Raw genomic sequence first — 57,671 nt, 5'->3', positions numbered from 1 at the left:
ATGGGCGTGCCTTCAGTGACGATCAGGCCGGCTGTCGCCCGCTGCTCGTAATAGGTGGCGTTGAGATTGTTGGGAATGGCGCCCGGGGAGCGATTGCGGGTGAGAGGGGCCATGACGATGCGGTTGGCGAGCTCGATATCGCCGGCCTGTGCCGGTTCGAAAAGACTGGTCATGCGACTTCACTTTCTGGTCGGTTGGCGAAATTGCGCGGCAGGCGCGCTATCCTGATATGGGTGCCGGTGCGAAACCGTGTCGCGGTTCCCGTCCGGCACCCCGGGGCTCAAAGCTTGGGAGGCTCAGAGATTGGTTTGCAGATAATTGCGGAAAGCATCGATGGTTTCCTCGTTGCGCTCAAAAAACACCCATTGCCCCACCTTCTTCGACCTTATCAGGCCCGCCGCCTGCAGTACCGCAAGATGCGAGGAGACGGTGGATTGCGACAGGCCGCTGATCTGAAACTGGTTGGCGCAAACACCCATGCTGAGCGGATGCTCCTGACAGAAGTGACTTTCCGGAGACTTCAGCCATTCCAGAAATTTCAGCCGTGCGGGGTGCGAAAGGGCCTTGAGGACTTCCTCCGGGTTCATTGGGGTTTCTTCAATATCTGACATACCCGATATTTATATCGATCATTATCGATATACAAGTCACGTCTCTGTGAGGACTGCACGGGCGCGGTGGCATCGGCAAAAAAAAGGCCGCTGGATATTTCCGCGGCCTGATAAGTTTGAAGGTCAAAACCTCCAGAGGGGAACAGCTGTCGCGTGCCTGAGCGAGCGTGACAGCCATCCAAGATATGGTGGGAGCGACAATGCAAAACAAGGTTGCATCATCCGATATTTCGCCAATTTGGAGAAAATTCTTGCGGGTAAAAAAAGAGGGCCGCCGGATGTATCCAGGGCCCTTTAAGTGTGAAGGTCAAAAACCTCCAGAGGGGAACAGCTGATGCGGTGGAACTGGGAGGAAAAGCCACCGTGTGCATCAGCTGAGAGCGATATGGTGCTTTTTTGTGCACGAAACAATTCTTTTTTGTGCAGGTCAGGCATGCGTCGGGTGCAGGCCTCAATATTTCAGGTATATTTTATGTGCAAAGCTGGCGAAGGGCGACTGGTCGCCCTTCCATTAGTTCCCCTGTAGCTCCTTGAAAAATAACGTCTATTTCAGCTGTTCGGCTATTTAAACGTCAGAAATTCCAGTTGCGCGCCTTGGCGACGATAAAATCGCGGAAGGCCTTCAGCTTTGCAGCATTTTTCATCTCGTCCGGATAGCAGAAATAGGTGTCGAATGACGGAATGTCGGCCGCGAGCGATAACTGGATGAGGCCGGGGTCCCGGCCGACAATGTAATCCGGCAAGCAGGCGATACCTATTCCCAGCAGGCAGGCACGCTTGATCGAGGTCTGGCTGTTGATCTGCAGATGCGGGGTGCGGGTATTGTCGGAAGACCGCCCGGCATTTTCGAGCCAGTTGACATCTAGCAGGTAGTTCGGCGCGGGTTCGCCAAACGAGATGATGCGATGGTTGTCCAGATCCTCAACCGACTGGGGCTCGCCATGGCGATTGATGTAAGACGGCGCGGCATAGACGTGCATGTGCACCGTGAACAGCTTGCGCTGGATGAGGTCCGACTGCTGGGGCTGGCGCAGGCGAATGGCGCAATCCGCGTGGCGCATGTTCACATCCAGCTCCTCATTGTCGAGGATGAGCTGGATCGACATTTCCGGATAGAGCTGCAGGAATTCCTGCACCTTGTCCGTCAGCCAGCCCTGACCGAGGCCCACCGTCGTCGTGACGCGCAGCTTGCCGCTCGGCTTTTCCGTCGTTTCGGTGAGCTGCATCTTCACCGTTTCGAGCTTCAGCAGCACATCGTGAGCAGTGCGATAGAGCAGTTCGCCCTGTTCGGTAAGAATCAGGCCGCGGGCGTGGCGATGAAACAGCTTGACGCCGACATCCTGCTCCAGCGCGCTGACCTGGCGGCTGATGGCCGACTGGGACAAATGCAGCTTGTCGGCAGCATGGGTGAAAGACCCTGCTTCGGCTGCGGCATGAAATATGCGCAGTTTATCCCAGTCCAATGGCATTGCCATGCCTATCCTGCCTTTCAGTTATTCCGCTGCGACAGCAAGCGGTTGATGCGCGGTGAGATAACGTTCCGCTTCCAGCGCGGCCATGCAGCCCATGCCGGCGGCGGTGATTGCCTGACGGTAGATGTCGTCGGTGACGTCGCCGGCCGCGAAAATGCCTTCCACGTCGGTGGCGGTGGAATCGGGAGCGGTCCACATATAACCGTTGTCCTTCAGCTTCACCTTGCCCTTGAAGAGCTCCACGGCAGGCGCGTGACCGATGGCGACGAAGACGCCGTCAATGGGCCTTTCGCTGATCGCGCCGGTTTTGGTGTCGCGCAGCTTGACGCCGGAAACGGAGGGCGGCATCGGCGGTTTTGCGGGCGCGCCGGTAATTTCGGCAACTTCCGTGTTCCAGAGGATATTGACGTTGTCCTTGGCAAAGAGCCGTTCCTGAAGGATTTTTTCCGAACGGAAGCTGTCGCGTCTGTGCACGACCGTTACCGTCTTGGCGATATGGGCGAGATAAAGCGCCTCTTCCACGGCGGAATTGCCGCCGCCCACCACGATCACATCCTTGTTGCGGTAGAAGAAACCATCGCAGGTGGCGCAGGCGGAAACGCCGAAGCCCTGGAAATGTTGCTCGCTCTCGATGCCGAGCCACTTGGCCTTGGCGCCGGTGGCGATGATCAGCGTGTCGGCGGTCCATACCTGGCCAGAATCGGTCTTCACGACGAACGGGCGAACGCTGGTTTCAACTTCGGTCACCAGGTCACTGACGATTTCCGCGCCGACATGCGTCGCCTGCTTCAGCATCTGGTCCATCAGCCACGGGCCCTGGATAGGGTCTGCAAAGCCCGGGTAATTCTCGACATCGGTAGTGATCATCAGCTGACCGCCCTGTTCCATGCCGGCGATCAGCACCGGCTTCAGCATTGCGCGCGCCGCGTAGATCGCCGCCGTGTAGCCTGCGGGACCGGAGCCGATGATCAATACCTTGGTATGGCGGGCAGACATGGGAAATTTCCTTCTCAATAGCAGGGTCTTCAGTTGAGGGCCTTCCAGCCGCGGCAGGGCGGACGGGCCATAACCCCTTCGTTGGCGGGTATTTAAGGTTGTCTAGTGCCTTTATTCAAGGGCAGCCTTGCGTTACCAACAAGGCAGTTGTGGATGCACGCGCAATTTTGTGACCGGTTGGCGGCATATTGTTGCGAATCCCGCGCCGAATAGTACAAGGAAGTTCTCCAGCTTAACGAGGTACTCCTCCGTGACCAGCGTCGAACTCGATGCCATCGATCTGAAAATCCTGCGCGAATTGCAGCGCGACGGGCGCATGACCAATGTGGAACTGGCCGAAAGGGTCGGTATCTCGGCTCCTCCGTGCCTGAGGCGTGTCCGCAAGCTCGAGGAGGCGGGGGTGATCGAGGGTTATCACGCCATGTTGAACGCGCCGAAGCTCGGTTTTGATCTCGTCGCCTTCTGCATGATCGGTCTCAAGCGCCAGTCGGACAGCAATCTGAAGGCCTTTGCCGCGGCGACGGCCGGGTGGCCTCTCGTGCGCCAGGCCTGGATGGTATCCGGCGAAAGCGACTTCCTGTTACATTGCGTCGCAAGAAACCTGACGGAATTTCAGGACTTCGTCATCGAGGTTCTGACTGCGGATGAGAATGTCGATACGGTGCGCACCATGCTGACCATCCGTCAGGTCAAGCGCGTCGGTCTCGTGGAAATCTGATTTTCCGGTTTGCGACGCATTACCCCCGCCGCAACGCCTCATAGACTTCGCCAAGACTGGCCGCTTCTTTTTCCAGCGGAAAAGTGCTGCGCACATGCGCAAGTCCGGTACTCGCATGGACTTTGGCCATGGCGGGATCGGCGAGATAGGTCTTTATCGCATCCCTCAGCGAAGCATAGTCCCCCGCTTCAACAACCGCCCCGGTCTCGCCCTTGACGATCATTTCCTCGTAGGCACCGGCATTGCTGGCGACGACGGCCGTTTCCGAGGCCATTGCTTCAAGCGGAGTCAGCCCGAAGCCCTCGTTGCGCGAAGGCGCGACATAGAGCGTCAGCCGCCTGTACCACGGCTTGATGTCATCAACTTCACCCTGAAACACGATACGATCTGCGAGGCCGGCGGCCCTGACATCTGCTTCAAGGGTTTCGGCAAAAGCCTTGTGTTCCGCCGTCACGCGGCCTGAAACCACAGCTGTCCATTGCGGATAGGCGGGCAGAAGTTCGATCATGGCACGCACGAAAAGATCGGTGCCCTTCTGGTGGCGGACCCGCCCGAAGCAGCCGATCAGATATTGTCCCGGCAAGCCGGTCGCGGCTATCGTGTCCTCAGGACCGGTTGCCGGATGGAAAAGTTCGGTATCCACGCCATGCATGACAACGCGATGGGGCACTTCAAGAAATGAGCCCGAGCGGATGTTGGTGGCCACCACGGCATCCATCCTGGAGATCAGGAAACGGGTATAGGCGGAATGCCGCCTCTGCGCGGCCGAGGTGAAGAGAAGCTTCACCTTCATGCGCAGCACATCACGCATGAAAATTCCCGGCAACATTTCGAGGTTGCGGCGGGCATGCCAGATGCGCGGGCCGCCAAACGGGCCGCCGTGCCAGAGCCGCCACAGGTCGCGGAAACGCACATGCGGCAGATGCGGCGGCAGGCCGGGGCCGATGGTGGCGACCTTCTGTCCCAGCCGGTTCTGCACCGGTATCAGCTGAACGATTGTGGAGGTGACGCCGGAGAGCCTGCGTTTGAAATTCGGCGCAAGCACCTGCACATCTTTCAGGCTGACGTGGGACAAGATGGGCTTCCGTCTTTGCGGCTGGTTCAGGGGAGCAACAGGTCAAAAGCAATGCGCCCGCTGGGGGGCGCATTGCATGGGGCAATCAGCCCCACTGAACCGCGAGGATCTCGTAACCCTTGGCGCCGCCAGGCGCGTTGACTTCGATGCTGTCGCCAACTTCCTTGCCGATCAGGGCGCGGGCAATCGGCGAAGAGATGGAAATACGGCCGGCCTTTACGTCGGCTTCCTGGTCGCCGACGATCTGATAGGTCTTTTCCTCATCGCTGTCTTCGTCAACCAGCTTCACGGTGGCGCCGAACTTGATCTTCGAACCCGACATCTTGGAAAGGTCGATGACTTCAGCGCGCGCCGTCAGATCTTCGAGTTCCGTGATGCGGCCCTCGTTATGGCTCTGCGCTTCCTTGGCAGCATGGTACTCGGCGTTTTCCGAAAGGTCGCCATGGGCGCGCGCTTCCGCAATCGCCTCGATGATGCGGGGGCGTTCCTCCTGCTGGCGCCAGCGAAGCTCGTCCTGAAGCTTGACGAATCCACCCTGGGTCATCGGTACTTTTTCTACCATTTTTTTATCCTTCGCATTCCGGTCGCTTTACCTGCAGACACAAAAAGAAACAGGTTCCGGAGGGGAACTCCGGAACCATGCCAAAATCATAACTGAGCGGACTATATCAGAAGACGACAGCGAAATGCCAGCAAATTTGAGGCATCAATATTTCTTTGTCTTTCCAATGACTTGAATATCCTGATTGACAATCCTCAAGAGAACATATAGTGAACATTATTATGAAGAAGTCAATCAGGCAACGGCTGGCCATTCTCTCTGACGCCGCGAAATACGACGCCTCCTGTGCATCGAGCGGGACGGCGAAACGGAACTCCGCAGCCTCTGGCGGATTGGGCTCGACAGAAGGGTCTGGCATCTGTCATGCCTATGCGCCGGATGGGCGCTGCATATCGCTCCTGAAAATCCTGCTCACCAATTTCTGCATCTATGATTGCGCCTATTGCATCAACCGTTCTTCCAGCAATGTGGAACGGGCGCGGTTTACCGCAGAAGAGGTGGTGTGGCTGACGCTCGAATTTTACCGGCGCAACTATATCGAAGGGCTGTTCTTGTCCTCGGGTATCATCCGTTCTTCCGATCACACAATGGAGGAGATGGTGCGTGTGGCGCGTGAACTGCGCGTCACCCATGGCTTCCGTGGATACATCCACCTCAAATCCATCCCGGAAGCGTCTCCGAAATTGATCGAGGAGGCGGGGCTTTATGCGGATCGGTTGTCGATCAACATCGAGTTGCCCACCGATAGCGGCATCGGCCGTTTTGCGCCGGAAAAGCAGCCCGCCAATATTCGCCGCTCTATGGCCGATATTCGCCTGAAGATCGAGGAGGCGGGCGAGCCTACCGTCAGAACGCGAAAAACCAAGCGTTTTGCGCCCGCCGGACAGAGCACGCAGATGATCGTGGGCGCCGACGGTGCCGATGACAGCACCATTCTTTCCACCAGCGCGCGGCTCTATGGAAGCTATGGTCTGCGGCGCGTCTATTATTCGGCGTTCAGCCCAATTCCGGATTCGTCGAAGAACCTGCCACTCATCAAGCCGCCGCTGATGCGCGAACACCGCCTCTATCAGGCGGACTGGCTTTATCGTTTTTACGGTTTCGATATCGGCGAGATAACCGCTATCGGCGGAAACGGCATGCTGGATCTTGACATCGACCCGAAGCTTGCCTGGGCATTGAAGCATCGCGATCAGTTTCCGGTAAACGTCAATGCGGCGGATCGCGAAATGTTGCTGCGTGTACCCGGTTTCGGCACCAAGACGGTTGCCTCGATTCTCTCGTCGCGGAAGTTCCGCAGCCTGCGGCTGGAAGATATCGCCCGCTTCGGCGTATCTCTCAAAAAGGTGAAGGCCTTTGTCGTCGCGGAGGGATGGACACCGGGCAAGCTGATCGAACGGCCGGATTTGCGCGCGATGTTTGCGCCGCAGCCTGAACAATTGTCGCTGTTGTGATGTATGGCCCGGTGCTGGAGGGGCGGGGGGATTTCACCGAGTGGCGCGATGCTGCGCGCGCGGCGCTTGCGGCCAATATACCACCGGAGAAGATCGACTGGCGGCTGCAGGATGACGGGTTTGGGCTTCTCGACTTTTCCGGTGCGCCATTGCCAACGGAGGGCGCCGCCCCGGTTTCCGTATCTGCCGCATTTGTCGCACTGGCGCAGGCCGTCATCTGCCACAGCGATCCCGGCCGTTTCGCGCTGCTCTACAGGCTATTGTGGCGGCTGAAACGGGATCGGGCCCTGCTGCAGTTCAAGTCCGATCGGGATGTTTCCGATGTGCGGCTGCTCGAAAAGTCTGTCCGTCGCGATTATCACAAGATGACGGCCTTCGTGCGTTTCAAGGAGCTGCCATTGCCGCAAGGGCAGGGCGGGCGACGGCGGTTCGTGGCGTGGTTCGAACCGGACCATTTCATCATCGAACGTACGGCTCCGTTTTTTCAACGTCGCTTCACCGACATGGACTGGTTGATTGTCTCGCCGAAGGGCAGCGCCCGATGGGACGGAAACCTGCTGCAGACATCACGGGAGGCTGCCGCCAAGCCTGATCTCAAGGATGAAACGGACGATCTCTGGCGGACCTATTACGCCAATATTTTCAACCCGGCCCGCTTGAAGATCAAGGCCATGACAGCGGAGATGCCGAAGAAATACTGGAAGAATCTGCCGGAAGCCGAGCTCATCCCTGACCTGATTCTGGGCGCGGAGGCGCGGGTGCTGGAGATGGCGGCGAAGGAGGCGAGCCAACCGAAGCCGTTTCACCATCGCCTCCAGGCAGCGGCTTCCGCACGGGAAGAGCAGTCAACTTTGCCGGATGGCACGCTTGCTTCGCTGGCGCATGAAGCGCTCCACTGCACACGGTGTGCCCTGCATTGCAAGGCGACGCAGACCGTTTTGGGTGACGGGCCGGAAAACGCGAAGATCATGGTCGTCGGCGAGCAGCCGGGCGATCACGAGGATCTGGCCGGAAAACCTTTTGTCGGCCCCGCTGGCCAGCTGTTCGACAGGACGCTCAGAGAGATCGGTGTGGACCGCGGCGGGCTTTACGTTACCAATGCCGTGAAACACTTCAAATACGAAACGCGCGGCAAACGGCGTATACATCAGCGCCCCAATGCGGGCGAGGTGGAGCAATGCCGCTGGTGGCTCAACCAGGAAATCGCGCTTGTTCAGCCGAAGCTGATCGTTGCGATGGGTGCAACGGCGCTATATGCGCTGACCGGCGGCAAAGAAAAGGTCTCGGAGATTCGCGGCCGTCCCTTGCCAATGCAAGAAGGGCGGACGCTTTTTGTCACCGTGCACCCATCCTACCTGCTTCGCCTCCCTGATGAGCAGGCTAAAGAGATGGAAATCAAGAAATTCAAACAGGACATGCTTTATGTAAGAAATTTTGAATAGTCTTTTCTAAGTATATATTTTATCGATTATCAACTTGGCGTTGTTATGCTTTACGCATCGTTAGTTTTTCGTTTTAATTGAAATTTATTCGAGTCATTTTATATGTCTCATCAAAATAGTTATAGACGGGCGTATTATGCTTGGTGAACTTGACCTTGCAACAGTCATACTAATGCAAAAATGCTCCTACATCGTGGGGCTGCTGGGTTTTATCTATTTGATGCTGACCAATCGCGGCCTGCGCGGTCCTGTCACTCTTGCCACGGGCTTTGCGGCAATGGCCGTCGGCTCAACGCTTGCCGGATATGGCGAGTGGAAGATATTGTCGCCGGCCTTGTGGCGGTTGGGCAGTATCGTATTCGGTATTGCAGGTTATGCGCTTATCTGGCTTGGTCTGAAAACGTTGAGCGACGGCCGTTTTGTATCGCAGAAAACTCTGCTTGGGACTTGTCTTGTCGTGGTTCTCGGGATTGTCATCGCGTATGAGGTGGCGGAGAACAATGCGTTGCGCGCTGCGCTGTTCAATGGCTGTGCGGCGCTTGCCTATCTCGGCGCGGCCGCGGTGCTGTTTAGCGGCTGGCGCAAAGAGCCGCTTCTTTCCCGCATCGCGCTGGGCGCGATCACCACCGTCTCGGGGCTGATTTCACTTCTGGTGGTAAAGGGGGTGCTTTCACCCTCTCTCGCCTCCATCAACATCGTCAATGCGTTCTTCCTCATCATTATGCTCAACTTTGCGATTGCCCTGTTCGTGATGGTGCTGGTGGCTGAACGCTCGGAGCGGAAACTGTTGATCCTTGCCAATACGGATCCGCTGACAGGCGTGAAGAACAGGCGCTTCTTCTTCCAGACGATGCCCACAAGGCCTGATCCCACCGATGCGACAATGCTGCTCGATATCGATCACTTCAAATCGATCAACGACCGCTTCGGCCATTCCGTCGGTGACAGCGTCCTGCAGGAAGTGGCAAAGCGGATCGGCGGCAGTATTCGCAGTGGCGACGTGCTGGCCCGTTATGGCGGCGAGGAATTCATCATCTTCCTGCCCGGCGCAGGAAGCCAAAAGGCGTCAATGATAGGCGAGCGCATTCGCAACGCGGTTGCTTTGAAAGAGGTGGACTGCGGCGGGCTGCGTGTCGGTGTGACAATCAGCATCGGCATTGCGACAAGCGGCGAGATACACTGTGATCTCCAGACGCTGGCCGACATGGCCGACCGCGCGCTGTACCGCGCCAAGAGCGAAGGCCGCAACTGCGTACGGGAAGCACTGGCGGCTTAAAGCCTGCCGTTTCAGATGCTATTCGCTCTCGTTCGATTTTTGGCCCAGGTCATGGCCTACCTCTCGCTCGCGCTGCCTAAGGGCTTCTTTCAGAAGAATTTCGATCTGCGCGTTAATGCTGCGCAGCTCGTCGCTCGCAGTCTGGCGGACAGCGTTCAAAATCACCGGTTCGATGCGCAGTGGGAAAGCTACACGCATCGGGCCGGGCGGTCGTCCAGTCATGCTTTTACTCCAGATGCGGCTTCAGGAACTGGGTGATCGGCGATGGCGGAGAATTCTCGGGACAGGGAAAAATCGTCATCGGCCTGCGGGTGGAAATGATGTTTTTTTGATACCGGCGTTGGATTGCAGGTGTATTACGCAATGAGAAACGCCGCCAACCTGGTGGTTCGCGGCGTTCCGGCGTTCATTCAGTTCGTCAGGCTTTCTTGCTGATCTCTTAGTTGAAGTAGCTCTGCAGCGGCTTCACTTCCAGATTGCCGGCCTTCAGCGCCTTGATGGCGAGGGCGGCTGCTTCGGCACCTGCCATCGTCGTGTAATAGGGCACCTTCTGCATCAACGTTGCGCGGCGCAGCGACTTCGAGTCGGAAATCGCCTTGTTGCTGTCGGTGGTGTTGATGACGAGCTGGACCTGACGGTTGCGGATGGCGTCTTCGATATGCGGACGTCCTTCCTGTACCTTGTTGATCTTTTCGGCGTTGATGCCTTTTTCGGCAAGGAAACGCTGGGTGCCGCCGGTCGCCAGCACTCTGAAGCCGCTTTCCACGAGAATGCGGATGGCGGGCAGAACGCCTTCCTTGTCCTCATCACGGACCGAGACGAAGACCGCGCCGGAGCGCGGCAGGTCGACACCGGCGCCGAGCTGGCTCTTGGCGAAGGCGAGCGCGAAATCCGTGTCGAGGCCGATGACTTCACCGGTCGAGCGCATTTCCGGTCCAAGCAGGATGTCGACGCCGGGGAAGCGCGCGAAGGGGAAGACGGCTTCCTTGACGGCAATGTGCGTGAGGTTACGCGGATCAGGCTTCTCGCCGTAAGCGGCAATCGCCGGATCGAGCTTCTCGCCCGCCATGACGCGGGCGGCGATTTTGGCGATCGGCGCGCCGATTGTTTTCGCGACGAAAGGCACGGTACGCGAAGCGCGCGGGTTGACTTCGAGAACGTAGATCGTGCCGTCCTTGATGGCGTACTGGACGTTCATCAGGCCGCCGACCTTGAGCGCCTTGGCAAGCGCCGTCGTCTGGCGCTCCAGTTCGTCGAGCGTTTCCTTGCTGAGCGAACGCGAAGGCAGCGAGCAGGCCGAGTCGCCCGAGTGGATGCCAGCCTCTTCGATGTGCTCCATGATGCCGGATACGAAGACGTTTTCGCCATCGCACAGCGCGTCGACGTCCACTTCGACGGCGTTGGTCAGGTAGCTGTCGAACAGCAGCGGGTTCTTGCCGAGCAGGGTGTTGATCTGGCCGGTCTTGTCGTTCGGGTAACGCTGCTTGATGTCCTCGGGTACGAGACCCGGAACCGTGTCGAGCAGGTAGGTCTGGAGCTGGCCTTCCGAATGGATGATCTGCATGGCGCGGCCACCCAGAACGTAGGACGGGCGAACCACCAGCGGGAAGCCGATTTCAGAAGCGACGAGGCGGGCCTGCTCGACCGAATAGGCGATGCCATTGTTCGGCTGGGCGAGATCGAGCTTCATCAAGAGCTTCTGGAAGCGGTCGCGGTCTTCTGCAAGGTCGATCATGTCAGGCGCGGTGCCGAGGATCGGGATACCGTTCTTTTCCAGCGCTTCTGCAAGCTTCAGCGGCGTCTGGCCACCGAACTGCACGATGACGCCGACGAGTTCGCCCTTTTCCTGTTCGGCGCGCATGATTTCGATCACGTCTTCGGCCGTCAGCGGCTCGAAATAGAGGCGGTCGGAAGTGTCGTAGTCGGTGGACACCGTTTCCGGGTTGCAGTTGATCATGATCGCTTCAAAGCCGGCATCCTTCAGCGCGAAGGCTGCGTGGCAGCAGCAATAATCGAACTCGATGCCCTGGCCGATACGGTTCGGGCCGCCGCCGAGGATGACGACCTTCTTGCGGTCGGAGACCTGCGCTTCAGAGCGGGCGGCGCCGACGAAGGGAATTTCATAGGTCGAATACATGTAGGCGGTCGGCGAGGCGAATTCAGCGGCGCAGGTGTCGATGCGCTTGAAGACCGGGCGGACGTTCAGGCTGTTACGCAGCTCTGCCACTTCCTTCGGGCGCTTGGAGGTCAGGCTGGCGAGGCGGGCATCGGAAAAGCCCATGGCCTTCAGCATCCGCAGGTTTTCGGCGTCCTGTGGCAGGCCGTGCTCGCGGATGCGGGCTTCCGTATCGACGATGGCCTTGAACTGGGCGATGAACCAGGGGTCGATCTTCGAGTTCTCGTGGACTTCCTCTTCGCTCATGCCCATGCGCAGCGCCTGGGCGACCATGCGCAGGCGATCCGGCGTCGGCGTGCCGATGGCAGCACGGATCGCGTTCTTGGAGCCTTCGCCCTCTTCGTAACCGGGAATTTCGATTTCATCGAGACCGGTAAGGCCGGTTTCGAGACCGCGCAGCGCCTTCTGCAGGGATTCCGCAAAGGTACGGCCGATGGCCATGACTTCACCGACCGACTTCATCGCGGTGGTGAGGATCGGCGACGCGCCCGGGAACTTCTCGAAGGCGAAACGCGGGATCTTGGTGACGACGTAGTCGATGGACGGTTCGAACGATGCCGGGGTGGCGCCGCCGGTGATGTCGTTTTCGAGTTCGTCCAGCGTGTAGCCGATGGCCAGTTTGGCGGCGATCTTGGCGATCGGGAAGCCGGTTGCCTTGGAAGCCAGCGCAGAGGAGCGCGACACGCGCGGGTTCATTTCGATGACGACGAGGCGGCCGTCCTTCGGGTTGACGGCGAACTGCACGTTGGAGCCGCCGGTCTCGACGCCGATCTCACGCAGCACCGCAATCGAGGCGTTGCGCATGATCTGGTATTCCTTGTCGGTCAGCGTCAACGCTGGCGCAACAGTGATGGAGTCACCGGTGTGGACGCCCATCGGATCGATGTTTTCGATGGAGCAGATGATGATGCAGTTGTCCGCGGTGTCGCGGACGACTTCCATCTCATACTCCTTCCAGCCCAGAACCGATTCTTCGACCAGAACTTCCGTCGTCGGCGAGGCGTCGAGGCCGCCGGAGACGATGTCGAAGAATTCCGAGCGGTTATAGGCAATGCCGCCGCCCGTGCCGCCCAGCGTAAACGACGGGCGGATGATGGCGGGCAGGCCGACATGATCGATGGCCTGGGCGGCAATGGCCATGGCGTGGGCCATGTAACGCTGCTTGCGGTCGGTTTCGCCGAGGTTCCACTGGTTTTCGAGGTCGTCCAGCGCCTTGTCGAGTTCGGGGCCGGAGAGCTTGCCCTTGAGTTCCGCCCGCGCAGCTTCATGCTTCTTGCGGTCGGCATCCTTGATTTCCGTGGCGTTGGCGAGCATCGAGCGCGGGGTTTCAAGGCCGATGCGGGCCATGGCTTCGCGGAAGAGGGCCCGGTCTTCGGCCATGTCGATGGCTTCGGGCTTCGCGCCGATCATTTCGACATTGTAGCGGTCGAGAACGCCCATGCGCTTGAGAGAAAGCGCGGTGTTGAGCGCGGTCTGGCCGCCCATGGTCGGCAGCAGCGCGTCCGGGCGCTCCTTGGCGATGATCTTGGCGACGACCTCAGGGGTGATCGGCTCGACGTAGGTGGCGTCCGCGAGACCCGGATCGGTCATGATCGTCGCCGGGTTGGAGTTGACCAGGATGACCCGGTAACCTTCTTCCTTCAGCGCCTTACAGGCCTGCGTGCCGGAGTAATCGAATTCACATGCCTGACCGATAACGATCGGTCCCGCGCCGATGATGAGGATGGACTTGATATCTTGGCGCTTCGGCATGGGCTCTCTCGTTCCGCTTTTCGGTTGCGCAAAACACCGGCCAGGGTGGAAGATCACCGGCCGGGGAGCGCAATTCAAATGTTTTCAGGCTAGAAGCGGCTTATAGGCAAATGTTTTTGAGAACGGAACCCCATAAATTCCGGAATCGACAGAAACTCTTAACGGGCAGGGGCAAGCGCGGCAAAACGGGCCTGTACCGCCGCGGTATAGGAGCGGCTGACGGGAATTTCTGTGCCGTCCCTTGTCATGAGAAGCAGACGGCCTGTCTGTTTACGCAGCGCGACGACATTCGTATCGGCAATCCAGTGGGAGCGGTGCACCTGCAAGCCCTGCGTCTCGCCAATCTCCTTCAGCGCATCGGCAAAACGCAACAGGACGAGTTGACGCCCGCGCGTGGTGACGATTTCGGTATAATGGTCCTGTACTGAGAGCCGCAGCAGTTCGCCACGCTTTTGCGGTGGAAGCCGCTCCAGCAGCGGTGCGAGGCCCTTAGCGTGTTTGATGTCTTCGTCTCTGACCGTAGAGGCATTGGCCGTCGTCTCGAACGACTGGCAGGCGGTGAGATAACTCAGCAGGCAGAAGATGGCGCAGAGAGGCAGGGAGGACAGGCTGCTCTGCAAAAAGGGGCCGAAACCCATTTCCCTGCCTGAAAAGACCCCGTTTGTGATGGTAAGCAAGAGCCCGATCGGCAAGGCGGCCGTCAGCGAGCCGATCATCATGCGCGCCAGCATATTTTCGATGCGGCCGGCAAGGATGCTGTTGGCGATGATGGAAAAGGATATGGCAAATATCCAGGCGCCGGCCTGAATGATTGTCCAGTAAAGCAACCGGTCGGCGAAGCTCATGGTTTCGCTCGTTCCGAAAGGCCCGGTCACGATGAAGATCGCCAGCACCGCAAGGAATGTCAGCCACAGCCTGCGCGATTGCAGAACGGCGTGCATTTCACGAAGCGTGGATTGCAGATACGGGTGATCCACGAAGTTTTCCTGCTGATGGCGCCAATCCGTTTTTCCTGTCCGCATGTTTCGCCGAAATTGCCGGTGATTTCAACCGAGCCGAAACAGCAACCATGTCATTCCAGCCTCTGTTAGACGCACCGCTTGCCGTGCAATTCCATGTCGCCACCGTCATGCCCGCAGCCATTCTCGGGGCCTTCATCTTCCTGCGTCCCAAGGGAACCGCCATCCACCGGCTGCTCGGCAAGATCTGGGTGATGCTGATGGTTTCGACTTCCGTTTCGACCTTCTTCATCCATGAATTGAGGATGTTTTGCGGTTTCAGCCCGATCCATCTCCTCTCCGCTTTCACGATATATGGCTGTCTGCAATCGATCTACTTCGCCCGGCGTGGCGATATCAGACGCCATATGCGGATTATGCAGAGCGTTTATCTGGGCGGCATCGTGATTGCCGGAGGTTTCACCTTCGTTCCCGGACGCCTTATGAATGAGGTTGCTTTTGGTGGCGGCGGAGCGGGATTTGTGGCCGTTTCCGCCGGCGCTCTGGTCTTTGCCTTCCTGTTTCTGACCGTGCTGAAACAAAGACGCAGAGCCGCATGAAAGACTCCGCTGACCGCCTCTGCTTTCTTCCGGAACAAGATGTATTATAGTGCCGTTATAAGGCAGCTTGTTGAGGCGATAGTCGCCGGGAGAATAGCATGGAATGGAGAGGGCGCCGCCAGTCGGACAATATTGAGGATCGGCGCGGCATGTCGGCGGGGCCGAGTGATCCTTTTTCCCGAGGCGGGATGCGCGTGCCAATCGGGCGTCGCGGCGGCGGTATCGGGATTGGCGGGCTTCTGGTCATTCTGTTGATCAGCTGGGTGCTCGGCATCAACCCGCTGACGCTGCTGACCGGCGGCGATCTGTCGATGGATGGCGGCGGTACGACGCAATCAGGGACCCAGCAGTCCGGCACGCGACCACAGGGGCAATCGTCCGACGAGACGACCGCCTTCGTCCGCACCGTTCTTGCCGAGACCGAGGATACGTGGAGCGGCATTTTCCAGTCGGCAGGCGAAACCTATCAGAAGCCGACGCTGGTTCTGTTCTCCGGGCAGGTGTCTTCCGCCTGCGGTTATGCTTCCGCTGCCAGCGGTCCGTTCTATTGCCCGGGCGACCGTAAGGTCTATCTCGACACCAGCTTCTTCAAGGAACTCGACCAGCGTTTCGGCGCGGCTGGCGATTTCGCGCAGGCTTACGTGATTGCGCATGAGGTCGGCCACCACATCCAGAACCTGACCGGCGTTCTGCCTGAGTTCAACCGCCGCCGTCAGTCGATGAGCCAGACGGACGCCAACAAGATGTCGGTGCGTGTGGAGCTTCAGGCGGATTGTTATGCGGGCATCTGGGGCAAGTTCACCGAACAGAAGGGCATTCTTGAGACCGGCGACCTTGAGGAAGCCCTGAACGCCGCCCATCAGATCGGCGACGATACGCTGCAGAAGCAGACTCAAGGCTATGTGGTGCCCGATAGCTTCAACCACGGCACCTCGGCGCAGCGCATGGAATGGTTTAAGCGCGGCTTCCAGAGCGGCCGGGTCGAGGACTGCGATACTTTCTCGGCGAATATCTGAGGAGAGGGGCGCTTTTCAGCCCCCTTTTCGTTTAGCGCATCAAGAGTGCCACGACATACATGCCGAGAGCGAAGATGGTATGGGCCACGAGGTTGAGGACGCGAACCTTCGTGGGGTTCGGTGTCTTCGATGCGGCCCAGCCAATGCCGAGACCCGGCTGCAGCAGGAACCAGCCTGCGCCCACCGTTATGATGCCGACGACCCACGGCGCTATGAAGGACGGGTTTGCAAACCAGGCGGGCGGGACCACCAGGGCAAGAATGACACCATAGAGAATCCCGACGGCGTAATGCGAAATCCAGCCGAGCGCCAGTTCATGCTCGTAGGGTTCAGCCGTGGCGATGCTGTCGTGAAATATCCTGCCTTTCGGCACATGCCAGAACCAGCGGCCGACCGGCGCCCAGTTCGGGGCGGACTGGCCGAAAAACCGGTGCAGTATGATTGCCCATATGTCCATAAACACGGTGCCGCCAATGCCCATGGCAATGCCGCGCCAAATCAGTTCCAGCATGAATCCCTCCGCATGATCATGATCGATCAAGCTCTAGCGGATCGTGTAAATGGCGGGAACCGACTATTAGGTGGGTGGACAAAAAAATGGCCGGATCGCTCCGGCCATCAGAGTGGTGAGAAAGGCCAAGACCTCGCCTCCGTCGTGCTCGGGCTTGTCTCGAGCATCTGCAACCGATCGATTTAACGCGACGTGGTTGGATCCTCGGGACAAGCCCGAGGATGACGTCGAGAGTAGGTAGCGGCTGGCAGCGATCTGGTGACGATAGCGCTCCGGCCACGGTCTTTTCCCCTTCACGCGGCCCGCCCATATTCCGCCTGCCGCCGGCTGGCCGTTGCGAGCTGGAACTGCGCGAGCAACTCGTTGAGCGCCGCCGCTTCCGAGGCGAGGCCATGACTTGCTGCCGTCTGTTCCTCGACCATGGCGGCATTCTGCTGCGTGCCCTGATCGATGGTGTTGATGGCGGTGTTGATTTCCTGGAGGCCGGTCGACTGTTCGCGCGATGCGGTGACGATCGCGTCGATGTGGCGATTGATCTCCTGCACTTCGCGGACGATGGTTTCCAGCGCCTTGCCGGCATTGCCAACGAGTTCGACGCCGGACTGCACCTGTGAGGTGGAGGCGTTGATCAGCGTCTTGATCTCCTTTGCCGCATTGGCGGAACGCTGGGCAAGTTCGCGCACTTCCTGGGCGACCACAGCAAAGCCCTTGCCGGCCTCGCCGGCGCGGGCGGCTTCAACACCGGCATTCAGCGCGAGCAGGTTGGTCTGGAAGGCGATTTCGTCGATCACGCCGATGATGTTGCTGATCTCGGACGATGATTTTTCGATGCCTTCCATGGCGCGCACGGCATCCTCCACGATGACGCCAGACTGTTCGGCATTGCCGCGGGCGCGGTCGACCAGACGGCCGACTTCTTCCGCACGGCGGGCGGAATCCTTGACAGTCGTGGTGATTTCCTCAAGCGCCGCCGCCGTTTCTTCGACGGAGGCTGCCTGCTGTTCGGTGCGTCGCGCCAGATCGTCGGCTGACTGGCGAATTTCGCCTGCACCGGCATCGATCGCAAGCGCGTTCTGTCCGACGGTGCTGAGCGCAGCATTCAGCTTCGCAACGGAATTGTTGAAGTCGTCGCGCAGGCGATCGATGCGGGACACAAACGGCGTATCGATACGATAATTGAGATCGCCGTTGGAGAGATGAGCAAGACCCTTTGCCAGTGAATCGACTGCAAACTGGATATCGGCCGCGTCTTTTGCTGCCAGTCGTTCCCGCTCGTTACGCTCCTGTTCGGAAAGTGTGCGGTTCTGTTCGGCGTCCCCTTCGAGCCGCAGGCGTTCCATGGCGTTCGAGCGGAACACGGCAACGGCCGCAGCCATGGAGCCGATCTGATCGGTGCGTTCCTGGCCAGGAATGGCGACCTCGAGATTGCCGGCAGCCAGGCCTTCCATGGCGGAGGTCATCTGCGTTACCGGGCGAACGATGAAGCGGGAGAGCACTGTCGCCAGCAGGCCGATCATGATCGTGGCGGCGAGAACGGTGGCGATGGTAGCGGCCATGCGGAACTGCCCGATGGCGCCATAGGCAACATCGGAATCAACAACAAAGCCAAGATACCAGTCGACCGAAGGCAGGCCGGCAACGGGAATGAAACTGGTGATTTTGCCCTTGCCGTCGATTTCCGTCTGGGAAATTGCAGAAGAAATCACCGGCGTATCGACTTTGAAGAGATCGGTCAGCGGTTTGTCGACGAATTTTGCATCGGGATGGATGAGAATCTTGCCATCCTTGCTGACGAGGAAGGCGTAACCGTCCTTGCCGGCATCCACTGACGTTATCATCTTGACCAGGGAGTCGAGCGAGAAGTCGCTGCCGGTTACACCGGTAAGCTTGCCGTTGACGGAGACGGGAATGGCGGCCGTGATGATGAGCCCGCCGGTCGAGGCGTCATTATAGGGCTCGGTGAGAACGGTTTTGCCGGCCTTCACAGCATCCAGATACCACGGGCGCTTGCGCGGGTCGTAGCCTTCCGGCAGCGGTGTCTTCGGGAAGGTGGTGAAGGTGCCGGTTTCCGCATTGCCAAAATAGGTGGACATGAATTGCGCGGTCAGCACCTCATTCTCCAAAAACTGCAGCTTCGCACCGTCCTCGGGAAGCTTGGCAAGCGTCTTTGCCACGGTTTCCGTCAGCATGATGCGGCCATTCAGCCAATTCGCGATGCTCTGGGCGGCCTGCTTGCCGGAAGAATCGATATTTTCTGCCACCGCTTCGGTGGTGACCCGATGCTGAAGGCTGTCGATATAATACGAGAAGCCCGCAAAGGCGGCGACGACAAGAGATGACGCGGCAACCAGAATGCGCGTCATAAGATTGGTTTTCTTTGGCAAGCTACAGATCCTTGAAGCCCGATGCACCGATAAGGTCATCTTGAACAATGGTTGGGGAAACATGCCTCGAAGGCGGGAATATTCTGCGTCATGCAGCTTATGATTTTAGAAGAACTATTCGATGTTCTAATGGATAAAGGCGAATGGTAAAATTCGACTAAACTTGTGTTTGGTGAGGGCTCGTATTGCGAATTTGTCGAGCCTTTTCAGAACTGCGTAATTTTTAACCATGCACTGCTGCCGGTTGCATGCAGACAGCGATTATTTTATTCATCCTCGTGCTGCCGTTGCGCAAATCGCGGGCAACGGCCAATGTTCGGGTGAATTACAATGTCTTCGTCGGTTGTTGCAGGAACCGTTCCGTCCGGATCGGGGTCGTGGGTTTCTCATTTCAAGGCTACGCTTGTTCTCGGGATTCCGCTTATCGGCGCGCAGCTCGCGCAGCTTGGCATCCATACCACCGATATGGTGATCGTCGGTCAGCTGGGTGCAGAGAAGCTGGCGGCCATGGTGCTGGCCGGGCAGTTTTTCTTTGTCGTCTTCATTTTCGGCTCGGGCTTCTCCGTTGCCGTCGTACCCATGGTGGCCCAGGCTTACGGGCAGGGCGATGCAACGTCTGCGCGCCGCTCGTTGCGCATGGGCATGTGGGTGGCCATTGCCTATTGGCTGCTGGCGCTGCCAATCTTCATGAATGCAGAGCGCATTCTGGTTGCGCTTGGGCAGAACGCCAACGTAGCGGCACTGACCGGCCATTATCTCGCCATCGCCAAATTCGGCCTTCTGCCGGCGCTGCTGTTTTATGTGCTGCGTGGCCTTGTCAGCGCCATCGGCCGCGCAGGCATCATTCTTTATGCCACCATCATCATGCTGGTGATGAATGGTATACTCGCCTATGCTCTTGTCTTCGGACATTTCGGGCTGCCGGCCATGGGCATGAATGGCGCGGCCGTGGTTGCGGTCATCGTCAACGCCTTCAGCTTCATCTTCATCGTGGCTTATGTGCAGACGCGCGAGGAAACGAAGAAATACGAGCTGTTCGTGCGCTTCTGGCGGCCGGACTGGCATGCGCTTTTTGAAGTGCTGCGTCTTGGCCTGCCGATCAGCATCACCATTCTTGCCGAGGTGACCCTGTTTGCTGCCGCCTCGATCCTGATGGGGCAGATCGGCACGGTACAGCTCGCGGCGCACGGCATTGCCCTGCAGCTCGCTTCCATCGCCTTCATGATCCCGCTCGGCCTTTCGCAGGCAGCGACCGTTCGCGTCGGCGTGGCGCGGGGCCAGGGGGACTTCAAAAACCTCATCCGCGCTTCGATCATGATTTACGCCATCGCCTGTGGCATCGCCCTGTGCGGTGGCATCCTGTTTGCGGCGGTGCCGGAATTTCTGGCGAAGTGGTTCCTCGATCCGAAATTGCCGGAGGCCGCCGAGGTGCTCGCTTATGCCAGCAGCCTGGTGGTGATTGCCGGCATCTTCCAGCTTGTCGATGGCATTCAGGCGGTCACGGCAGGCCTGCTGCGCGGGTTGAAGGATGCGCGTATACCGGCGATGCTGGCGCTGATCTCCTATTGGCCGATTGGGCTGGCGCTTGCCTGGACCATGGCTTTTCCGCTCGGTTTCGGCGGGCGCGGTGTCTGGTTCGGCTTTGTGATCGGTCTTTCGACAGCCGCCGTTCTTCTCACCATCCGCTTCGTGCTGCTTGTGAAGCGTGAAATGAAAACGGCCCGCTGAGAAGCGGGCCGCATGTAACGTCCGGATTGGAAAAGTATCAGCGCTCGGCGAGCGCTGCCTCACCCTTCTTTTCACGCAGCAGGTTGACGAAGCGGCGGAAGAGATAGTGGCTGTCCTGCGGGCCCGGCGATGCTTCCGGGTGGTGCTGGACGGAGAAGACCGGCTTGCCGGTGATGCGCAGGCCGCAATTGGTACCGTCGAACAGCGAGATGTGGGTCTCTTCGACGCCCTCGGGCAGCGACTTGGTATCCACCGCAAAGCCGTGGTTCATCGAAACGATTTCCACCTTGCCGGTCGTGAAGTCCTTGACCGGATGGTTCGCGCCATGGTGGCCCTGATGCATCTTTTCGGTCTTTGCGCCAACCGCAAGGCCGAGCATCTGGTGGCCGAGGCAGATGCCGAAAATCGGCAGATCGGTCTTGATGAGGTTCTGAATGACGGGAACGGCATATTCGCCTGTCGCGGCCGGGTCTCCGGGGCCGTTGGACAGGAACACGCCATCCGGCTTCAGCGCCATGATGTCTTCAGCCGAAGTCTGGGCCGGAACGACCGTGACCTTGCAATCGAGACCGGCAAACAGGCGCAGGATGTTGCGCTTAACGCCAAAATCGACGCAGACGACGTGATACTTGGCATCGGCTTCGCCGAGCGTGCCGTAACCCTTGTTCCAGACCCACGGCGTTTCCGCCCAGGTGGAAGACTGGCCGGAGGTGGCTTCTATGGCGAGGTCGAGGCCGACGAGGCCGCTCCATGCCTTGGCTTCCGCCTTCAGGGCTTCGATATCGAAGACGCCGTTCGGATCATGGGCGATAACCGCGTTCGGGGCACCGTTTTCGCGGATCCATGCCGTCAGGGCGCGGGTGTCTATGCCGCAGAGGCCGATGACGCCGCGGGCCTTCAGCCAGGCATCCAGATGCTTGACCGCGCGGAAGTTCGAGGGGTCGGTGATGTCGGCCTTGAAGATGACGCCGACGGCGCCGCGACGGGCGGCGGGCGTCAGGTCTTCGATATCTTCTTCATTGGTGCCGACATTGCCGATATGTGGGAAGGTGAAGGTAACGATCTGGCCGAGATAGGAGGGGTCGGTCAGGATTTCCTCGTAACCCGTCAGCGCCGTGTTGAAGCAGACCTCGGCCTGAACCTTACCGGTTGCGCCGATGCCCGTTCCTTCAATCACTGTGCCATCGGCAAGAACAAGCATTGCGGTCGGTTTGCGGGTAGTCCAGGGCGCTGTCTCGGTCATCTCGTTCCGTTTCTGCCGCTTCGCACCCCGCCTCTTGAAAGGCAGGGGGGAAGGGGCCATTTTTGTCGCAGGCTTCGTGACATAAAGGGGCGCGCGATAAAGCTCGCGTTCCGACCCTTCGTTAAAATCTCGTGCAGGTGCCGGAAAATAACGAAAGCAGCCCAAGCGGTCAACCGCAGGGCCAAGATTTACGTGGAATTAAACCGCCGTATTTTCAAGGTCTTATGCATTTGATTTGCTTGAGCGTGTCGGCTCGTTTATGTCGTTTCGCAAAATGAGGTGGAAAGTTTCCGTATCGAGAAGCTGCGGAAAGCGCTTTCCCAAGGAGAAGAAAAATGATGCGCGACACGTTCGCAAACGCTTTGAAGGACGCATTGAAGGCCCGTGATGCACGCCGCACCTCGACCGTGCGTCTCATCCAGACGGCCATCAAGGATCGCGATATCGCCAACCGCGGCGTGGGCAAGGACCCCGTCAGCGATGAAGATATCATGCAGATTCTGACCAAGATGGTGAAGCAGCGGGAAGAATCCGCCAGCATCTATGAAGGTGCGGGCCGTCCCGAACTTGCCGCTCAGGAGCGCGAAGAAATCGTCATCATCAAGGAATTCATGCCGGAAGAAATTCCGGCCGAGAAGGTGCGCGAACTTTGCCAGGCCGTCATCGCCGAAACCGGTGCTTCCGGCCTGCGTGACATGGGCAAATGCATGAATGCGCTGAAGGAACGTTATCCCGGTCAGATCGACTTTGCGAAGGCCTCCGGCGTCGTGAAGGATTTGCTGAAGTAGGTTTGCCGCTCCAGAAAAACCAAAAGCAGGGCAGCCATGGCTGCCCTGTTTTTTTTGTCCGCAGAGACCCACTCAGGTGAACCGAAATGTTGTCATGCGCAGGTATCAAGGGCGGCGTAAAAGCCCGCTCGGCTGCGGCATAAAAATCCGGCAGTCCGAACAAAACAAGTGGTATGATCGCATTTGCCCCATTTGTTTTGTCACATCCAAAGGCTTGTTCGCTGGTGGGATATTAACAACGGAGTGGGTCGTGAATTTCAGTCTCGATGCAGCATCGGTAGCCGATATGTCTGCTGTTCAAAATATGATGCAATTATACACGCATGATTTCTCCGAATTTTGGGCTGGGACGCCGCGAGGTGAACTTGGCCAAGATGGCAGATTTCCCGATTATCCGATCGCGCCGTATTTTGAGTGCCCCCGGTGGTCAGCTTTCCTGTTTAAGATAGACGATAAGCCTGTTGGATTTGCACTTATCAATGATAAGGGCCACTCGGCCTTACCGACCGAATATTCCGTCGGAGAGTTTTTCATCGTGCGAAAGTATCGCGGACAGGGGCTTGGTCTGATTGCGGCACAGAGACTTTTTCATCGGTACCCGGGGGCCTGGGAAGTTGCCGTCGCCAGAAAAAACACGACGGCGCTGGTATTCTGGCAGGGAGCAATCCGGAAATGTGCCGCTGAGGGCAGCGTTTCCGAACTGGACTGGAACCGTCCTGAATGGAATGGCGCCATCTTCCGGTTTCGCATTTGCGCATAGGAACGCGCCGGAGCCAGAAGTATAGCGAAAAAGTAAAGGCAGGGCAGATGTGGGCTGCCCTGCCTTTTTCTGTCGACGAAAACGCATTCCGGCGGATCAGAATGCTCTCGAGCGCAGGCTTTTTCGGGGGACGTGCCTGCGGGCGTCGGCAGATTTCTGCGATTTCGTTACTTTGACTGTGACTATGTTTTTACATCGCGCGGACGGACTGCTCAAATTACAAAAACATAATTTTTAGTGATGATGCAGTGCCACAAATTTGCCCAAAGCGGGCGCAAAGAGCTTTGCCAGCTTTTTGCGCCACCCTGTGAATAACGGGTATTGTGGCTGTGAACTGGTTCATAGGCTTGGTGCTGGCGCCATTCTGCGCTTATATGAAAGACTGGCCTCGAACAGGTAACCCATGCGCTTTTCCAACTCTTTCCTTGATGAGATACGCGACCGCGTGAACATCTCCGATGTGATCGGCAGACGCGTGTCCTGGGACAAGAAGAAGACCAATGCGCCGCGCGGGGATTATTGGGCCTGCTGCCCGTTCCATGGCGAAAAAAGCCCGAGCTTTCACTGTGAGGACCGCAAGGGGCGGTATCATTGCTTTGGTTGCGGCGTTTCCGGCGATCATTTCCGCTTTCTGACCGAGCTTGAGGGCTTAAGTTTCCCGGAAGCCGTGCAGCAGATCGCCGATATGGCCGGCATTTCCATGCCGCAGCCCGATCCGCAGGCGGAGAAGCGGGAGCGTGAGCGCACTTCTCTGCAGGATGTCATGGAAATGGCCACGCTGTTCTTTCAGGATCAGCTGCAGACGGCGCTCGGCGCTCGGGCTCGGGCTTATCTGCGCGATCGCGGGTTGACCGGGCGTACCATCGAGACCTTCCGGCTGGGTTATGCGCCTGACAGTCGCAACGCGCTGAAGGAGCATCTGGCAAGCAAGGGTGTGTCGAAGGAGCAGATGGAAGCCTGCGGGCTGGTGGTCCATGAAAACGTGCCGGTCTCCTATGACCGTTTTCGCGACCGCATCATGTTCCCGATCCTGTCCTCGCGGGAAAAGGTGATTGCCTTCGGCGGCCGCGCCATGGCTTCGGATGCGGTGGCGAAATATCTCAATTCCAACGAGACCGAGCTCTTTCACAAGGGCAATGTTCTCTATAATTTCGCCCGTGCGCGCCGCGCTGCACAGGCGGCGGGCGGCACGGTCATTGCAGTCGAAGGGTATATGGATGTCATCGCGCTTTATCAGGCGGGCGTCGAAAATGCCGTCGCACCGCTCGGCACTGCCTTGACCGAAAGCCAGCTCGATCTGCTCTGGAAGATGTCGCCGCAGCCGATCCTCTGCTTCGATGGCGACGGCGCCGGCATTCGCGCCGCCAACCGTGCCGCTGATCTCGCCTTGCCACATATCAAGCCGGATCGCTCCGTCAGCTTCGCGCTTCTGCCCGACGGCAAGGATCCGGATGATCTCGTGCGTCTGGAGGGTAGGGCGCCTTTCGACCGCGTTCTTTCCGAGGCAAAGCCGCTGGCCGCGATGATCTGGAGCCGCGAGACCTCAGGCGTTACTTTCGATACGCCGGAAAAGCGTGCCCAGCTTGAGAGCCGCCTGCGGCAGATCGTGGCCGTTATCGGTGACGAGACGGTGCGGCGCTTCTATCAACAGGACATGCGTGACAGGCTGAATGCCTTCTTCCAGCCGCGCTTTCAGGCAGGCGGGCAGCTGGGTAGCAATTTCCGCCGCAATGGCGCACAGGCGCCGGGGCGTGGCTTTCAGCGCAACGCACCGGGCCGGGGTGGGGCTATGGCGGCACCTGCCAGCAGTATTTCGGAACGGTTGGCGCAATCCGGCCTCGTCAGGGGTTATCAGACCAAGCCGTCGCTTCGGGAGAGCGTTTTGGCCATCACCATCGTCAACCATCCCGAACTGCTTCTCGAGGAATATGACGAGATCGCCGCGATCGACTATGAGAACCGTGACCTGCAACGCCTGTGGTCTACGGTTCTGACCTACGCGGCCGAAAATGCGGCTGCGATATCGCGGGCGGGGCTGATCGAGCGCCTGTCGCAGCAGGGCTTCGACGTGCTGCTGAAAACCATGGATCAGCAGGTGCGCAATGCTCGTCTGTGGACGGCGACCGGCGAGGCGGCGATGGAGGATGCACGGGAAGGTTACGTGCAGGCGCTTTCCCTGCACAAAAGGACAAAGTCGCTCCTCTGGCAGAAAAAGGAGCTGGAGCGCGAAATTGCCGAGGCAACGGATGATGAGCGCGGCACGCTTCTGGTGCGCGCGCTTGCCGAGGTTCAGCTGGAGATCGGCCGAATGGAAAATCAGGAGGCCATTATCGATGGTTTCGGGGTGATGTCCGGCCGGGTGAAGGGACCGGCCGTCGGCCATGGATGATGGTCGCGGCAAGAATTGAAAGGTGTGTGGGGTTGCCTTTTGCGGCAGGCGTCCTAAATAGGGGATAGTCTGGTGATAATTCGCAAAATGCGGCTCTTTTTAAGAATTTCCGTGGCTGTCTCGCCTTCAAAGGCTTGACGGGGCGGGAAATAGCGGGAATCACCAATTCAGGAAAAGTAAGGTGGAATGAGCCTTGGCGGATAGAAATTGCATGAGCAAGCATTTCCGGGTGCACTGTCTTTGCATTCTGCCTGAGGCTGCCGTGGTTAATCGGCAATTAAAGATCACTCCGTTAGGTGTCTGACAGTGATTCGCGGCAATGCGCCGGATGCTCAAGGGGCGGACGGCGATGCGGCGGAACAGGTGTTAGCGTCAGGGAAAGCGACGAGATAGATGGCAACCAAAGTCAAAGAAAACGAAGAAGCAGAAAACGAACGCGACGGTGCGACGGACGGCCCGCTTCTCGACCTTTCGGATGACGCGGTCAAGAAAATGATCAAGGCCGCCAAGAAGCGCGGCTATGTGACGATGGACGAACTGAATTCCGTCCTGCCGTCCGAAGAGGTGACCTCCGAGCAGATCGAAGACACGATGGCGATGCTGTCCGACATGGGCATCAACGTGATCGAGGACGAGGATGCCGAGGAAGCCGCCGGTGGCGATGACGACGGCGATTCCGACGGTGACGATTCCGAGGGTGGCGAACTTGCGCCTTCCAGCGGCACCGCGCTTGCGACCGCCAAGAAGAAAGAACCAACCGACCGCACCGACGACCCCGTGCGCATGTATCTGCGCGAGATGGGTTCTGTCGAGCTTCTGTCGCGCGAAGGCGAAATCGCCATCGCCAAGCGCATCGAGGCTGGCCGCGAGACGATGATTTCGGGCCTGTGCGAAAGCCCGCTGACGTTCCAGGCGCTGATCATCTGGCGCGACGAACTCAACGAAGGCACCACGCTGCTGCGCGAGATCATCGATCTCGAAACGACCTATTCCGGCCCGGAAGCCAAGGCTGCGCCGCAGTTCCAGAGCCCGGAAAAGATCGAGGCCGACCGCAAGGCCGCCGAAGAAAAGGAAAAGACCCGCAAGCTGCGTGCTCCGACCGGTGACGAGGATGTCACCGATGTTGGTGGTGACGGCCTGCCGCCGGAAGAGGAAGAAGAGGACGACGACGAGTCCAATCTTTCCCTTGCCGCGATGGAAGCCGAACTGCGTCCGCAGGTCATGGAAACGCTCGACACCATTGCCGACACCTACAAGAAGCTGCGCAAGCTTCAGGATCAGCAGGTGGAAGCGCGTCTGGCCTGCACCGGTACGCTCTCTTCCGGCCAGGAGCGCCGTTACAAGGAATTGAAGGATCAGCTGATCACGGCCGTGAAGTCGCTTTCGCTGAACCAGAACCGCATCGACAGCCTTGTCGAGCAGCTCTACGACATTTCCAAGCGTCTGATGCAGAACGAAGGCCGGCTGCTGCGCCTTGCGGAATCCTATGGCGTCAAGCGCGACAGCTTCCTCGAGCAGTATCACGGTGCGGAACTCGATCCGAACTGGATGAAGTCGATCGCCAATCTGGCCGCCCGCGGCTGGAAGGAATTCGCGCGCGAAGAAAGCAACACGATCCGGGAAATCCGCCAGGAGATCCAGAACCTCTCCACGGAAACCGGCATTTCCATCGCCGAATTCCGTCGCATCGTTTCGATGGTGCAGAAGGGTGAGCGCGAAGCGCGCATCGCCAAGAAGGAGATGGTCGAGGCCAACCTGCGTCTCGTGATCTCGATTGCGAAGAAGTATACGAACCGTGGTCTGCAGTTCCTCGATCTCATTCAGGAAGGCAATATCGGCCTGATGAAGGCGGTGGACAAGTTTGAATACCGTCGCGGTTACAAGTTCTCGACCTATGCGACATGGTGGATCAGACAGGCGATCACCCGCTCGATTGCTGACCAGGCCCGCACGATCCGTATTCCGGTGCACATGATCGAAACGATCAACAAGATCGTTCGTACCTCGCGCCAGATGCTGCACGAGATTGGCCGCGAGCCGACCCCGGAAGAGCTGGCCGAAAAGCTGGCCATGCCGCTGGAAAAGGTGCGCAAGGTTCTGAAGATCGCCAAGGAGCCGATCTCGCTCGAAACCCCCGTGGGTGACGAAGAGGATTCGCATCTCGGTGACTTCATCGAGGACAAGAACGCGCTGCTGCCGATCGACGCCGCCATTCAGGCGAACCTTCGTGAAACGACCACCCGCGTATTGGCCTCGCTGACACCGCGTGAGGAACGTGTTCTGCGCATGCGCTTCGGCATCGGCATGAACACGGACCATACGCTGGAAGAGGTCGGCCAGCAGTTCTCGGTCACGCGCGAACGTATTCGCCAGATCGAGGCGAAGGCGCTGCGCAAGCTCAAGCACCCAAGCCGCTCAAGAAAGCTCCGCAGCTTCCTCGACAGCTAAGCTTTTGCTTCCTTTAAAATTGAACCCGGTCAGTCAGCTCTGGCCGGGTTTTTTGTTTTCCGCACTGGCGAACTCTGCGACAAGCCTTATGTGTGAGGCAGGGGATCCGCTTCCGCTGGATATGTCCGGGTTCGATTTGGTTCGGTAAGATGCAACAGGTTTCGGCAGGCAGGTGGCGGTGGAAGGGATGGGCTATGCCCGTCTCCGTTCTTCTGCATCTTGTCGTCGTGGCGATTTTCCTTTTCGAATTGCCGGAGCGTGTAGCCGAGCCGCAGGAACCGGAAAGCATCAGCGTCGATCTGGTGCCACCGCCTGAGGAAAAAAAGGCAGAAGAGGCCCCGCCGCCCGGTGAGGAGAAGGCGAAAGAGGAAAAACCGCAACCTCCGCCACCACCTCCCGCGCCACCGGCTGAAGAAGCGAAACCGGTGCTGCAACCGCAGGCGACGTTGCCGGCTATCGCTATGCGACCGGAAGAAGCGCAAGCCGATCCAGAAGATAAGCGGGGCAAAGCCGAGGAAGCGGAAAAGACCGAACCCTCCGAGATGCCTGCAAGCCCACCTGAGAGCACGGCCGAGGAAAAGCCCGCGCCTGCCGCCGCCAATAGCGATCTTCAGGCTTCCGCCGAGAAGGGCGAGATTGCGGTTTCACCGCTGAAGGAGGAGGTTCCGCCGGAAGAGCCGCCTGTTCCGCAGGCAAAACCGACCGAGAAAAAGCCTGCTGAGGTGGAAGAAAAGAAGCCCGCGAAACTTCCGGCGGCCAAAAATCTTCTGTCTTCATCCGTGCTGTCACCCGCCCAGAGACGCCAGATGTTCGGTGATCTGCCGCCGCGCCGCCGCATCGTTCAGCTTTGCAGCACGGAAGCTCTGGCGCAGATTCAGGAAGCGGGGTTTGCCGCCAGAGGCATGATCCCCTATTCGGACACAGGTGGGAGGATTTCCGGAAATTCGATCGATGCTTCCGGCGGCGCGTTCAACACGGCCAATGGTTGGCACGATGTTTCGTTCCAGTGCGAAGTTGATCTCGAAAACTATACCGTCACGGAGTTCCGGTTTAAAATCGGGAATGAAGTCAGCCCCGAAGATGCGAAAAAGCGCGGCTTTACACGATTCCAGTGAGGGCGCGCTTACTCATGTCTGAGCGGCTGAGGCCTAGTCGGGACAATCGGCAGGTTGCGGATATCCGGGACGGCCCGAGGATGACGCCGCGTTCCTATGCCCGCTCCGTATCGCCCACCAAAACCCCAATCCCGGCCATTAGCGCATCCTCATCATAGGGCTTCCTGATAACCGGAACAGCGCCGAATTCATCCGGCACCATGCTGCCATCGGCGTAGCCGGTAGCGAACATGAACGGGATGCCACGGCGGTGAAGTTCCCGGGCGACGGGAATGGAGGTGTCCGAACCGAGATTGATGTCGAGAATTGCCACGTCAGGCACATAGCTTTTCAGCTTTTCAATTGCCATCGCAGACGAAGTCGCCGTTTCGATGGTTTTGATGCCGTTATCCTCGAGCATGTTTTCGACATCCATGGCGATCAGCATCTGATCTTCGACGAGTAATATTTTCAACGGCTCCTCCCGGTTATAGCGGCTGGATTGCCGCGCGGGCTCATTTTCTGTGGGTACTTCGACACTTTCGGTGGCTGACGAGACATGACGGAAGGGCAGCATAATTTCTGCCTCCAATCCATCGGGCAAATAGCGCAACGTACTGCGTCCGCCGAGATCGTAGGGAATGCTGCGGCTGATCAGCGCCGTTCCGAAGCCGGCGCGGGATGGCGTCGGCAGCTTGGTGGTCAGCACTTCCCGCCACTCGATTTCGCAATCGCGGTTTTCGTTGACCCACCAGCGCACATGCAATTGCCCACCGTTCTGCGAAAGCGCACCGTATTTGGCGGCGTTCGTCGCCAGTTCGTGCAGAACGAGCGCCATGACGGAGAAGGCGCGCGAATCAAGTGTGACGTGGGGACCTTCGAGTTTCACCGTCGTTTCCGGGGAACGATGCGGCGACAATTCCGCGTCGAGAAGATCGCGCAGCGCGCCGCCGCCTTCGCCTCGGATGATCTGATCATGGGCAAAGGACAAGGCTTGAATACGGCCCTTCAGGGCAGCCACATATTCCTGCAGGGTCTTGCCTTCCTGTGAGGGATTGCCGACCAGCGATTTGATGATGGCGAGAACATTCTTGACGCGGTGGTTGAGCTCCTCGTTCAACATGCGCTGCCGCACTTCGGCGCGTTCCCTTTCGCCGGCCATTAGCTCGCTGTGATGGAAGGCGACCTCGACCAGCGCAATTCTGGCGGCTTCTGCTATTTCCCGGTCATCTTCCGACCAGGGCTGCGCCCTCTGATGCACCGTCTCTTTCCAGATCGCGAAACTCTTGCGTGGTGTGAGACGGTCCCCCATCGGGCCGGTTTCATAAGATTTTTCCGGATTGCCGGCCCAGTTCAGATTTTGCACGATCTCTTTGCGGAAAAACAGGAGATAGTCCTGTTTCACCTGAGAAAGTGGGATGGCGAGCATTCCAGCTGCCGTGTCGGCGTAGATTTCCGCCTCAGGTATCGCCTGCGACAGCGCATGGGTCGCCCAGACCCTGCCTTCCGAAGCCGAGGCGACGAAACGCGCGAGCCTTGGAATGGCGTCATGCGGTGGCGTTGCGCCATGGCCGTGCCAGTTGTTGTCTACCCAGAGACCTACACCATCACACGGCATCAGATCGGCAAAATCCTGAAAACTGTCGATCAGCAGTTCTTCGATATTGGCGTGGTGCGCGGCGAGCCGCAGGAAGCGATCGAGCGCGGCATGGGCATGGTTGACGGTGTCCAGCCGACGTTTCTGCTTGAGGACCTGCAAATGCATGGAGAAGAATTCTCCAAACATTTCAGCGGCAATCCTCACCGGCATGGTCAGGACGCGCGGGGAATAATGGTGACAGGCGATCAGACCCCAGAGGGCGCCATCGACAATCACCGAAATCGACATGGACGCGGCGACGCCCATATTTCGAAGATACTCGCAATGGATGGGAGAGACGCTGCGCAGATGCGCGAAAGAGAGGTCGAGCGGTTCGCCGGAGATATCGAGGGCGGGCAACACGGGAATTCGTGTGCCGCTGGCATCAGAGATGATCCGGAGCGTGTTCTTGAGATAAAGCGTGCGGGCCTGCTGGGGTATGTCGCTGGCGGGGAAATATTGGCCGAGGAAGCTTTCCAGTTCCGGTTGCTTTGCTTCCGAGACGACCTTGCCGGCTCCATCTTCCTCAAAGCGGTAAATCATTACCCGGTCGTAGCCAAGCGTCGCCTTTACCAGCCTGGTCGTTCTGGAGATGAGGCTTTCCACGCTGTCCGCCTCGCGAATGCGATCCACCATCTTGCGTGCGGTGCCCAGGGGCTGGGTTTCGCTGCGGGACGGTTCGAATTCGATGATCGTGGTGGATTTGTAGCGGTGAAGCGAAATGTCGAAGCTTCTGCCATCGCCCATTTCCGTTGCGGGCAACATGGCCGGGCGCGTTGTCCTCCCGGTTACAGTCAGCGCGTTGCGGAGGTTGTGTACGAGGTCCTTGCCCAGAACCTCTTCGGCGGTCCGGCCATTGATATCGCCTTCCACACCCAGAATGCCGCAGCAATTTGCCGAATGCCGCAGCACCATGCGCAAAGCGTTATCGCAGGCGATGAGACAGCCGTGGGGTTGAATATAGCCGGGGATATGGATGGGCTCGCGGTCGCAATTGGTCAGATCGACACGATAGTCAGTGGGTGCCATGAGAAAGTCTTTCGCACCCTGTGTCAGTCCTGCGCTGTAAATGCCGTGTTCGTCTGTGGAAGGGATAGCCTGGATAATTCATTATTATATTGCCAACCCTTCCCCGTTTTATGCAACTGCAGTGGCGGTTTTCCGTTCTGCTGTCATGGGCTGTTATCGCCCTGTCGTCTTATACCTATCGCCATCGGATAGAATTTGACATGGTGCAACGTTCGCAGCGCCGATTTTGTTCCCGACTATTTGAAAGAAAAACGTGCCGCAGAAGAAAATAATCATCTCTACCCACGGGCAGGGCCTTTACGAGTTTACCTCTGAAGCAAAAGGCTTCGTAAATCAGGCCGGGGTAACGGAAGGCTTGCTGACAGTCTTTGTCCGGCACACGTCCTGTTCCCTGCTCATCCAGGAAAATGCCGATCCCGACGTCCGGCGCGATCTCACGGAGTTTTTCTCCCGTCTCGTCCCGCCTTCTAGCGATCCTTCCATGCGGTGGGTTGTCCACACCCTGGAGGGGCCCGACGACATGCCCGCCCACATCAAATCGGCGCTCACAATGGTTTCCATCGGCGTTCCCATCACGGATGGCAGGCTCGTGCTTGGCACCTGGCAGGGCCTTTATCTCTTCGAACATCGCGATCAGTCGCATCGGCGCGAAGTCGTGCTGCATATCTCGCCGTGATGTGCGGATCCTGATCGGGGTGTGCGCGTTAACCACCCTGAACGCCTGCTGAACATTCGGTTCTGCTGATATTCAGATGGACGAGTCTAGGGTCTCGTCAATCGCCGGGGGATGTTCCCCCGCCGTCAAAGAAACAAACGGAGTGAGTTCATGTTCAGCACCTTCGCAAAAGCCGGCCTGGCTGCCCTCATCGCCCTTGGTGGTATTTCCGTCACCGCTCCAGCTGCTTCGGCCGGCTCGGATGTACAGTTCCGAGTTCAGGTTCAGGATGGTTATGGTCATCGTCCCGGCTGGGGCCGCCCGGATCGCCCGCGCCGTGGCTGCTCGCCCTGGCTTGCGGAAGAAAAGGCAAGCCGCATGGGTCTTCGCCGCGCACGTGTTGTTGATGTATCTCCGCGCCGCGTCGTCGTTGCAGGTTTTGACCGCCACGGCCGTGACCGCATCGTATTCGCCAATGAGCGCGGCTGCCCTGTGATCCGCCGCTAAAGGCAGCGATCCTGATCGATCTGCCGGCATCCCCGTCCCGGCAGATGGACAAAACGCCCCTCGCTTCCTGAACGGTAGCGAGGGGCGTTTCATTTTATCTGTGCTATGGCGGAGGCCGAGCCGGTGCGGGCGACCCAAAAGCCGCCCCTTGCCGATTATTGCTCGAGCGCGAAGGTGACGTTGACCACAACGCTGTAGCTGTTTTCACCAGAGGCAATCGGGACACTGTCCGCTTCCTTCGCCATGGAGGCGCGCATCATGGCCTGCGGCACCGGCATCGGGCGCTGCGAGTTTTCGGTGATCTGGATGACACGGCCGAGCTTTACGCCAGCAGCTTCCGTCAGGGTCTTGGCCTTGGAAAGAGCGTCTGCCACGGCCTGTTTGCGAGCCTCGGTGACGGTGGCTTCAGGCTTATCGTTGGTGAAGCTGATGTCTCCACCCTGGTTGATGCCGAGCTTGACGGATGTATCGAGGATCGCGCCGAGTTTCTTCAGGTCCCGCACCCGCACGGTCAGGCCGTTGGACACCTGGTAACCGGTGATTTCGGGAGCGACATAGACGCCGTCCTTTGGCTCATAATGCTTGTAAAGCGGCTGCACCGAGAAGTTGCTGGTCTGCAGGTCACGATCCTCGATCGCCGCCTCCTTCAGCGCCTTCAGAACATCGGCCAGCGCCTTTGAATTTTCCGAAAGAGCGGCCGCCGCGGTCTCTGCCTGCTTGACGACGCTGAACGACAGTATTGCCATATCAGGAGCGATGGCCGCCTGGCCTTCGCCGGAAACGCTGATTGTGGCTTCACGCGGGGTGGCCTCCTGCGCGAGCAACTGGCCGGAGAGCGGCATCATGGCTGCTGCTGTCATTGCGCTAAGTGCAAAAAGGCGGGCCGATTTTGTCTTCATGGTGTTTCCTCGTTGATTGAGTCCCTTGAACGGGTATTGCCTTAGATTGTGTAGCTAATACGGCGGCACTGTTTAGCGAAAGCATCAATGGCTTGTCGGGCTGTAAAAATTGCGTTAGAGCGTGACCACCGGATTCGAACCATTGCGAAACCGGTGTTTCGGATAGCGTTTTCCGAAGGGGCCTGTAGCTCAATGGTTAGAGCCGGCGGCTCATAACCGCTTGGTTGGGAGTTCGAGTCTCTCCAGGCCCACCATTTTTCTTTTTTAATCAGATGGTTGTTGATTTTCTGTGCTGATCGCAGGGGTGCTGTCGCACCTCACGCAGTGTCGGTGAGAGCGCGTCGTGGGGATGAAAATCGTATCCCGCCATCTCATTCGCTGAAAGCAACCCGGCTTGCCATTTGAAACAAACCGGGCCGCAGGATCGGACATCAGTTGCAGACCCGCATGCTTTCGGTGTGCCAGCCGCCGTCATAGGAATTCGGAACCCGCCGGTCTTCAAACCAGCAGCGCGGCGGCGGCGGTGGCGGTTCGTAATAACGGGGGCCGCTATTATTGGCGATGGCGCCGCCGATCAGGCCACCGATGACGCCTGCGGCGAGGCCTCCGGCAATGGCTGCGCCATCATTGTGGCGACGGTGTTCGCGATAGGGCGGTGGCGGCGGCCCGCCACGGTCGTAACCCCGATCGTAACGAGGACGGTAGGGATAGTCCTGCGCGCTGGCGCTGCCATAGGATGCGAAGATGCTGCCAGTGGCAACAAGCGCGGCAATCGTGGAAAGAATTATCTTTTTCATCGGGCTACTCCATAAGCCTGCTTCGGGAGATAGAGGCTCATTATGCCCGCATGATGGCACGGAACTGCTGAACGGCTTGTGAATGTTTCATTTTTACGGAGTTCATATTGTTCCGTTTTTTCGCAGAGCGGATCGTAGCCTGCGCTGGGCTTCTGCAACGAAAAAAGCCCGGCGGATGGCCGGGCTTCGGGTCTACAAAACTCGATTGTGATCAGAACTTCACGCCGAGGCCCACCTTGACGGTGTGCTGGTCAAGGTCGGTATTGATGCCAAATATGTCCTTGTCGCCGTAATCGTTGTAACGATATTCCAGCCTGCCGAAGACATTGTCGGTGAAGGCGTAATCCAGACCTGCGCCAACGGTGTAGCCGTTGAAGGTGGCGCTATCCTTGCCGGCGCCGGGGGTGTCGATGAAGCCGCGTGTGGCGGTCCAGCCGGCGGTGCCATAAAGCAGGGCGCGATCGAAGGCATAACCAACGCGGCCACGAACGGACCCTTGCCAGTCGGTGCCAATGTTCACACCCGCATAATCATTGTCATTCCAGTTATAGTCGACGTCACCCTCGATGCCGAGAACGAAATTATTGTCGAACTGGTAATTGTAACCGGCGAAGGCGCCGAGAATGCCGCCATCGAAATTATCCGAGCCTATGGGGGCACCGGCCGAAAAATCACCATTTGCCCAGCCCGCGCCACCTTGAATACCAAGATAAGGACCAGACCAGGTGAAGACTGGCAACGTTTCCTGTGCGACCGGAGGCGCCGGTGTTTCGTAGACGGCATCCGCGGCCATTGCGGTGCTGGCCGAAAGGGCCAGGAGCGACGTTACGATCAGCGTTTTCATCGTTTTCTCCCTGAGCTGACTGATATGTAGCATAGTTTAGTAACTTTTAATATGGTGTGGCTTTCGGCGGTGCCAAGGGGCGGCTTGTCGTCCCTGCCGGCTGGCCTACTTACCTCCATGCCGCGGCGTTTCGTGATGTCCCGCCATGCTGTTCTGATGCTGCGAACGTCTTCGGCGGCGTTTGGTTCCCTTCGCCGTTCTTTCTGAGGACGGCAATGCCGGCGCTATCTGTCGCGCTTGGTTGTCTTGACACCGGGGGGAGCACCCATAGAGTTGTGGCTGACGGCTGCGATGCCGGTGCTTCGCGCCATATGCTAGAGGCTTGAGCCGCCGTCGAGATAATACCCCAACGACCGCCTCGCGCGGCCGTTTGTGGCTGGAAGGGCAGGGGAGGGCAGAAACGTATGGAGCTTTATTTTAGCGGAGGAGGGGCGACGTGATTGTCGGAGCCGTTCTCAGCGCCATTCTTCTCCTCACCCTTATTGCATTTCCGCGGCATCTCAAACCAGTGGTCATCTGCCTGCTCCTGATATGGGCCGGCACGGCTGCCTTTGTCATTTATGACTGGCGTCGCAGCAGCCAGCGGTTGGAGCATATCGTCGCGACTGCCGGGTTCGAGGCCGCCTGTCCGGATTCTGCACTGCCCATTCGCGTCAGCTTCCGCAATGATAACAATGTCGCGGTCCAGCGTCTGACCTACACGCTGGAGGGCTTCGAACCGGCCTTTCGAGCTTCCGTATCGTTCGATCCCTATCAGGTCAGCGAAAGGCGGATCGAAGCTGGCGAAACCTTCACCGCCTGCCGGACATTTCGCCTGCGCAACAACGAGCGGGTGGAACCGCAAAGGCTGGAGTGGCGGGTTACCGTCATTTCCGCCGAATTTGATTGAAGAGATCACGCCGGTGCCGGCAATCACGGTATTTTGAGAATTTATGCTTGGGTCCAAAGGCCCTGCATTGCAACCGCTCCATGGGCCTGCCGTGCCCCGGCTGCTTGCGAAGCGCACGGGCCGCGACGGGGCGTGACTTGTTTTCGCCGGTTTGCGGTGTCATCTGCCACACATTCGATTGATGTCGCGGGTTGATGTTTTGCGTATTTTTCTGAAGTTTTTGAAGATCACGGCCATTGGCCTCGTTGCCCTCCCGGTTTTGGCCGGCGCACATATGGGCATCGGCCAGCTGACGGGGAATTTTCACGAGGTCATTCCCGGCGAGCTTTATCGTTCGGCTCAGCCGAGTGGCAAGGACATCGCCGCTTACGCCAAGGCCTATGGCATCAAGACCATCATCAACCTGCGCGATGAAAAGCGTGAAGCCTGGTATGATACCGAAAGCAAGGCAGCGAAAAACAACGGCATCCGGCTGGTCGACTATCCGCTGAGCTCAAGCGAGAAAGTCTCGGTGGAAGATTCAGAAACGCTGGCGGCGGTGCTGCGCAATGCGGAAAAGCCTGTTCTCATCCATTGCGAACATGGCGCGAACCGCACCGGGCTTGCCTCTGCGATCTATGTGGCCGCCGTGGCAGGCAAGAGCGAGGCGGCCGCCGAGTTTCAACTTTCGCCCTATTACGGCCATGTGCCGATCCCCGGCATCGGGCGTTATGAAATGTATCAGTCCTGGGATGACTTCGAGGAAACCATCGGGTTCTGACTGCTGCTTTATCCTCGGCCCAATGCCGGGGATCTAACCGCGTTGCGTCCGGCCGATAGGCTGCAGATGCCCGGGACAAGCCCGAGCATGACAGTGTAGAAGTCTTCGAACGCCGTTGCGAACAACGCGCTTAATAAACCCCGCCGCTTTCCCCGATCACCCTTGTCAGGCTGCCCGTAGCCGGGAAAAGCGGGATGAGGCAGGCCTGGAGGGCGTGGTATATATCACCCTTGCCGGGGAACAGCGTGTGAGCGGGAACCAGATTTTCCGTCAGTTCCTCATGCCAGCCGCCATTTTCATGGTCGATGAAGCTGTTGGCGATGGTGCTCCAGATGCGGCGGTAGCTGTCTTCATAGAAAGGGTCCGCCGGCAGGTTTTCGTTGAGAAAATGGGCCGCACCCGCCGCTTCGCACATGGGCCACCAGAGCTTTGCCCGCTTGTCGGGATTGTCGTTCCAGTCGAGCGTATAAAAGAAGCCGCCCTTTTCGCGGTCCCAGCCGAGCGCCATGGATTGCACGAATAGCGATTTTGCGGCAACCGGCATCCAGTCATGGCGGCGCTCGCCCAGCACCCATAATTGCAGGACGAGGCGTGCCCATTCCAGCCAGTGGCCGGGCGTGGAGCCGGAGGGGCGGAACATTTCGTTGCCGCGATAGTCCTTGTCGAGTGTCCAGTTCTCGTCGAAATGCTCCGGCACCCGGAAATCCAGCTCACCGGCGCGGCGGCGGACGACGAGGTCGGCGATGCGTTCGGCCTTGTTGAGGTAGTTATTGTCGCCGGTCACCTCATAGGCTGCCATCAACGCTTCGGTCAGATGCATATTGGAATTCTGGCCGCGATAATTATCGATGGGCGACCAGTCGCGGTTGAATTCCTCGGCGATCGCGCCGTGTTTTTCTTCCCAGAAACGGGTTTCCAGCACTTCGGTAATATCGGCCAGCATCTGGTCGGCGAGCGGGTGGCCGACGGTCTTGGCGGAGGAGGCGGCCAGAAGCACGAAGGCATGGCCGTAACCCTGCTTGGTGGCGTCCACGGGGCCGGCATCGTTAACCTGCCAGAAATAGCCGCCATGCTCGCTGTCGCGATGCCTGTTCCAGAGATAGGTCATGCCGTGGTCGACAATATCGCCACAGCCCGGACGTCCGAGCAGATGGCCGATGGAGAAGCAATGCACCATGCGCGCGGAGGCATGGATGCCGCGCACGGGATCGTTTGCCTGCAGCGGCGCGCCCTTGACATCGAGATCGTAGAAGCCGCCGGCAGGATTGAGCGCCCGGTATTGGAAGAAGTCGAAAAGCCCCTCGGCCTGTTTTACCAGCCACTGGCGGTGCCAGGGCAGGGTATTCCAGTTTCGGCTGTTGTGATCGTCCTCAGACATCGCGTCCTCCATGCGGTTTGCTGCTTCGGCTTATATCCTTGCCGTATAAGCCTGTCATCTGTCAGCGATATTTCGTAACGTGACGCAACGACGCAAAGCCATGCCTGTCGCTTGAAGATATATTGACATAAACATATCTTTATGTGACTTGACGACTTGCGATCTTGCAAATCGAAATGAGGAGTGTGCCCGTGTTTGACGATCTGTTTGGCCCTGAGGGGGCAAAGCGCGACGGCGCGGAAATTTTCAAGGCTCTGCGCGAAGCCGCCAGCGAGCGCATCCTCATTCTCGACGGCGCCATGGGCACGCAGATTCAGGGTCTCGGCTTTGACGAAGATCATTTTCGTGGTGACCGCTTCATCGGCTGCGCCTGTCACCAGAAAGGCAATAACGACCTTCTGATTCTGACCCAGCCGGACGCTATCGAAGACATCCACTATCGCTACGCCATGGCGGGTGCGGATATTCTCGAAACCAACACGTTTTCCTCGACCCGCATCGCGCAGGCCGATTACGAGATGGAAAATGCGGTCTATGACCTCAACCGCGAGGGTGCGCAGATCGTCCGCCGCGCCGCCCAGCGCGCCGAGCGGGAAGATGGCCGCCGCCGTTTTGTCGCTGGCGCCATCGGCCCCACCAACCGTACGGCCTCGATTTCGCCAGATGTCAACAATCCCGGTTACCGCGCCGTCAGCTTTGACGATCTGCGTATCGCCTATGGCGAGCAGATCGACGGCCTGATCGACGGCGGCGCCGATATCATCCTCATCGAGACAATCTTCGATACGCTGAATGCAAAGGCGGCGATCTTCGCCTGCGAGGAGCGTTTCGAGGCCAAGGGCATCCGCCTGCCGGTCATGATCTCGGGCACGATCACAGACCTATCCGGCCGCACGCTTTCCGGCCAGACGCCGTCTGCCTTCTGGAATTCGGTGCGCCACGCCAACCCCTTTACCATCGGCCTTAACTGCGCACTCGGTGCGGATGCAATGCGTCCGCACCTGCAGGAGCTTTCAGACGTCGCCGACACCTTCGTCTGTGCCTATCCGAATGCAGGCCTGCCGAACGAGTTCGGACAGTATGACGAAACGCCTGAGATGATGGCGCGTCAGGTGCAGGGTTTCGCCCGCGACGGCCTCGTGAACATCGTTGGCGGTTGCTGCGGCTCGACGCCGGAGCATATCCGGGCGATTGCCGAAGCGGTGAAGGATTACAAGCCGCGCCCGATCCCCGAGCACAAGCCCTTCATGTCGCTTTCGGGCCTTGAGCCCTTCGTGCTGACCAAGGACATTCCCTTCGTCAACGTCGGCGAGCGCACCAACGTCACCGGCTCGGCCAAGTTCCGCAAGCTTATCACCGCCGGTGATTACACGGCGGCGCTGGCCGTTGCCCGCGATCAGGTGGAAAACGGCGCGCAGATCATCGACATCAACATGGATGAAGGCCTCATCGATTCCGAAAAGGCGATGGTCGAGTTTTTGAACCTCATCGCTGCCGAGCCCGACATCGCCCGCGTGCCTGTCATGATCGACTCGTCGAAGTTCGAGATCATCGAGGCAGGTTTGAAATGCGTTCAGGGCAAGTCGATCGTCAATTCCATTTCGCTGAAGGAAGGCGAGGAGAAGTTTCTCCAGCAGGCGCGGCTCGTCCACAATTACGGCGCGGCAGTCGTTGTCATGGCCTTTGACGAGGCGGGGCAGGCGGATACCTATCAGCGCAAGGTGGAAATCTGCGCGCGGGCCTACAAGCTGCTGACCGAAAAGGCCGGGCTGGCGCCTGAGGACATCATCTTCGATCCGAACGTCTTTGCTGTCGCGACCGGTATCGAGGAGCACAATAATTACGGCGTTGATTTCATCGAGGCCACCAAGACCATCCGCGAAACCATGCCGCTTACGCATATTTCCGGTGGCGTTTCCAACCTTTCCTTCTCCTTCCGCGGCAATGAACCGGTGCGCGAGGCGATGCATGCCGTGTTCCTGTATCACGCCATCCAGGTTGGCATGGATATGGGCATCGTCAACGCCGGTCAGCTTGCGGTTTATGACAATATCGACCCGGAGCTTCGCGAGGCCTGCGAGGACGTGGTGCTGAACCGCCGCGATGACGCGACCGAACGCCTGCTGGAGGTCGCGGAGCGTTTCCGGGGCACGGGCGCCAAGGATACCAAGGTTCAGGATCTTTCCTGGCGTGAACTGCCCGTCGAGAAAAGGCTGGAGCACGCGCTGGTCAACGGCATCACCGAATATATCGAGGCCGATACGGAAGAGGCGCGCCAGAAGGCGGAGCGTCCGCTGCACGTCATCGAAGGGCCGCTGATGGCCGGCATGAACGTGGTGGGCGACCTCTTCGGTTCGGGCAAGATGTTCCTGCCGCAGGTGGTGAAATCCGCTCGCGTGATGAAGCAGGCCGTGGCGGTGCTTCTTCCTTACATGGAAGAAGAAAAGCGCCTGAACGGCGGCGAAGAGAAGAAGGCGGCCGGCAAGGTGCTGATGGCGACCGTCAAGGGCGATGTGCACGATATCGGCAAGAACATCGTCGGTGTCGTTCTCGCCTGCAACAATTACGAGATCATCGATCTCGGCGTCATGGTGCCGACGACGAAAATCCTCGAAACGGCAATCGCCGAAAAGGTGGATGTGATCGGCCTTTCCGGCCTCATTACCCCGTCGCTGGACGAGATGGTGCATGTGGCCGCAGAAATGGAACGGCAGGGTTTCGACATCCCGCTGCTAATCGGTGGTGCGACGACGAGCCGTGTGCATACGGCGGTAAAAATTCATCCGCGGTATGAGCAGGGGCAGGCGATCTATGTGACCGACGCCTCGCGCGCCGTGGGCGTCGTGTCGGCGCTTCTCTCCGCCGAGCAGAAGCCGGCTTATATCGACGGTATTCGCAGCGAATATGCCAAGGTGGCAGAGGCTCACGCCCGCAACGAGCGTGAGAAGCAGCGCCTGCCGCTTTCCCGCGCCCGCGAGAATGCGCACAAGATTGACTGGTCGAGCTATAGCGCCGTCAAGCCGCAGTTCTTCGGCACAAAGGTATTCGAGACCTACGACCTGGAAGAGCTTTCCCGGTACATCGACTGGACGCCCTTCTTCCAGACCTGGGAGCTGAAGGGCCGTTTCCCGGCCATTCTCGAAGACGAAAAGCAGGGAGAGGCGGCGCGGCAGCTTTATGCCGATGCGCAGGCAATGCTTGCGAAAATCATCGAGGAGAACTGGTTCCGGCCGCGTGCGGTGATCGGCTTCTGGCCTGCCAACGCTGTCGGTGACGATATCAGGCTGTTTACGGATGAGAGCCGTAAAGAAGAACTGGCGACTTTCTTCACGCTGCGTCAGCAGCTTTCCAAACGCGATGGACGCCCGAATGTGGCGCTCTCCGATTTCGTTGCGCCCGTCGATAGCGGTGTTGCCGATTATGTCGGCGGCTTCGTGGTAACGGCGGGTATCGAAGAAGTGGCGATTGCCGAGCGTTTCGAGCGGGCGAATGACGATTATTCGTCCATCCTCGTGAAGGCGCTGGCCGACCGTTTTGCGGAAGCCTTTGCAGAGCGCATGCATGAGCGGGTGCGTAAGGAGTTCTGGGGTTATGCACCGGATGAGGCTTTTGCCGGTGATGAGCTGATTGGAGAGGCCTATGCCGGTATCCGCCCGGCACCTGGCTATCCGGCCCAGCCCGACCACACCGAAAAGAAGACGCTGTTTGCCCTGCTCGACGCCACCAATGCGGCGGGTGTGGAATTGACGGAAAGTTACGCCATGTGGCCGGGTTCTTCCGTCTCCGGCATCTATATCGGTCATCCCGAGAGCTATTATTTCGGCGTTGCCAAGGTGGAGCGTGATCAGGTGCTGGATTATGCGCGCCGCAAGGATATGCCGGTTGAGGAAGTGGAGCGCTGGCTCGGTCCGGTGCTCAACTACGTGCCGACGAACGGCGAGGAGAAAATCGATAGCGCGGCCTGATGGTTCACGCATTGCCGGGACAAATAAAAAGCGCGGGTCTTGCCCGCGCTTTTTTGTTTACTGTGGAACCTACGACCGCAACGCCGCCAGTTCCTCAATGCCGACATGGCTCTCTATCTCGCTGCCGCGCAGATAGAGGTAGAGACCGATCGCGAAGGCGAGGACGGCGATGAAGACCAGATACCAGGCGTGGGCCATGGGGTTGATCGCAAGCGCCGTCGTCACGCCGATCGGCGTCAGCCCGCCGAAGACGGCATAAGAGACGTTGTAGGCGAAGGAGAGGCCGGAAAAACGGACGGATGCCGGAAACGCCCGCACCATGACATAGGGCACCGCACCGGCCATGCCGACCGAAAGGCCCATGACGCCGTAAAGCAAGAACATGGTCTGAAGCGAGGTGCCGGCGTAGCTGTAGAAGGTGAAGGTGGCGATACCGAAGAAGATGCTGGCGCCCATGAAGAAGAGGCCGGAGCCGATACGGTCGATCAGCGCCCCGGCAATGATGACGCCGAAGATCAGGAACAGCGTGCCGAAGCTGGTGCCGGCGAGCGCCTGCGTTGGCGTATAGCCGTAGAGCTTTTGCAGGAAGGTCGCCGTCATCAGCGTGGTGACGACGATTGCCGCTGACAGAACCCAGGTCAGCAGGGCGGAGATGATCACGCCGCGCATATGGTGCTTCAGCACCAGCCCGAGCGGCAGCTTGTCCGTCAGTGACTTCGACTTCTTCATTTCCATGAAGATCGGTGTCTCTTCCAGCCAGCGGCGCAGATAAACGGCGATGAGGCCGAAAATGCCGCCGAGCAGGAAGGGAATGCGCCAGGCGTAACCGGCCACGTCTTCCGGCGTGAAAAGCGAATTGATGGCAAAGGCGATCAACGAGCCCAGCATGATGCCAAAGGAAAGACCGGAGGTGAGGAAACCACAGGCGAGGCCGACGCGGCGGAAGGGCACGTGTTCGGCAACGAAGGTCCAGGCGCCGGGCACTTCACCGCCGATGGCGGCACCCTGCAGCATGCGCAGGATGATGAGCAGGATGGGAGCGGCCACGCCAATGGTGGCGTAGGTCGGCATCAGTGCCATGCCCAGCGTGGAAAGAGCCATCAAGAGGATCGAGAAAGCGAAGACACGCTTGCGGCCGTAACGGTCGCCATAATGCGCCAGTACGATACCGCCCAGCGGCCGCACCAGATAACCGGCGGCAAAGATGCCGAAGGTCTGGATCATCACCAGCCAATCCGGCATCTCAGGCGGGAAGAACAGATGGCCGATCACGGTCGCGAAAAATACGAAAATGATGAAGTCGTAAAATTCGAGCGCACCGCCCAGGGCCGAAAGGCCGAGCGTTTTGTAATCCTGGCTATTGAGGGGCCGGGCTGCCGCCGGTGTGGTGGTGGGAGACATGAGGCTGCTTCTTTTCTAAATTTCGTATTACTTATGGGAATGCGGCAAGCGCAGCGCGATTTCAAGCCTTATGCTGTTCAATCACTCAGGTATTTCGATGGGCTGTCGAGAAAGCGCCGCAGGAAGATTATGGTCTCCAACTCGTCATAAAGACGTTCGGTGATGCCATCCTCGTCGAAATGATAAATCGTTGCCTCTGGAATGGCCAGAAGGACGGGCGAATGGGTGGCGATGATCAATTGCCCGCCTCGATCGGCCGCATGGCGGATGAGCGCGGCGAGTTCGAGCTGTTTCTGCATTGAAAGCGGGCTTTCCGGTTCATCCAGAAAATAAAGACCGGCACCGTGCAACCTCTGCTGCATGATGTCCATAAACCCTTCGCCGTGGGAACGGCGGTCGAGTATATTGTTCCTGACGATCCTGCGAAATGTCTCGGGCGTTTCCTCTGGAAAATCCTCGCCTTTTTTCAGTGCCTTTTCCCGCTCCCAGCGAAAATCGTCCAGCGCTTCCTCATTCTGGCGGCGGATATAACCAAGCACGTCTTCGGCGCGCAGAAACATGCGGATTTTCGGATATTTCTTGCGGGCGAAATAGAACGACTTCGCCACGGTCTCGGCGTGCTGAAGGTAAAGATCGTCGGTTACCTGACCGTGATTGCCGATGGCATAGGCAGTCATTCCCGCCGCCAGTCCTTCCAGCAGTGTTGATTTGCCCGAACCGTTATTGCCGGCGAAAAAGGTGATCGGCGTCTTGAACTCAAGACGTTGCAGATGGCGCAGCGCAGGGACGGAGAAAGGATAGACGTCGCTTCCGTCGAGGTTCTCTTTTGTGGTTACGCTATCGAGAAACAGCATGTTGGGCTCCTCCTGACGGAAGACACTTAAACGGTGCCCCGTGTCAAAAGCCATTATCCCTATTCGAACCGGTCGATGATGCTGATGCCGCTTTCCCTGAAGCTGTCCATGGCAGGCAAGGCAGCTGCGGCCTCGGTCAGGGAGATGTGGCGGCCGATCAGCTTTTCCGGCGCGAGCCTGCCGCTTTCGATCATAGCCAGCATATCGTCGTAACGCCACGCCTGCATGCCGTGACTGCCGTAGATTTCCAGCTCGTGGGCGATCACCCGGGCAATGGGGATGGCGGGCATGGCGTGGTCTGCCAGCATGAGGCCCACCTGCACGTGACGGCCGCGCCGACGCAGATTGCTGATGGAGTTGCAGCAGGTTTGCGGATGACCCAGCGCATCGACCGAAACATGTGCACCACCGCCAGTGATCTCGCGCACCGCTTCGGAGACGTCGGCCACGGACCGGCTGTTGATGGTGGCCGTTGCGCCGAGCTGACGGGCCATTTCGAGCTTGTCTTCGGCGATGTCGATGGCGACGACCTGCGCACCGAGGCCGACGCCGATCATAATGGCGGACAGGCCGACGCCGCCGCAGCCATGCACCGCCAGCCATTCACCGCCCTTCAGGCGTCCCTGATCGGTCACTGCCCGGAAGGAGGTGGCAAACCGGCAGCCGAGGCCGGCCGCCGTTGCGTAGCTCATCGCATCGGGCAGATGCACGAGGTTCTGATCGGCGTAATCGATCGCGACATACTCGGCGAAGGAGCCCCAATGGGTGAAGCCGGGCTGGAACTGCGCCTCACAGACCTGCTGGTTGCCGGAGCGGCATTCGTGGCAGTGGCCGCAGCCTGAGACGAAGGGAACGGTAACGCGATCACCGGTTTTGAAACGGGTGACGTTCTTGCCGACAGCGGCAATCACCCCGGCGAATTCGTGGCCGGGAACATGCGGCAGGCGAATATCCGGGTCATGTCCCATCCAACCGTGCCAATCGCTTCGGCAAAGGCCGGTGGCCTTTACCTCGATGACCACACCGCCATCTGTCGGTTCCGGATCCGGCAGGGACGCGACAACGGGGGTCTCACCGAATCGTTCGTAATAAAGCGCGCGCATCATGGCCTCACATCGTTGGTATGCAGGTTCGAAGTCATACCTGCTCTACCATCTCCCGCAAATGGGCGAAGCGGTTTTGCGGCTGGAAAAGCGCTTCAGTCCTTGATGAGCATCAGGTCGCCGGCTGCGAATTTCAGCGTCACCTGCTCACCGACGGCGGGCGGTGCTGTGCCGGGATCGTTGAACATGTCGAATGACAGCGTGGATCCGCCGAGATCGAGGCGGGTGCGGATGACCGAGCCGAGGAACTGGCTGGAGGTGACCGTGCCGGAAATGGCGACATCGCCTTTCGCGTCGCTGCCGAGCGAACCCGCTTCAGGGCGCAGGGCAAGGGTGATTTTTTCGCCGTTTGCCGCATTGACCGGCTTTTGCAGGGTGATCTGCTGCTCCCCGACCTGGATGGTGTTGGATGAGGAGTCCGCCACGATCGCGTCGATGAGGTTCAGCGTGCCCACGAAGGAAGCGACGAAGCGGGTCGCGGGCGTGTTGTAGATATCGAAGGGCGAGCCGATCTGGTCGGCGCGGCCGGCATTCATGACAACGATGCGGTCAGAAATCGACAGGGCCTCTTCCTGATCGTGGGTCACGAAAATGGTGGTGATGCCGAGTTTCTGCTGAATCTGACGGATTTCCTCGCGCAGCGAAACACGAATCTTGGCGTCCAGTGCCGAGAGCGGTTCGTCCAGCAAAAGCACTTCCGGCTTCGGCGCGAGCGCACGGGCCAACGCCACGCGTTGCTGTTGGCCACCCGACATCTGGTAGGGATAACGGTCAGCCAGATGCTCCAGGTGGATGAGCTGGAGCATTTCTTTCACGCGCGCGTCGATTTCGGCTTTCGGTTTGCCTGCGACTTTCAGGCCGAAGGCGACGTTTTCATAGACATTCATGTTCGGGAACAGCGCATAAGCCTGGAACACCATGCCAATATTGCGCTGGTTGGGCCGGAGCGTTGTCTGGTCCTTGCCGTTGATGACGATCGACCCTCCGGTCGGGATTTCGAAACCGGCGATCATGCGCAGTACCGTGGTCTTGCCGCAGCCCGATGGCCCGAGGAAGGAGACGAACTCGCCCTTTTCGATGGCCATGTTGAAATCATGTACGACCTGGACGGAGCCGAAGGATTTCTTGATGTTGCTAAGTGTCAAAAAGCTCATGAAATATTGTCCTCAGGCCTTGGGAGGCGCGCCCTTCTGGTAGCGTGAAACGAGTTGGATCAGACCGAGGCAACCCCAGGTGATGCCGAAGGAAATCACGGCAAGCGCGGCCGGTTCATAGGCGCGGTTGGCACCCAGCAGCTGCATGTAGGGGCCGAAGGCCGGGCGGTTCAAAAGGGCTGCCATGGTGAACTCACCGATGACGATGGCAAAGGTCAGGAAGGCGCCCGACAGCACGGCGACCAGAACATTGGGCAGGATGATGCGCGAGAGGATGGTCGTCCAGCCCGCGCCAAGGCTCTGCGCCGCTTCCGTCAGTGTCGCCACGTCGATGGTTCTGAGGCCGGTATCGACGGCGCGGTACATATAGGGCAGGGCCAGCGTGGCATAACCGAACATCAGAAGCAGGTTGGTGCCGAAGCTCGTGCCGGTCAGCGGCAGCCAGCTGGAGGTGTTGTAAAGCCTGATATAACCGAAGACGATGACGATGGCCGGGATGACCAGCGGCAGAAGCGTGATGAATTCGATATAGGGGCGCAGGCCCGGCAGTTTCAGACGCACCCAATAGGCGGTCGGCACCACCAGCAGGACGCCGAAAATGATGGTGAACAGCGCCATGACGACGGAATAGCTGAAGGTCTCCTGGAAGCGCGGGTCGCCCAGCACCTTGGCATAAGCGTCGAAAGAATATTCGCCGCGCCGCATTTTCAGCGAGAAATTGGTCATGCCGATCAGCGGCAGGGCGAAATAGAGCAGGCCGAAAATCAGCGCGCCCCAAGCGAAGAAACGCTTCATTTCAGCCACCTTTCGCTGCGGGCGCGCAGCCAGATATAAAGTGCATTGGCAATGCCTGTCACGACGATCATGCCGAAGGCGAGCGCGTAACCGAGATGCGGATTGCCGAGAACGTCGCCGCGAATCTGCGCGAAGAGCAGGATCGGTACGATGTTGAGCGAGGAGCCGGTGAGCGCAATTGCGGTGGCCACTGCGCCGAAGGCATTGGCAAACAGCAGCGACATGGTGCCGAGCAGCGACGGCAGCAAGATCGGAAAGGCCACCATGCGCCAATATTGAAAGCCGGTGGCTCCGAGAATTTCCGCCGCTTCGCGCCATTCGCGCTTCAGGCCGTCAAGCGCGGGCGTGATGATGAGGATCATCAGCGGAATCTGGAAGAACAGATAGGTGACGGTGAGACCCCAGAAGGACAGGATGTTGAAGCCGAGCATCCTGAGATCGATGCCGATCTGCGTCTTCAGGAAGACGGTCAGGAGGCCGACCGGGCCAAGCGTGGCGATGAAGGCGAAGGCAAGCGGTACCCCGGCGAATTGCGAGGCGACGCCTGAAAAGGTGAGAAGCGGTCCGCGGATACGCTGCGGCAGACCACCGAGCACTACGGCCGCGGCGACGGCAAAGCCGATCAGGCAGCCGAGCGCTGCAGAAGCGAGGCTGATCTTTATCGAGATCCAGTAGGCCGAAAGGATGGATGCGGTAAAAAGCCCTGCAATATTTTCAAGCGTGAAAGTTCCGTCTGTCCGCTGGAACGCGCCAACGACGATCTTCATCGTCGGCATAATCAGAAACAGCAGCACAAAAACGGCAAAAGGTACGACGCCTATCCAATGCAGCGGCAGCTTTCTGCGCGCGTCGGATGGTCCGCCGGTGTTGGTTGATGGCATCCTTGTCCCCAAACGCCGTTTTCAAACGGTCTGTCTATAAAGGTCTATATTATAAAAGAAGCACCCCGGCTTTGATCGGCCGGGGTGCGTTTTCAACAATTTACTTCACGTTCGCGCCGACAACGCTATCCCAGCCGCCCGTGACGGCCGCCTTGTTGGCATCGACTTCCTCGAGCGTCGGGAAGATCGCCTTTTCATAGGCTGCTGCCGGCGGCAGGCTGTCGATCAGGTCCTGCGGAACCTTGCCGGCCTTGACCATGGCGTTGAAGCGGATCGGGTGGCAATAACCCTTCAGCCAGCCGAGCTGACCGTCGTCGGAGTAGAGGTGCTCCATCCACAGCTTGGCAGCATTCGGATGCGGGGCGTAAGCGGAAATGCCCTGCACGTAAACACCGGCGAGAACGCCCTTCTCGGGAACGACGACTTCCGTCGGCGGGTTGTCGTTCAGCGTCTTCTTCCAAGACAGCGCATTATAGTCCCAGGCAACGATAATCGGCGTGGCACCCTGTGCAAGTGTACCGGCCTTGCCAATAGTCGGCAGGAAGTTGCCAGCCTTGTTGAGGTCGGCGAAATATTTCAGGCCGGCTTCACCGGCTTCCTTGCCGGATTTTGCTCCGGTTGAAAGACCGGCGGCGAGAACACCGAGGATAGCCTGGTTGGAGGCGCGCGGGTCACCCGCAAGCGCGACCTGACCGGAATAGTCAGCCTTCAGAAGGTCTGCCCAGTCCTTCGGCGTTTCCTTGACAAGATCCTTGTTCACGAAGAACGACATGACGCCGTAATAGTCGCCATACCAGTAACCTTCAGGATCCTTGACGTTGTCAGGAATTTCGTCCCAGGTGGAGACCTTGTAGGGCTGCAGCAGGCCTTCGGCCTTCATCTGCGGGCCGAAAGCAAGACCGACGTCAATGACGTCAGGCGCCTGCGGGCCCTTATTGTCCTTGTTTGCCTTGACTGCTTCGACTTCGTCGGCGGAGCCGGCGTCGGGGTTCAGTTCATTGACGGTGATTTCCGGATATTTCGCCTTGAAGGCGGCGATCACGTCGCCGTAACCACACCAGTCGTGCGGCAGGGCGATGGTGGTCAGCATGCCTTCCTTCTTGGCGGCGGCGATCAGTTCGGCGCTCGGCTCAGCGGCGGCAATAGCGGTGGAGGCGATGACCAGTGCGGTGGTTGTAGCAAGCAGTCGGCGGCAGTGAGAGATCACTTTTTTCTCCTCTTCGTGTTCTCATATTGCGGACGCTGATACGGATTCTCGATGAAGCTAATGTGACGGCTGGATGGCAATTCATTTATCCGGATTCCGCCACTTTAAACCCATTTTCCGCCATTATCGGGCTTTTTGCCAGCAATTGCGGGAGTTGACCGTTTTTGTCCGTTAGACCAGATGCGTTCCCCAGCTTGGTTTTTCCCCTGCTTTATCGTGCTGGTAGCGATCGCAGGTATCCAATCAGCGTGCGGCATCGGCGTCAAGTCGTATGCCGGCTACGCATATTCACGTTCTATCAGGACGTCGGAACAGGCGTGTCTGTTCAAACAGGCCCTCCAGTGCGTTCATGCGTTCCTTGGTTTCGTCCCACGTGCCGCTCTGCACCGCTTCGATCAGCGCCTCGACGACAAAAAGCGTAACGACAGACGAATCCCACGCGGACGGGGCCTCTATTTTGACCCGGAAAATATGCAACGCATGACGCGCCACCGGCGATGTCCACTGGTCGGTAAAGAGGATGATCTGCACCCCATTTGCCTTGGCCACCTCTGCCAGCGTCGTCATATCGTGCTCGTAACGGCGGATGTCGAAAATGACGAGCACATCGCCGGCGCTCATATTCAGCATATATTGCGGCCAGGCGCTGGAGTTGGACGACATCAGCGTTGTCTTCGGCCGTATCACCTGCATGTGGGTGAAGAAATATTCGGCAATCGCACCGGTGATGCGCCCGCCGACGAAGTAGATGCTGCGCTTGCGGTCGGAAAGCAGCGCGGCGGCATTGTCGAAGACGGCGGTATCGAGATCCCCAAGCGTATCGCGCAGATTGCCGGTAATGGCGTCGGCAAAACGGTTGAGAATGTGCAGGCCCGGCGCATTGGTTGCCCAGCGGTCATGTTTGGCCACCGGACCGGAGATCGTCGCTTCCAGCTCCTGGTGCAGATGCGCCTGAAATTCGGGGTAGCCCTTATAGCCGAGCTTCTGCACCATCCGCGCCACTGTCGGGGTGGAAACACCGGCATTTTCGGCAATCGTGGTGATGCTGCCGAGGCCGGACACCGGATAATTGCCGAGCAAGCTTTCTGCCAGCCGTTTTTCGGAACGTGTCAGCGCGTCGTAATGGGCATGGATGACGTCCGACACGGTGGCCGCGGTGTTGCGCAAATCTTTCCCCTTCCGGTCTTTCTGCCGGTGTGTGCGCTAAAATAAACATCTCTGCCCGTGATTGAGTCAATGGAAAAATGAAGAGAAAATTTCAAAATTCCATTTGACACCTGCCATAATGTGAAGAATTCTTTTCGCCGTTAGGGAAGACGGTTTTCCGGGTGGGGTACGTGCATGACGGTGCGTTCGCGGTTTTTCACAGAAGCGGAAGGGCAGGCCGTTGGCATCGAGAATGCCGGTGCGGCGGGCGATGTCCTGCTCGTCTGCGAACATGCTTCGGCCACCGTCCCGCAAAGATTAAGCACGCTCGGCCTGTCGCCCGAGGTTCTTTCAAGTCATGTGGCATGGGACCCCGGCGCTCTGGCCGTTGCCCGTCTGCTTTCGGAGAAGCTCGACGCGACGCTCATTTATCAGAGGTTTTCCCGCCTGGTCTATGATTGCAACAGGCCCCCCGAATCGCCGTCCGCCATGCCGGTAAAAAGCGAAGTATATGATATTCCCGGCAATTTCGACCTCACCGAAGCGGAGCGGTTTGCCCGAACGTCAGCGCTGTATGTGCCGTTTCACGACCGGGTGAGCGAGATCATCGCCGAGCGGCAGGCGAAGGGCCGCAAGGTGGTGGTGGTGACCATCCACAGTTTCACGCCGGTTTATCACGGCCGGTTCCGCGAGGTTGAGATCGGCATCCTGCATGATACCGACAGCCGTCTCGCTGACGCCATGCTGACAGGTGCCGAAGGGGCCTCGCTCACGGTCAATCGCAACGATCCTTATGGCCCGGAAGATGGCGTGACGCATACGTTGCGACTGCATGCGCTGCCGGACGGGCTTTTGAACGTCATGATCGAGATCCGCAACGATCTGATCGCCGATGAAGGAGAGCAGGCGAACATCGCCGCATTTCTACACGAGCTTATGGGAAAGGCACTCGCATCGATCGACGAGTGAGGGAGCAGGGGCCGGCCGATGGTGAACACACCGGGGTCAGGCATCGAAGGGAGACTGCCGCCATCCGGTCAAAGAAGCCGGAAAACGAAGCGGTACGGGAACAGCAGATGCGTGCGGCGCGATCCGGGAGTTTCCTGATGGCGCCGAAGACTGGGGCACAATCGGCCAATAACGGCTGACTGGCTTGTTTTTTTCTTATCAGGAGAGAAGGGCATGGACAGTTCATCGTCAGGCGTCAGCTACAAGAAAGCTGATGCATCCTATTTCGAAAAACGCGGACTATCCCGTTATGCGGGCGTGTGGTCGCTCTGGTCGCTTGGCGTCGGCGCGGTCATATCAGGGCATTTTTCCGGATGGAATTTCGGTTTCTCCACTGGCGGCTGGGGCGGCATGCTGGTGGCGGGCATCATCATCGCCATCATGTATCTCGGGCTGACATTCTCGATCGCCGAAATGAGCCCGGCGCTGCCACACACGGGTGCGGCCTATTCCTTCGCCCGCACGGCCATGGGCCCATGGGGCGGCTTCATCACCGGCCTTTGCGAGAATGTTGAATACGTGCTGACGCCGGCGGTCGTCGTCACCTTCATCACAGCCTATGTGAACTCGATTCTCGGCCTCGATCCGGCCTATTCACCCTTCGTGTGGATAGCGTTTTACGCTATATTCCTTGCGCTAAACGTCTTCGGGCTTGAGCTTTCCTTCAAGGTGACGCTCGTCATCACGCTGATTTCGCTCGCCGTTCTGGTGTTCTTCTGGATCAGTGCCATTCCCAATATCGATTTTTCGCGTTTTGCGCTCAACATCGGCGTCGGACCTGATGGCAAGGCGGTGGAACTGCCGGAGGGCGGTGGCTCGTTCTTCCCGTTCGGTTTTTCGGGCGTTCTCGCCACGCTGCCTTTCGCGGTCTGGCTGTTCCTCGCCATCGAGCAGCTGCCGCTCGCGGCTGAGGAATCCGTCGATCCGAAACGCGACATGCCGAAGGGTATCATCCTTGGCATGGTCACGCTGATGGTTTCGGCCTTCATGATCGTGCTGCTCAACCCGTCGCTGCCGGGCGTCGGCGCCTTCCATCTCAGCTCCTCGCTTGAGCCGCTGCTTGATGGCTTCAAGGCGATCTATGGCGATGGCGGTGTCGTGCTGCTTGGTCTCGTCGCGCTTACCGGCCTCATCGCCAGCTTCCATACGATACTCTATGCGCAGGGTCGCCAGATCTATTCGCTGTCGCGTGCGGGTTATTTCCCGACGGTGCTGTCGATCACCCACTCGAAATACCGCACGCCATACGTGGCCAACATCACCGGCGCGATCGTCGGCCTTGCGGTCATGCTGGTCATCTGGTTCGCGCTGGGTGCGGAACAGGGCGGCAGCATCATCGGCAGCGTGCTTTTGAACATGGCTGTGTTCGGCGCGATGTTCTCCTACATCATGCAGGCGATTTCCTTCATCCTGCTCCGCAAGAACCTGCCGCATATCGAGCGGCCGTTCCGTTCGCCCTTCGGCATTCCAGGTGCGGTGCTGACTGTCATCATCGCCATCGTCACGCTGCTTTACCAGATCCAGGATCCGAACTTCACAAAGGGCGTGCTCTGGGTCGCCGTCTGGTTTGCGGTCGCCATCGCCTATTTCGCTTTCATCGGCCGTCATCGCCTCATCCTCTCGCCGGAAGAGGAATTCGCGCTGGAGCACAAGCAGGCTGCCATGGCAGCGGCGGCTGCAAAGGCCTGATGCTTAAACAAACGGGCGGCCGCAACCCGGCCGCCCGGTCACGACAATAAAGGGAACGGATAAAATGACGAGCTACACATTTGACGCGCTTAAAATGGATGTCGCCGAAGGGCGCATCGACACGGTTCTGGCCTGCCTTGTCGACATGCAGGGGCGTCTGATGGGCAAACGGTTCCAGGCTGAATTCTTCGTCGAAAGCGCCTTTGAGGAAACCCATAGCTGCAACTATGTGCTTGCCACCGACATGGAGATGGAGACCGTTCCCGGTTACAAATCCTCCAGCTGGGAGAAGGGTTACGGCGATTATGTCCTGAGGCCCGATCTTTCGACGCTGCGCCGTGTGCCGTGGCTGGAAGGCACGGCGCTGGTGCTGTGCGACGTGCTCGATCATCACACCCACGAAGAGGTTCCGCATTCGCCGCGCGCGCTTCTCAAGAAGCAGGTGGCTCGGCTGGAGGCCATGGGGCTGAAGGCCTATATGGCGACCGAACTTGAATTCTTCCTCTTCGACCAGACTTTCGACGCGGCGCGCGCCAGCGGTTACAAGGGGCTGAACCTCGCCAGCGGCTATAATGAAGATTACCACATCTTCCAGACGACCAAGGAGGAAGATGTGATGCGGGCGCTGCGCAAGGGCCTGCAGGGGGCCGGTATTCCGGTTGAAAATTCCAAGGGCGAAGCGTCCGCGGGGCAGGCGGAGATCAATGTTCGTTATGCCGATGCGCTGACCATGGCAGACAGGCACGCGATCATCAAGAACGCCACCAAGGAGATCGCGTGGTCCAAAGGCAAGGCCGTGACGTTCCTCGCCAAGTGGAACTACAATGCCGCCGGCAGTTCCTCACATATTCACCAGTCGCTGTGGAGCCTTGACGGGAAGACGCCCGCGTTCCTGGACAAAGATGCGGAGCACGGCATGTCGCAATTGATGCGGCATTATGTTGCCGGGCTGCTGGCCCACGCCAGTGAAATTACTTATTTCCTCGCCCCGTACATCAATTCCTACAAGCGTTTCATGGCGGGTACCTTCGCGCCCACAAAAGCGATCTGGAGCCTCGACAACCGCACGGCGGGATATCGCCTCTGCGGCGCCGATACCAAGGGCATCCGCATCGAATGCCGCGTGGGCGGCTCCGATCTCAACCCCTATCTCGCTATGGCCGCCCTGCTTGCAGCAGGCATTGACGGCATCGAAAATAAACTTGAACTTGAGCCCGAATTTGTCGGTGATGCCTATGGCGGCAAGGATGTGCGCGAGATACCCAAGACATTGCGTGACGCCACTGCGTTTCTGGACGGATCGAAAATGCTGCGCAGCGCCTTTGGCGACGATGTGATCGATCATTACGTCCGCGCCGGGGCGTGGGAACAGGAAGAATACGACCGCCGCGTGACCGACTGGGAAGTGGCGCGCGGTTTCGAACGAGCCTAATCATTACGGGAAAACATCATGACCATGATCCAGAATATCTCGCCCATCGACGGCTCGATTTATGCCGAGCGGGAGGCGATGTCGCTGGAGGCGGCACGGGCCGCCGTTTCAAAGGCGCGCAAGGCGCAGAAGGACTGGGCTCGACGCCCGCTTGAGGACCGCGTTCAGCTGGTTCTGAAAGGTGTCGCACGCCTCAACGAAATGGTGGACGAGGTCGTGCCGGAACTTGCCCATATGATGGGTCGTCCGGTGCGCTATGGCGGCGAGTTCAAAGGCTTCAACGAACGCTCCAACTATGTCGCCTCCATTGCAGCCGATGCGTTGGCGCCGCTCGTCATCGAGGAAAGCGGCAATTTCGAACGCCGCATCGAGCGTGAGGCGCATGGCGTGGTCTTCGTCATAGCGCCCTGGAACTATCCTTACATGACGGCGATCAACACCGTCGCGCCGGCTTTGATGGCCGGCAATACGGTCGTCATCAAACATGCGGCGCAGACGCTGCTGGTGGGCGAGCGCATGGTGCGGGCTTTTGTCGAGGCCGGTGTGCCTGACGATGTTTTCATCAATGTCTTCCTCGACCACGGCACGACCTCGGCGCTCATTTCCGAGGGCCTTTTCAACTTCGTCAACTTCACCGGTTCGGTGGAAGGCGGCCGCGCGATCGAGCACGCCGCTGCCGGCACCTTTACCGGTCTCGGGCTTGAACTCGGCGGCAAGGATCCCGGTTACGTCATGGAGGATGCCGACCTCGATGCCGCCGTCGATACGCTGATGGATGGCGCCACCTATAATTCCGGGCAATGCTGCTGCGGCATCGAGCGCATCTACGTCAACGAAAACCTCTTTGACGCCTTTGTCGAGAAGTCGGTCGCGTGGGTGTCGAACTACAAGCTCGGCAATCCGCTGGAGCAGGAAACCACGCTCGGGCCGATGGCCAGCAAGCGTTTTGCCAAGGTGGTTCGTGCGCAGATTACCGATGCCGTCTCGAAGGGGGCCAAAGCACTGGTCGATCCGAAGCTGTTCCCTGCCGATGATGGTGAGAGCGCCTATGTCGCGCCGCAAGTCCTCGTCAATGTCGATCATTCGATGGAGTTCATGACCGAAGAAACCTTCGGCCCTGCGGTGGGCATCATGAAGGTGAAGAACGACGACGAAGCCATCGCCCTGATGAATGACAGCAAATACGGGCTGACCGCCTCGCTCTGGACGCAGGATGCCGCCCGCGCCGGGCGCATCGGTCGCGAAATCGAAACCGGCACCGTGTTCATGAATCGCGCGGACTATCTCGACCCGGCGCTTTGCTGGACCGGTGTGAAGGAAACGGGCCGTGGCGGTTCGCTCTCCGTCCTCGGTTTCCAGAACCTGACCCGTCCGAAATCCTACCATCTGAAGAAAGTCACGAAATGAATATCGTCGCCAACTGGAGCTATCCCACCGCCGTCACGCTTGGCCGTGGCCGGATCAAGGAACTGGCTGAAGCCTGCAAGACGCTTGGTATCAAGAAGCCGCTTCTCGTTACGGATCGCGGCCTTGCCAATATGGCGATTACCGCGCATGCGCTGGATGTGCTGGAAGAGGCGGGTCTCGGCCGGGCGATCTTCGCCGAGGTCGATCCCAACCCGAACGAAATCAACATGGAAGCGGGTGTGAAAGCTTATCGCGATGGCGGCCATGACGGCGTCGTCGCTTTCGGCGGCGGCTCGGGCCTCGATCTTGGCAAGACCATCGCCTTCATGGCCGGGCAGACCCGCCCGGTCTGGGATTTCGAGGATATTGGCGACTGGTGGACCCGCGCGGACGCCTCAAAGATCGCGCCCATCGTCGCGGTTCCAACGACGGCCGGCACCGGTTCGGAAGTCGGTCGCGCCAGCGTCATCACCAATTCGCAGACGCATGTGAAAAAGATCATCTTCCATCCGAAGCTCTTGCCCGGCGTCGTCATTTGCGATCCGGAGCTGACGGTTGGCATGCCGAAGGTCATCACGGCTGGCACGGGCATGGATGCTTTCGCCCATTGCCTGGAGGCCTATTCCTCGCCCTTTTATCATCCCATGAGCGCCGGTGTGGCGCTGGAGGGTCTGCGTCTCGTCAAGGAATTCCTGCCGCGCGCCTATAAGGACGGCACGGATATCGAAGCGCGCACCAACATGATGGCGGCGGCGGCCATGGGGGCGGTTGCCTTCCAG

The 57,671-nt window shown here is 58.9% G+C and carries 47 protein-coding genes and 1 tRNA gene (1 of these 48 running past the window's edge); 23 read left to right on the top strand and 25 right to left on the bottom strand.

Translation table 11 applies throughout. From position 1 onward, the window contains the following. The 4 genes from DOU54_RS11695 to trxB form a co-directional block, all read right to left on the bottom strand. A protein-coding gene (locus tag DOU54_RS11695; protein WP_022556662.1) for an alkene reductase crosses the window boundary here: on the bottom strand, window positions 1–173 show its 5' end (the start). 943 nt of this gene lie to the left of the window's left edge; 173 of the gene's 1,116 nt are visible here — the first part of the coding sequence; its start codon is at window positions 171–173; the stop codon falls past the left edge of the window. A gap of 123 nt (window positions 174–296) precedes the next feature. Continuing rightward, window positions 297–587: an ArsR/SmtB family transcription factor gene (locus DOU54_RS11690; RefSeq protein ID WP_004442911.1), complete on the bottom strand. Its 291-nt coding sequence runs from the start codon at window positions 585–587 to the stop codon at window positions 297–299. A 596-nt stretch (window positions 588–1,183) separates the two neighbouring features. Further along, a complete protein-coding gene (locus DOU54_RS11685) occupies window positions 1,184–2,080 on the bottom strand; it encodes a LysR family transcriptional regulator VtlR (RefSeq protein ID WP_034498849.1) in 897 nt (298 codons plus the stop codon). Between the two features lie 24 nt (window positions 2,081–2,104). Next, complete coding sequence (gene trxB / locus DOU54_RS11680; RefSeq protein WP_034498773.1) at window positions 2,105–3,079, bottom strand: thioredoxin-disulfide reductase; 975 nt, start codon at window positions 3,077–3,079, stop codon at window positions 2,105–2,107. A 250-nt stretch (window positions 3,080–3,329) separates the two neighbouring features. On the opposite strand from trxB, the gene DOU54_RS11675 reads away from it, so the two are divergent. After that, on the top strand, window positions 3,330–3,797 hold the full coding sequence (locus DOU54_RS11675; RefSeq protein WP_004442906.1) for an Lrp/AsnC family transcriptional regulator: 468 nt from the start codon (window positions 3,330–3,332) through the stop codon (window positions 3,795–3,797). 19 nt (window positions 3,798–3,816) lie between these two features. Here the strand turns inward: DOU54_RS11675 and DOU54_RS11670 are convergent, their stop codons facing one another. After that, entirely contained in the window at window positions 3,817–4,872 is a 1,056-nt protein-coding gene (locus tag DOU54_RS11670; RefSeq protein ID WP_113381210.1) for a glycosyltransferase family 4 protein, read from the bottom strand. Between the two features lie 85 nt (window positions 4,873–4,957). Beyond that, window positions 4,958–5,434, bottom strand: coding sequence for a transcription elongation factor GreA (greA, locus tag DOU54_RS11665; protein ID WP_113381209.1), 477 nt, complete (start codon window positions 5,432–5,434; stop codon window positions 4,958–4,960). 221 nt (window positions 5,435–5,655) lie between these two features. On the opposite strand from greA, the gene DOU54_RS11660 reads away from it, so the two are divergent. The 3 genes from DOU54_RS11660 (at window position 5,656) to DOU54_RS11650 (ending at window position 9,606) form a co-directional block, all read left to right on the top strand. Beyond that, complete coding sequence (locus tag DOU54_RS11660) at window positions 5,656–6,888, top strand: putative DNA modification/repair radical SAM protein (protein ID WP_113381208.1); 1,233 nt, start codon at window positions 5,656–5,658, stop codon at window positions 6,886–6,888. Next, window positions 6,888–8,330 (top strand): UdgX family uracil-DNA binding protein, encoded by a 1,443-nt coding sequence (locus DOU54_RS11655; protein ID WP_113381207.1) that lies wholly within the window; start codon window positions 6,888–6,890, stop codon window positions 8,328–8,330. The genes DOU54_RS11660 and DOU54_RS11655 overlap by 1 nt, the downstream gene beginning before the upstream one ends. Before the next feature lie 136 nt (window positions 8,331–8,466). Then, window positions 8,467–9,606 (top strand): GGDEF domain-containing protein, encoded by a 1,140-nt coding sequence (locus DOU54_RS11650; RefSeq protein ID WP_113381206.1) that lies wholly within the window; start codon window positions 8,467–8,469, stop codon window positions 9,604–9,606. A gap of 18 nt (window positions 9,607–9,624) precedes the next feature. Here DOU54_RS11650 and DOU54_RS11645 read toward each other — a convergent pair whose 3' ends face one another. The 3 genes from DOU54_RS11645 to DOU54_RS11635 all read right to left on the bottom strand — a co-directional run bounded on the left by DOU54_RS11645 (window position 9,625) and on the right by DOU54_RS11635 (window position 14,556). Beyond that, a complete protein-coding gene (locus DOU54_RS11645) occupies window positions 9,625–9,828 on the bottom strand; it encodes a type II toxin-antitoxin system antitoxin (protein WP_107339151.1) in 204 nt (67 codons plus the stop codon). Between the two features lie 217 nt (window positions 9,829–10,045). Continuing rightward, window positions 10,046–13,534 carry a carbamoyl-phosphate synthase large subunit gene (gene carB / locus DOU54_RS11640; protein WP_113381205.1) on the bottom strand — a complete coding sequence of 1,163 codons (3,489 nt, stop codon included), beginning with the start codon at window positions 13,532–13,534 and terminating at the stop codon, window positions 10,046–10,048. Window positions 13,535–13,692: 158 nt separating this feature from the next. Beyond that, a complete protein-coding gene (locus DOU54_RS11635; RefSeq protein ID WP_037089822.1) occupies window positions 13,693–14,556 on the bottom strand; it encodes a LytTR family DNA-binding domain-containing protein in 864 nt (287 codons plus the stop codon). 47 nt (window positions 14,557–14,603) lie between these two features. On the opposite strand from DOU54_RS11635, the gene DOU54_RS11630 reads away from it, so the two are divergent. Both DOU54_RS11630 and ypfJ read left to right on the top strand, forming a co-directional pair. Continuing rightward, window positions 14,604–15,092, top strand: coding sequence for a DUF2306 domain-containing protein (locus tag DOU54_RS11630; protein ID WP_113381204.1), 489 nt, complete (start codon window positions 14,604–14,606; stop codon window positions 15,090–15,092). A 98-nt stretch (window positions 15,093–15,190) separates the two neighbouring features. After that, the gene (gene ypfJ / locus DOU54_RS11625; protein ID WP_004442894.1) at window positions 15,191–16,108 is read left to right on the top strand and encodes a KPN_02809 family neutral zinc metallopeptidase; all 918 of its coding nucleotides are present in this window, start codon (window positions 15,191–15,193) and stop codon (window positions 16,106–16,108) included. Window positions 16,109–16,139: 31 nt separating this feature from the next. On the opposite strand, the gene DOU54_RS11620 is transcribed toward ypfJ, so the two are convergent. Together DOU54_RS11620 and mcpU are read right to left on the bottom strand one after the other, a co-directional pair. Then, on the bottom strand, window positions 16,140–16,619 hold the full coding sequence (locus DOU54_RS11620; RefSeq protein WP_037089825.1) for a DUF2938 domain-containing protein: 480 nt from the start codon (window positions 16,617–16,619) through the stop codon (window positions 16,140–16,142). 293 nt (window positions 16,620–16,912) lie between these two features. Then, window positions 16,913–19,003 (bottom strand): methyl-accepting chemotaxis protein McpU, encoded by a 2,091-nt coding sequence (mcpU, locus tag DOU54_RS11615; RefSeq protein ID WP_113381203.1) that lies wholly within the window; start codon window positions 19,001–19,003, stop codon window positions 16,913–16,915. A gap of 330 nt (window positions 19,004–19,333) precedes the next feature. Between mcpU and DOU54_RS11610 the strand changes: the two genes are divergently transcribed. Beyond that, window positions 19,334–20,731 (top strand): MATE family efflux transporter, encoded by a 1,398-nt coding sequence (locus DOU54_RS11610; RefSeq protein ID WP_113381202.1) that lies wholly within the window; start codon window positions 19,334–19,336, stop codon window positions 20,729–20,731. Between the two features lie 37 nt (window positions 20,732–20,768). On the opposite strand, the gene carA is transcribed toward DOU54_RS11610, so the two are convergent. After that, complete coding sequence (carA, locus tag DOU54_RS11605; protein ID WP_045531978.1) at window positions 20,769–21,974, bottom strand: glutamine-hydrolyzing carbamoyl-phosphate synthase small subunit; 1,206 nt, start codon at window positions 21,972–21,974, stop codon at window positions 20,769–20,771. A gap of 338 nt (window positions 21,975–22,312) precedes the next feature. On the opposite strand from carA, the gene DOU54_RS11600 reads away from it, so the two are divergent. The 5 genes from DOU54_RS11600 to DOU54_RS11580 all read left to right on the top strand — a co-directional run bounded on the left by DOU54_RS11600 (window position 22,313) and on the right by DOU54_RS11580 (window position 29,474). Beyond that, entirely contained in the window at window positions 22,313–22,762 is a 450-nt protein-coding gene (locus tag DOU54_RS11600) for a GatB/YqeY domain-containing protein (RefSeq protein ID WP_004442886.1), read from the top strand. Between the two features lie 94 nt (window positions 22,763–22,856). Next, a complete protein-coding gene (locus DOU54_RS11595) occupies window positions 22,857–23,522 on the top strand; it encodes a GNAT family N-acetyltransferase (RefSeq protein ID WP_051674212.1) in 666 nt (221 codons plus the stop codon). A 403-nt stretch (window positions 23,523–23,925) separates the two neighbouring features. Beyond that, window positions 23,926–25,911, top strand: coding sequence for a DNA primase (gene dnaG / locus DOU54_RS11590; RefSeq protein WP_113381201.1), 1,986 nt, complete (start codon window positions 23,926–23,928; stop codon window positions 25,909–25,911). A 393-nt stretch (window positions 25,912–26,304) separates the two neighbouring features. Further along, complete coding sequence (gene rpoD, locus DOU54_RS11585) at window positions 26,305–28,359, top strand: RNA polymerase sigma factor RpoD (RefSeq protein WP_004442883.1); 2,055 nt, start codon at window positions 26,305–26,307, stop codon at window positions 28,357–28,359. A 194-nt stretch (window positions 28,360–28,553) separates the two neighbouring features. Beyond that, window positions 28,554–29,474 (top strand): DUF930 domain-containing protein, encoded by a 921-nt coding sequence (locus DOU54_RS11580; RefSeq protein WP_162749594.1) that lies wholly within the window; start codon window positions 28,554–28,556, stop codon window positions 29,472–29,474. 94 nt (window positions 29,475–29,568) lie between these two features. On the opposite strand, the gene DOU54_RS11575 is transcribed toward DOU54_RS11580, so the two are convergent. Further along, window positions 29,569–32,121, bottom strand: a complete 2,553-nt coding sequence (locus DOU54_RS11575; RefSeq protein ID WP_113381199.1) for an HWE histidine kinase domain-containing protein — start codon at window positions 32,119–32,121, stop codon at window positions 29,569–29,571. A gap of 253 nt (window positions 32,122–32,374) precedes the next feature. On the opposite strand from DOU54_RS11575, the gene DOU54_RS11570 reads away from it, so the two are divergent. Both DOU54_RS11570 and DOU54_RS11565 read left to right on the top strand, forming a co-directional pair. Further along, window positions 32,375–32,797 (top strand): secondary thiamine-phosphate synthase enzyme YjbQ, encoded by a 423-nt coding sequence (locus DOU54_RS11570; RefSeq protein WP_045531971.1) that lies wholly within the window; start codon window positions 32,375–32,377, stop codon window positions 32,795–32,797. A 150-nt stretch (window positions 32,798–32,947) separates the two neighbouring features. Next, on the top strand, window positions 32,948–33,283 hold the full coding sequence (locus DOU54_RS11565; protein WP_004442876.1) for a hypothetical protein: 336 nt from the start codon (window positions 32,948–32,950) through the stop codon (window positions 33,281–33,283). Window positions 33,284–33,438: 155 nt separating this feature from the next. On the opposite strand, the gene DOU54_RS11560 is transcribed toward DOU54_RS11565, so the two are convergent. Continuing rightward, entirely contained in the window at window positions 33,439–34,182 is a 744-nt protein-coding gene (locus DOU54_RS11560; RefSeq protein ID WP_037089833.1) for an SIMPL domain-containing protein, read from the bottom strand. Between the two features lie 178 nt (window positions 34,183–34,360). Between DOU54_RS11560 and DOU54_RS11555 the strand changes: the two genes are divergently transcribed. Next, a tRNA-Ile gene (locus tag DOU54_RS11555) sits at window positions 34,361–34,436 on the top strand. A 177-nt stretch (window positions 34,437–34,613) separates the two neighbouring features. On the opposite strand, the gene DOU54_RS11550 is transcribed toward DOU54_RS11555, so the two are convergent. Further along, window positions 34,614–34,979, bottom strand: coding sequence for a hypothetical protein (locus DOU54_RS11550; protein ID WP_004442874.1), 366 nt, complete (start codon window positions 34,977–34,979; stop codon window positions 34,614–34,616). A gap of 211 nt (window positions 34,980–35,190) precedes the next feature. Further along, a complete protein-coding gene (locus DOU54_RS11545; RefSeq protein WP_022556638.1) occupies window positions 35,191–35,823 on the bottom strand; it encodes an outer membrane protein in 633 nt (210 codons plus the stop codon). A gap of 436 nt (window positions 35,824–36,259) precedes the next feature. On the opposite strand from DOU54_RS11545, the gene DOU54_RS11540 reads away from it, so the two are divergent. Both DOU54_RS11540 and DOU54_RS11535 read left to right on the top strand, forming a co-directional pair. After that, window positions 36,260–36,712, top strand: coding sequence for a hypothetical protein (locus tag DOU54_RS11540; protein WP_006699677.1), 453 nt, complete (start codon window positions 36,260–36,262; stop codon window positions 36,710–36,712). 199 nt (window positions 36,713–36,911) lie between these two features. Next, window positions 36,912–37,472: a dual specificity protein phosphatase family protein gene (locus DOU54_RS11535; RefSeq protein ID WP_034498853.1), complete on the top strand. Its 561-nt coding sequence runs from the start codon at window positions 36,912–36,914 to the stop codon at window positions 37,470–37,472. Between the two features lie 130 nt (window positions 37,473–37,602). Here DOU54_RS11535 and DOU54_RS11530 read toward each other — a convergent pair whose 3' ends face one another. After that, entirely contained in the window at window positions 37,603–38,862 is a 1,260-nt protein-coding gene (locus tag DOU54_RS11530; protein WP_162749593.1) for an AGE family epimerase/isomerase, read from the bottom strand. A gap of 179 nt (window positions 38,863–39,041) precedes the next feature. On the opposite strand from DOU54_RS11530, the gene metH reads away from it, so the two are divergent. Next, window positions 39,042–42,815 carry a methionine synthase gene (gene metH, locus DOU54_RS11525; RefSeq protein WP_004442869.1) on the top strand — a complete coding sequence of 1,258 codons (3,774 nt, stop codon included), beginning with the start codon at window positions 39,042–39,044 and terminating at the stop codon, window positions 42,813–42,815. Between the two features lie 69 nt (window positions 42,816–42,884). Here the strand turns inward: metH and DOU54_RS11520 are convergent, their stop codons facing one another. The 8 genes from DOU54_RS11520 to DOU54_RS11480 all read right to left on the bottom strand — a co-directional run bounded on the left by DOU54_RS11520 (window position 42,885) and on the right by DOU54_RS11480 (window position 51,377). Next, window positions 42,885–44,216: an MFS transporter gene (locus DOU54_RS11520; protein WP_004442867.1), complete on the bottom strand. Its 1,332-nt coding sequence runs from the start codon at window positions 44,214–44,216 to the stop codon at window positions 42,885–42,887. Window positions 44,217–44,293: 77 nt separating this feature from the next. Further along, window positions 44,294–45,070 (bottom strand): AAA family ATPase, encoded by a 777-nt coding sequence (locus DOU54_RS11515; RefSeq protein ID WP_113381197.1) that lies wholly within the window; start codon window positions 45,068–45,070, stop codon window positions 44,294–44,296. 59 nt (window positions 45,071–45,129) lie between these two features. Beyond that, on the bottom strand, window positions 45,130–46,173 hold the full coding sequence (locus DOU54_RS11510; protein WP_113381196.1) for a zinc-dependent alcohol dehydrogenase family protein: 1,044 nt from the start codon (window positions 46,171–46,173) through the stop codon (window positions 45,130–45,132). Window positions 46,174–46,268: 95 nt separating this feature from the next. Beyond that, on the bottom strand, window positions 46,269–47,327 hold the full coding sequence (locus DOU54_RS11505) for an ABC transporter ATP-binding protein (protein ID WP_004442863.1): 1,059 nt from the start codon (window positions 47,325–47,327) through the stop codon (window positions 46,269–46,271). 12 nt (window positions 47,328–47,339) lie between these two features. Further along, window positions 47,340–48,122: an ABC transporter permease gene (locus tag DOU54_RS11500; protein WP_004442862.1), complete on the bottom strand. Its 783-nt coding sequence runs from the start codon at window positions 48,120–48,122 to the stop codon at window positions 47,340–47,342. Beyond that, window positions 48,119–49,003 (bottom strand): ABC transporter permease, encoded by an 885-nt coding sequence (locus DOU54_RS11495; RefSeq protein WP_004442861.1) that lies wholly within the window; start codon window positions 49,001–49,003, stop codon window positions 48,119–48,121. The genes DOU54_RS11500 and DOU54_RS11495 overlap by 4 nt, the downstream gene beginning before the upstream one ends. Before the next feature lie 100 nt (window positions 49,004–49,103). Next, a complete protein-coding gene (locus DOU54_RS11490; RefSeq protein WP_006697730.1) occupies window positions 49,104–50,210 on the bottom strand; it encodes an ABC transporter substrate-binding protein in 1,107 nt (368 codons plus the stop codon). Between the two features lie 288 nt (window positions 50,211–50,498). After that, entirely contained in the window at window positions 50,499–51,377 is an 879-nt protein-coding gene (locus tag DOU54_RS11480; RefSeq protein WP_004442858.1) for a MurR/RpiR family transcriptional regulator, read from the bottom strand. 174 nt (window positions 51,378–51,551) lie between these two features. On the opposite strand from DOU54_RS11480, the gene DOU54_RS11475 reads away from it, so the two are divergent. The 5 genes from DOU54_RS11475 to DOU54_RS11450 all read left to right on the top strand — a co-directional run. Then, complete coding sequence (locus tag DOU54_RS11475) at window positions 51,552–52,325, top strand: N-formylglutamate amidohydrolase (protein WP_006697732.1); 774 nt, start codon at window positions 51,552–51,554, stop codon at window positions 52,323–52,325. Between the two features lie 213 nt (window positions 52,326–52,538). Beyond that, complete coding sequence (locus DOU54_RS11465; protein WP_022556629.1) at window positions 52,539–54,053, top strand: amino acid permease; 1,515 nt, start codon at window positions 52,539–52,541, stop codon at window positions 54,051–54,053. 64 nt (window positions 54,054–54,117) lie between these two features. Then, the gene (locus tag DOU54_RS11460) at window positions 54,118–55,485 is read left to right on the top strand and encodes a glutamine synthetase family protein (protein WP_113381195.1); all 1,368 of its coding nucleotides are present in this window, start codon (window positions 54,118–54,120) and stop codon (window positions 55,483–55,485) included. Window positions 55,486–55,503: 18 nt separating this feature from the next. Further along, entirely contained in the window at window positions 55,504–56,892 is a 1,389-nt protein-coding gene (locus tag DOU54_RS11455; RefSeq protein WP_113381194.1) for an aldehyde dehydrogenase family protein, read from the top strand. Continuing rightward, window positions 56,889–57,671 (top strand): iron-containing alcohol dehydrogenase (locus DOU54_RS11450; RefSeq protein WP_113731330.1); only part of this gene is annotated, 783 nt, incomplete at its 3' end. The genes DOU54_RS11455 and DOU54_RS11450, both read left to right, overlap by 4 nt.

It is taken from the genome of Agrobacterium sp. MS2, from assembly GCF_003261015.1.
GTDB classification, from domain to species: domain Bacteria; phylum Pseudomonadota; class Alphaproteobacteria; order Rhizobiales; family Rhizobiaceae; genus Agrobacterium; species Agrobacterium pusense.
Note: the sequence above shows the minus strand (reverse complement) of the source record. Positions and strands in the feature narration are given on the sequence as shown.

Coding starts and splice junctions, on each gene's coding strand:
- DOU54_RS11690 (WP_004442911.1), bottom strand. CDS start 587: ATGAACCCGGAGGAAGTCCTCAAGGCCCTTTCGCACCCCGCACGGCTG.
- DOU54_RS11685 (WP_034498849.1), bottom strand. CDS start 2,080: ATGCCATTGGACTGGGATAAACTGCGCATATTTCATGCCGCAGCCGAA.
- trxB (WP_034498773.1), bottom strand. CDS start 3,079: ATGTCTGCCCGCCATACCAAGGTATTGATCATCGGCTCCGGTCCCGCA.
- greA (WP_113381209.1), bottom strand. CDS start 5,434: ATGGTAGAAAAAGTACCGATGACCCAGGGTGGATTCGTCAAGCTTCAG.
- DOU54_RS11660 (WP_113381208.1), top strand. CDS start 5,656: ATGAAGAAGTCAATCAGGCAACGGCTGGCCATTCTCTCTGACGCCGCG.
- DOU54_RS11655 (WP_113381207.1), top strand. CDS start 6,888: ATGTATGGCCCGGTGCTGGAGGGGCGGGGGGATTTCACCGAGTGGCGC.
- DOU54_RS11650 (WP_113381206.1), top strand. CDS start 8,467: ATGCTTGGTGAACTTGACCTTGCAACAGTCATACTAATGCAAAAATGC.
- DOU54_RS11645 (WP_107339151.1), bottom strand. CDS start 9,828: ATGACTGGACGACCGCCCGGCCCGATGCGTGTAGCTTTCCCACTGCGC.
- carB (WP_113381205.1), bottom strand. CDS start 13,534: ATGCCGAAGCGCCAAGATATCAAGTCCATCCTCATCATCGGCGCGGGA.
- DOU54_RS11635 (WP_037089822.1), bottom strand. CDS start 14,556: ATGCGGACAGGAAAAACGGATTGGCGCCATCAGCAGGAAAACTTCGTG.
- DOU54_RS11630 (WP_113381204.1), top strand. CDS start 14,604: ATGTCATTCCAGCCTCTGTTAGACGCACCGCTTGCCGTGCAATTCCAT.
- ypfJ (WP_004442894.1), top strand. CDS start 15,191: ATGGAATGGAGAGGGCGCCGCCAGTCGGACAATATTGAGGATCGGCGC.
- DOU54_RS11620 (WP_037089825.1), bottom strand. CDS start 16,619: ATGCTGGAACTGATTTGGCGCGGCATTGCCATGGGCATTGGCGGCACC.
- DOU54_RS11610 (WP_113381202.1), top strand. CDS start 19,334: ATGTCTTCGTCGGTTGTTGCAGGAACCGTTCCGTCCGGATCGGGGTCG.
- carA (WP_045531978.1), bottom strand. CDS start 21,974: ATGACCGAGACAGCGCCCTGGACTACCCGCAAACCGACCGCAATGCTT.
- DOU54_RS11600 (WP_004442886.1), top strand. CDS start 22,313: ATGCGCGACACGTTCGCAAACGCTTTGAAGGACGCATTGAAGGCCCGT.
- DOU54_RS11595 (WP_051674212.1), top strand. CDS start 22,857: ATGCGCAGGTATCAAGGGCGGCGTAAAAGCCCGCTCGGCTGCGGCATA.
- dnaG (WP_113381201.1), top strand. CDS start 23,926: ATGCGCTTTTCCAACTCTTTCCTTGATGAGATACGCGACCGCGTGAAC.
- rpoD (WP_004442883.1), top strand. CDS start 26,305: ATGGCAACCAAAGTCAAAGAAAACGAAGAAGCAGAAAACGAACGCGAC.
- DOU54_RS11580 (WP_162749594.1), top strand. CDS start 28,554: ATGCCCGTCTCCGTTCTTCTGCATCTTGTCGTCGTGGCGATTTTCCTT.
- DOU54_RS11575 (WP_113381199.1), bottom strand. CDS start 32,121: ATGGCACCCACTGACTATCGTGTCGATCTGACCAATTGCGACCGCGAG.
- DOU54_RS11565 (WP_004442876.1), top strand. CDS start 32,948: ATGTTCAGCACCTTCGCAAAAGCCGGCCTGGCTGCCCTCATCGCCCTT.
- DOU54_RS11560 (WP_037089833.1), bottom strand. CDS start 34,182: ATGAAGACAAAATCGGCCCGCCTTTTTGCACTTAGCGCAATGACAGCA.
- DOU54_RS11550 (WP_004442874.1), bottom strand. CDS start 34,979: ATGAAAAAGATAATTCTTTCCACGATTGCCGCGCTTGTTGCCACTGGC.
- DOU54_RS11545 (WP_022556638.1), bottom strand. CDS start 35,823: ATGAAAACGCTGATCGTAACGTCGCTCCTGGCCCTTTCGGCCAGCACC.
- DOU54_RS11530 (WP_162749593.1), bottom strand. CDS start 38,862: ATGGAGGACGCGATGTCTGAGGACGATCACAACAGCCGAAACTGGAAT.
- DOU54_RS11520 (WP_004442867.1), bottom strand. CDS start 44,216: ATGTCTCCCACCACCACACCGGCGGCAGCCCGGCCCCTCAATAGCCAG.
- DOU54_RS11515 (WP_113381197.1), bottom strand. CDS start 45,070: ATGCTGTTTCTCGATAGCGTAACCACAAAAGAGAACCTCGACGGAAGC.
- DOU54_RS11510 (WP_113381196.1), bottom strand. CDS start 46,173: ATGCGCGCGCTTTATTACGAACGATTCGGTGAGACCCCCGTTGTCGCG.
- DOU54_RS11505 (WP_004442863.1), bottom strand. CDS start 47,327: ATGAGCTTTTTGACACTTAGCAACATCAAGAAATCCTTCGGCTCCGTC.
- DOU54_RS11500 (WP_004442862.1), bottom strand. CDS start 48,122: ATGAAGCGTTTCTTCGCTTGGGGCGCGCTGATTTTCGGCCTGCTCTAT.
- DOU54_RS11495 (WP_004442861.1), bottom strand. CDS start 49,003: ATGCCATCAACCAACACCGGCGGACCATCCGACGCGCGCAGAAAGCTG.
- DOU54_RS11475 (WP_006697732.1), top strand. CDS start 51,552: ATGACGGTGCGTTCGCGGTTTTTCACAGAAGCGGAAGGGCAGGCCGTT.
- DOU54_RS11465 (WP_022556629.1), top strand. CDS start 52,539: ATGGACAGTTCATCGTCAGGCGTCAGCTACAAGAAAGCTGATGCATCC.
- DOU54_RS11460 (WP_113381195.1), top strand. CDS start 54,118: ATGACGAGCTACACATTTGACGCGCTTAAAATGGATGTCGCCGAAGGG.
- DOU54_RS11455 (WP_113381194.1), top strand. CDS start 55,504: ATGACCATGATCCAGAATATCTCGCCCATCGACGGCTCGATTTATGCC.